The sequence below is a fragment of the Pelomonas nitida genome, assembly GCF_043555975.1.
Taxonomy (GTDB): domain Bacteria; phylum Pseudomonadota; class Gammaproteobacteria; order Burkholderiales; family Burkholderiaceae_C; genus Pelomonas; species Pelomonas nitida.
The window spans coordinates 1-57,671 of sequence record NZ_JBIGIA010000023.1 but is presented as its reverse complement, the minus strand read 5'-3'; the positions used below and the strand labels follow the sequence as shown (position 1 = coordinate 57,671).

Genomic DNA, 57,671 nt, shown 5'->3' with positions numbered 1-57,671 from the left:
CCCGGCACGGCGAAGCGGGCCAGGCCGCTGGAGATGTTGAGGATGCGAGCCTCGTCGGCCAGCAGCGGCAGCAGCGCCTGCGTCAGGAAGAACGGGCCCTTGAAGTGCACGTTGAGCAGCAGGTCGAACTGCGCCGGCGTGGTGTCGGCCACGCTGGCGTGCACGCCGCTGCCGGCGTTGTTGACGAGGCCGTCCAGCCGGCGTGTACCCCAGGCGGCCAGGCCCTGGCTCAGCCGCTCGACGAAGGCGGGAAAACGGCCGGCGTCGGCCACGTCCAGCGGCAGGGCCAGCGCGCGCCGGCCCAGAGCCTGGATCTGCGCGACGACGGCCTCGGCGGCTGCAGCGGCTTCACGGTAGGTCAGCACGATGTCGTGGCCGTCGCGGGCCAGCGCCAGGGCCATGGCGGCGCCCAGGCCGCGGCTGCCGCCGGTGATGAGGGTGATGGGAGTGGAAGTCATTGAGGGCTCCAGGCCGGGTTGGGGACGGAGCGAAATTTATTGTTCTGAAAGAAGCGGATAAAGTTGCCGGCACGGAAATGACTGTGCTCGGAATGGAAGCCAATCTGGAGATCGCCACGCTGCGCGTGTTCCTGCAGGTCGCCGAGCTGGCCCACTTCAGCCGTGCGGCGGACGAACTCGGCCTGCCCAAGGGGCGCGTCAGCAACATCGTGCGCGAGCTGGAGGCCCAGCTCGGCACACGGCTGTTCCAGCGCACGACGCGGCGTGTGAGCCTGACGTCCGACGGCGAGCTGCTGGCCGAGCGTGCCCGAGCGCTGCTGGCCGATGTCGGCGAGATCGAGGCGCTGTTCCATCAGGACCGCCAGCTCACCGGCCGGCTGCGCGTGGACATGCCGGCGCGCCTGGCCATGGCGCGCGTGGTGCCGGTGCTGCCGGCCTTCCTGGCCGAACATCCGGGCCTGCAGGTGGAGCTGAGCTGCTCTGACCGGCGCGTGGACCTGGTGGAGGAGGGCTTCGACTGCGTGCTGCGCGTGGGCGCCGTGCACGACCCCATGCTGGTGGCCCGCCCGCTGGGCCGGGTCAGCCTCATGAATGCGGCCAGCCCCGCCTATCTCGCCGCGCGCGGCACGCCGCTGTCCCCGGAAGACCTCGTGACCCAGGGCCACGAACTCGTGCACTACAGCCAGACCTGGGCCGACCGCCGCGCCCGCTTCGAGTGGGTGGATGCGGCGGGCCGCGAGCATGGCCTGGCGCTGCCGGCGCGCGTCGGCGTCAACCACACCGATGCCTACGAGGGCGCGGCGCTGGCCGGCCTGGGCATCGTCCAGGCGCCCTGCGTGGGCTTGCGCGCGGCGCTGGCCGATGGGCGGCTGGTGCGCGTGCTGCCGGGCTACGAGCCGGCGCCCATGCCGGTGCACCTCGTCATCAGCCAGCGCCGCCACACGCCGCGCCGCGTGCGGGTGTTCATGGACTGGCTGGCCGCGCAACTGGCGGGCTATCTGGACGACGACAATCCCACCCCATCATGACCGACACGCTCATCCTCACCCGCCCGGACGACTGGCACCTGCACCTGCGCGACGAAGCCGCGCTCGCCAGCGTCGTGCCCTACACGGCGCGCCAGTTCGCCCGCGCCATCGTCATGCCCAACCTGCGCCCGCCGGTCACCACCGCCGCGCAGGCCGCGGCCTACCGTGAGCGCATCCTGGCCGCCTTGCCGAAGGACGGGCCGGGCAGCGACTTCCAGCCGCTGATGACGATGTACCTGACGGACAACACGCCGCCGGACGAGATCAAGCGGGCCAAGGACGCCGGCGTCGTCGCGCTGAAGCTCTACCCGGCGGGTGCGACGACCAACAGCGATGCCGGCGTGACCGACCTGCGCAAGACCTACAAGACGCTGGAAGCCATGCAGCGCGAGGGCCTGCTGTTCCTCGTGCACGGCGAAGTGACCGACGCCGACATCGACGTCTTCGACCGCGAGGCCGTGTTCGTCGACCGCGTCATGACGCCGTTGCGCGCGGCCATGCCCGAGCTGAAGGTCGTGTTCGAGCACATCACGACCAAGGAGGCCGCGCAGTACGTGACCGACAGCGACCGCTTCACGGCCGCCACCATCACGCCGCAGCACCTGCTCTACAACCGCAACGCCATCTTCACCGGCGGCCTGCGCCCGCACTACTACTGCCTGCCCGTGCTCAAGCGCGAGGAGCACCGCCAGGCGCTGCTGAAGGCCGCCGCGTCGGGCCTGCCGAAGTTCTTCCTCGGCACCGACAGCGCGCCGCACGCTGCGCAGCTCAAGGAGAACTCTGTCTGCGGCGCCGGCTGCTTCACCGCGCTGTCGGCGCTGGAGCTGTATGCCGAGGCGTTCGAAGGCATCGGCGCACTCGACAAGCTCGACGCGTTTGCCGGCCACCACGGCCCCGATTTCTACGGCCTGCCGCGCAACACCGGCACCGTCACGCTGAAGCGCGAGCCGTGGACGCTGCCCGCCGCCGTGCCCTTCGGCGAGGCGCAGCTCAAGCCGCTGCGCGGCGGCGAGACGCTGAACTGGAAACTGATCGCATGAACCCCGTGAGCTCCAAGAAAGTCGCCTTCCTCGTCGACTTCGACAACGTCGCCACCGACGTCATCGAGCAGGCGCTGAACGCCGTGTTCAAGGACTACGGCGCCGCGCACATCCGCCGCGCCTACTGCAATGCCGAGCAGGCGCTGCGCGAGCAGAACTTCCTGAAGCGGCTGGGGCTGCGGGCCGTCGTCAACCTCGCCATCGGCAAGAACTCCACCGACATCGCGCTGGCCGCCGACGCGATGGACCTCGCCATCACCGAGAAGCCCGATGTCATCGTGCTGGTGTCGTCGGACAGCGACTTCGCGCCGCTGGTGCTGCGCCTGCGCGAGAAGGGCGCCTGGCTGCGCGGCTTTGGCCAGTACGGCAAGACGGGCGACGGCGTCATCCAGATCTACGACCAGTTCAACGAGCTGGCACATGGCACAGGCCGCAGCGCGCGCGATGCCGCGCCGCCGAAGGGCGCCGGTGGTGGCCGCAACGGCCGCCGGGGCAACGGGCGTGCCGCTGGCGGACGCCCGCAACCCGAGGCACCGCGCGCCAACGCCGCGATCAATGCACCCACGCAGCCGCGCCCGCCGCGGGCCGACATGGTGGCTGCCGCCGCTGCGCCACTGCCGGTGGCGGTGGAGCCGCTGGCGCCGGCCGTCCAGGACACTGCACCGTCGGTTGCGGCCGTGGTGCCGGTGGCTGCTCCGGCCCCCAGCCCCGCGCAGGTGGACCCGGCCGACAAGCCCGCGAAGCCTGCCGGCAAGGTGGCTGGCAAGGCGACCAGCAAGGCCTCGGCCAAGGCAACGGGCAAGACCGCAGCGAAAGCAGCCCGCAAGCCCGGCGCGGAGGTGGACGCGCCGCGTGACGCGAGCGCTGAGACGAAGGGCGGCGCGAAAGCCGACCCGAAAGCCGACCCGAAGGTCGAGGCCAAGGCCGCGCCCCTTCAGCCCGTCACGCCCGAGGTGGCCGAGCCGGCGGCCGTGCCTCGCGCTGCCAAGCCGGCGCGTCCGCCCGGCAAGGCCGCCGCCCCGGCCGAGAACCCGCAGGTCGCCGCGGCCAAGGAGATCAACGCCGTGCTGGCCTTGCTGCCCAAGCTCGCGGACGGCCAGTGGCATGACCTCGGCGCTGCGGCCAAGGTGTTGAAGGATGCCGGCCTGCTGCCCAAGTCGGCGCCGGCCACCAAGCTGTTCCGCAAGCATGCCCACGCCTTCGAGCTGCAGCCGGAGAAGCAACCCAACCAAGTCCGATTCGCCACTTGAGGCTAGACCCCGACTGGCGGGCGCCGTGGTTCGCGCCGTATCGCGACGTGGCCGCGCCCGTGCTGGCGCGGCTGGCGGCCGGGCAGCCGGTGGCCGACGCGCTGGGCGACCCGCGGTTCGAGCCCGCTGGCCCGCGGATGACGGGTTATGAGCAGCATGTCGCGGCCACCGGCCGTGTGCCCACGCGCGACAACGCGCATGACCTCTTCAACGGCCTGGTCTGGCTGCGCTGCCCGGCCTTCAAGGCCACACTGAACCGGGCCCACATCAGCGCGCCGCCGGCAGCGCCGGGCCGGCGCGGCGCCGTGCGCGACGCACTGACGCTGCTGGACGAGAGCGGCCTGCTGCTGGCCGCGCCACCCGTGCTGCGGCAGGCGTTGCGCGAGCAGGACTGGCCCGCGCTTTTCATCACGCAGCGCGAGCTGTGGCACGACGCGCGGGTGCTCGTCGTCGGGCATGCGCTGCTGGAGAAGTTGCTGACGCCGCGCGCCGGCTTGTGCGCGCGCGTGCTGCTGGTTGACGACCTCGAGGCGCCGTCGCTGCCGGCCGGCCTCACGCCGGCCGCGCTGCCGCCGCTGCCCGTGCTGGGCATTCCCGGCTGGTGGCCGGCGAATGCGTCGCCGGCGTTTTACGCCAACGAACAGGTGTTCCGCCCAAAGCGGCTAGCATCGTCGCCCGCCCTGGGAGGTCGCGCTTGTTGATGAAGTCCTGCTTGAAACCCTTGTTCGCCCTGGCGCTGGCCGGGCTGGCCTGCCTGGCGGCCGCCCAGCCGTCGCAGCCGGCCTCCGCCGCCGCGACACCCACCCAGGCGCAGCCCCAGCCCGACCCCAATGTCTCCGCCAGCGCGCGGCGGCTCTATGAGCGCAGCAAGGGCCAGTTGCTGCAGATCCGCACGCTGCTGAAGAACCAGGACAGCCAGGCCTCGGTCGGTTCCGGCTTCCTCGTCAGCGACAACGGCCATGTGCTGACCAACTATCACGTCGTCAGCCAGTTCGCGCTGGAGCCCGACAGTTACCGCCTGCGTTACGCCACGACCGATGGGCAGGCCGGCGCGCTGGAGCTGCTGGACTTCGACGCCCGCCGCGACCTCGCGCTGCTGCGCGCCGTGGCCGATGACAAGGGCGTCAACGCGCTGCAGGGGCGCGGCGCGCTGGGCTTTCGCCCGCAGAGCCAGCCGCTGGCCAAGGGCGAGCGCATCTACTCCATGGGCAACCCGCACGACGTGGCCTTTGCCGTCGTCGAGGGCAACTACAACGGTCTGGTCGAGCGCAGCTTTGACCCGCTGATCTACTACGCCGGCGGCATCAACCCCGGCATGAGCGGTGGCCCGGTGCTCGATGAAGACGGCCGCGTCGTCGGCGTCAATGTGTCGACCATGCTGTTCGCGCAGCAGGTCAGCTTCCTCGTGCCCGGCGAGTTCGCCGAGAGCCTCGTCAAGCGCAGCCTCGGGGCCAAGCCCATCCGCACGGCGGCGTGGAGCCGCCTGCGCGACCAGCTCACGCGCTACCAGGACGAACTGGTGACGCGCTTCCTCGCCACGCCGTGGGAGAGCGCCAACAACGACCGCTACCGCCTGCCCGTGCCGCGGCAGGACTTCATGCGCTGCTGGGGCCGCAGCACCGCCGCCGATGCCAAGGGCCTGGACTTCGAGCGCTCGCAGTGCCGCATGGACCATGCGCTCTTCGTCAGCGGCAGCCTGCAGACGGGCTGGCTGGACATGTCGCACGAGGCCTACGACGGCAGCAAGCTCGGCGCGCTGCGCTTCTCCCGCCAGTACACGGCGAGCTTTCGCAACGAGCGGTTGGGCGGCGCGGACAAGTCGCGTACGGCGCCCTACTGCAAGGAACAGTTCGTCGGGATGTCGCCCCCAGATGCGGGCGAGCCCACCTCACCCCCCGGGGGGGCTCCGGTGGCCCGGCAAAGCCGGAGCGGCCCGGGCGACGGCCTGCCACTGCGCGCCGTGGTGTGCCTGCGGGCCTACCGCAAGCTCGACGGACTGCATGATCTCAGCGTGCTCGTGACCACGGTGGACGATGCCCGGCAAGGCGCTCTGGGCCGCTTCGACGCCCGCGGCGTCAGCTTCGACAACGCGCTCAAGCTGGCGGCGCATTACCTGGAAGGCTTCGCGTGGACGAGCAGCAGCAAGGCGAAGTGATGTCGTCCCCCGAATCCATCGAGCCCATCGCACCCGTGGCGTCCACCGTGCCGGCGCCCGCGCCCGCCGCCGTCGTCGAACTGCTGGGCCTGGACGGCCGCGTCGCGTTGCTGCAGCGCGTGTCGCAATGGCCGGCCCGCATCGGCCGTTCGCCCGCGTGCGACATCGTGCTGGACGATGCCCATGTGGCCGCCGAGCACGCCGAGCTGCGGCTCGACGCCGAGGGCCGCGTGCAGCTGGCGCTGCTCGAGAGCCGCAACGGTGGCGTGGTGGGCGGCCGCCGGCTGGCTGGCGGTGAGGCCGTGACGCTGCCTGCGAGCGGCGCCTTCCAGCTCGGCGGCTGCTCGCTGCGGCTGCGCACCAGTGCCGACGCGCTGGCGCCCGAGCAGCCGCTGGTCGTCCACCCGGTGCGGCATGCGGCGCTGCTGCCCGGGCTGATCCTGGCGCTGCTGTTCTTCCAGTGGCTCGACCATTGGAGCGGCAGCGACCCTGACGTGCGCTGGATCACCTACGCCACGCCGCTGCTGGGCCCGCTGGCCATCGTGCTGGGCTGGGCCGGCCTGTGGTCGCTGGCCAGCAAGCTGTTCCAGCACCGCTTCCCGTTCACGGCGCATCTGCGCCTGGTGCTGGCGGTGGTGGTGGCGCTGCAGGCGCTGGAGTGGCTGCTGCCCGGTGTGGCCTATGCGTTGTCGCTGCCCCGGCTGATGGTGCTGGACAGCCTGGCGGCGCCGGTGGCCGGTGCCGCGCTGATCGCCTGGCATGCCCGCCTCGTGTGGCCCAGCGCGCGGCGCTGGCTGGACGGCGGCGTGGCCGCGCTGCTGCTGCTGGGCCTGGGCCTGCAGGTGGGCGGCCGGCAGGAGCAGCAATACCTGTTCGGCCCGCCCTATCTGGCGGCGCTGCCGCCGCCGGCCTTGCGCCTCGTGTCGCCCAAGGCGCCGGAGGACCTCATCGAGTCGCTGAAGCCGCTGAAGGCGGAGTTGGCCCGCCAGGCCCGCAAGGACAACGAAGGCGCGGACGCCGAGGACGTTGGCGGCGACGAGTGAGTGAAGCACCTCGCCGCGCCTGGCCCTGCCGAACGCGGGCCGGCGCACGGCGCGCGGGGGCGACTCAGGCCTGGGGCAGGAAGCCGTCGACGGACAGGTAGCGCTCGCCCGTGTCGTAGTTGAAGCCCAGCACGCGCGCGTTCGCGGGCAGCTCGGGCAGCTTCTGCGCGATGGCGGCCAGCGTGGCGCCGCTGGAGATGCCCACCAGCAGGCCTTCTTCGCGGGCGCTGCGGCGGGCGTACTCGCGAGCCGCCTCGGCTTCGACCTGGATGATGCCGTCCAGCAGCGCGGTGTCGAGCACCGCCGGCACGAAGCCGGCGCCGATGCCCTGGATGGGGTGCGGGCTGGGCTGGCCGCCGCTGAGCACGGGCGAGGCCGTTGGTTCCACGGCGAACACCTTGAGCTGCGGCCAGGCCGCCTTCAGCACCTGCGCGCAACCGGTGATGTGGCCGCCGGTGCCCACGCCGGTGATGAGGGCATCCAGGCCTTCGGGGTAGTCGCGCAGGATCTCCTGCGCCGTCGTCTTCACATGCACGGCGGGGTTGGCGCCGTTCTCGAACTGTTGCGGCATCCATGAGCCCGGGTGCTGTTCCAGCAACTCCTTGGCGCGCGCGATGGCGCCCTTCATGCCTTTCTCGCGCGGCGTCAGGTCGAAGCTGGCGCCGTAGGCCAGCATCAGCCGGCGGCGCTCGATGCTCATGCTGTCGGGCATGACGAGGATGAGCTTGTAGCCCTTGACGGCCGCGACCATCGCCAGACCCACGCCGGTGTTGCCGGAGGTGGGCTCGATGATGGTGGCGCCGGGCTTGAGCAGGCCGCGGGCCTCGGCGTCCTCGATCATCGACAGCGCGATGCGATCCTTGATGGAGCCGCCGGGGTTGGCGCGCTCGGACTTCACCCAGACTTCGGCGCCGGGGAACAGGCGGGCCAGGCGGATGTGCGGCGTGTTGCCGATGGTGTCGAGGATGCTGGTGGCTTTCATGGGGGGGGCTCCTTGGGATCCGGGGATAATCGCATGTGTGAAGCAAGCCAGACCGCCGCTGGGGCAATCTCGGAAACGAGGCCCTGGAGGAAGGTCCGGACTGCACAGAGCGGCGTAGCAGCTAACGGCTGCCCGGCGAAAGCCGAGGATCAGAGCAACAGAGACGAGTCGATGGTGGGCTCACCGAGAGGTGGTCTATCCGGCGGACGCGCAAGCGGACGTGACGTGTGGCGCAAGCCACGCGGCATCGGGCGAAAGCCCGACCCGGGTAGCACCCTTTGGTGGGCAAAGCCCACCAAAGGGTGAAACGGGCAATCTCTACGCGCAGCAACACCAAGTAGGCCAGCGTTGATGCGGCTCGCAGAGCTGGCGGGTAGGTGGCACCGAGCCGGGCAGTGATGCCCGGCCCAGAGGAATGGCGGTCAACGCCCGGCGACGGGCGTCACAGAATCCGGCCTATCGGCTTGCTTCACTTTTCCCTACGATGGGATCTGCAAACCCAGCCGTGGGTTTGTTCATGCGGGCTTTGCCGGGCGACTTGTCATCTCGCCCTCCGTCGCTGAAATTCGTTCGCTGTCCGGGTCTCTTCGGCCTGACGGGGCTGGGGGCCTTCGCACCAGGGGGAACCAATGAAGCTGAGCCAACTGCGTTTGCGGTCCAAGCTGATGCTGGGTTATGCCGTGCTGGCGATCGTCGTCGTCATCGTGGCCGTGCTGGCGCTGGCGTCGCTGAACCGTTCGAACGAGCGCTTCATCGAGTATCTCGACGGGCTCAACGAACGGGAACATCTGGTGGCCGATGTCCGCAGCGCGGCGAACCGCCGCGCCATCGCGGCCCGCAACCTCGTGCTGGTGTCGACCCCCGCCGACCGGGATGCGGAAAAAGCCGCCGTCACGCAGGCGCACGATGACATGCAGCGCGCGCTCGCCCGGCTGAAGGAAAGCCTGAGCCAGGCCCATGACCTCGGGGCGCGCGACCGCGAGATGGTGGCGGAGATGGAGCGCGTCGAAGCCCAGTACGGGCCGGTGGCGCTGGCCATCGTGGGGCTGGCACTGGAAGGCCGGCGTGATGAGGCCGTCGCCAAGATGAACCGCGAGTGCCGGCCGCTGCTGGCGGCGCTGCTGGAGGCCACGCGGGCCTATGCGCGCTACGAGGTGGAACAAGCCAAGCTGCGCGTGCAGCAGGACGAGGAGGCCTTCGCGCGTGACCGCGCACGGATGCTCACGGCCGCCCTGTGCGCCGTTGCCGCTGCGGTGCTGCTGGGTTGGGTGCTGAGCAATGCGATCACGCGGCCGTTGCGGCGGGCGGTGCGGCTGGCCGAGGCGGTGGCGTCGGGCGATCTCAGCTCGGACATCGTCGTGGACCGCGAGGACGAGACCGGCCAGTTGCTGGCGGCGCTCAAGTGCATGAACGACGGGCTCGTCGACATGGTCACGCGCGTGCGGCTGTCGGCGGACAGCATCGCCACGGCGACCCAGGAGATCGCGACGGGCAACCATGACTTGTCCAGCCGCACCGAGCAGCAGGCCGCCGCGCTGGAGCAGACGGCCGCGTCGATGCAGCAGATGACGTCCACCGTGCAGCAGGCGGCGGAGAACTCGCGCCAGGCCAGCCAGCTCGCCAGCGCCGCCACCGAGGTCGCCGGCCGAGGCGGTGACGTCGTGCAGCGCGTGGTTTCGACGATGGGCGAGATCAGCGATTCCAGCCGCAAGATCGCGGAGATCACCGGCGTCATCGACGGCATCGCGTTCCAGACCAACATCCTCGCGCTCAACGCCGCCGTCGAGGCGGCGCGGGCGGGCGAGCAGGGGCGGGGGTTCGCGGTCGTGGCGGGTGAGGTGCGGGCGCTCGCCCAGCGCAGCGCGCAGGCCGCGCGCGAGATCAAGAGCCTGATCGGCACCAGCGTCGAGAAGGTCGAGGCCGGCAGCCGGCTGGTGGGCGAGGCGGGCACGACGATGAACGACATCGTCAGCCAGGTGGCGCGCATGACCGACCTGATGGCCGAGATCAACGCCTCGGCGAACGAGCAGAGCAGCGGCATCGGGCAGGTCAACCAGGCGGTGGCGTCCATCGACCAGGGCACGCAGAAGAACGCCGCGCTGGTGGAGGAGGCCGCGGCGGCCGCCGAAAGCCTGCGGCAGCAGGCGGCCGGGCTGCTGCAGGTCATCGCGCAGTTCAAGACCTCACGCCACCGCGGGTAGAGCCCGCCCTGCGGCCGGGCGCGTGCGACCGGGTCGATACACTGCGCGGCGGCCGCCACCCGTGGTCGTTCCCGCCCGTCTCACCCCGACTGTTCCCTGATGAATCCCGAAGCCAGCCGCCTGTGGCGCGCGCCCCGTTGGGCCCTCTCCGTGCTGCTGGCCGGCCTGGGCATGCTGGGGCCGTTCTCCATCGACACCTACCTGCCGGCGTTCTCCGGCATCGCGGCCGCGCTGGGCGCCACGCCCGTGCAGATGCAGCAGACGCTGTCGGCCTATCTGTTCGGGTTCGCGGTCATGAACCTGTTCCACGGTTCGCTGTCCGACTGCTTCGGCCGTCGGCCCGTCGTGCTGACCGGGTTGGCGGTGTTCACGGCCGCGAGCGTGGGCTGCGCGCTGGCGGGCTCGGTGGGGCAGCTGGTGTTCTGGCGCACGGTGCAGGGCATGTCGGCGGGGGCCGGCATCGTCGTGTCGCGCGCCATCATCCGCGACATGTTCCCGCCGGCCGACGCGCAGCGGGTGATGTCGCAGGTGACGCTGTTCTTCGGCGTCGCGCCGGCCATCGCGCCCATGGTGGGCGGCTTCTTGTTCGTGCATGCCGACTGGCATTCGATCTTCTGGTTCCTGACCTTCGTCGGCACCGCGTTGTTCGTGCTGAACTGGCGGCTGCTGCCCGAGACGCTGCACCGTGACCTCGTGCAGCCGTTTCACGTCGGCGCGCTGATGCGCGAGTACGGTCGGCTGTGTAGCAGCCCCAGGTTCATGATGCTGGTGCTGGCCAGCGGTGTGCCGTTCAACGGCATGTTCCTGTATGTGCTGGCCACGCCGGTGTTCCTCGGCGAGCACCTGCACTTCGCGCCGCAGCAGTTCTTCTGGTTCTTCCTGTGCACCATCGGCGGCATCATGGTGGGCGCCGCGTTCAGCGGCCGGCTGGCCGGCAAGATCTCGCCCAAGCGGCAGATCATGCGGGGCTTTCGCATCATGGTGGCGGTGTCGGTCGTCAACATCGCGCTGAATCTGTTCGCGCCGCTCAGCGCCTGGTGGGCGCTGCCGCTCATCGGCATCTTCTCGTTCGGCTGGGCGCTGATGGTGCCGGTCGTCACGCTGCTGGTGCTGGACCAGGCGCCCGAGCGGCGCGGCATGGCATCGTCGCTGCAGGCCTGCATCGGCTCGGCGGCCAACGGCCTGGTGGCAGGCTTGCTGGTGCCGCTGGTCATGCACTCGACCATCGCGCTGGCCCTCACGTCGGCCGGGCTGATGGGCGTGGGCCTGGTGGCCTGGTATGCCGTCAGGCGTTCGATTGCCAATTAGGCCCTGCGGCGGGCGCGCAGCGCCAGCAGGCCGGCCAACAGCAGCGCCCAGCTGCCGGGCTCGGGCACGGCGGTGACGGTGGCCAGGGCCGCGATGCTGGCGTCGACCCTGATCGTGTCGCGATCCGGGTCGAAGCCCGCAGTGGTCGGGTCCACCGAGAACAGCGCGTAGTGCAGCCACACCTGGCCGCTCAGCGGGCCGGCGGCCGACGGCGCCAGGCTGAACTCGCCGAGGCCGGTGCGCAGCCCCGCGTCGTAGGCCTCGGCCCATGTCGCCATCGGCGCGAGGACGAGCCAGTCGGCCCGCGGGCCGAGCAGGTCGGCGTAGCTGCCGAAGGCCGATGGCGCGCCCGGCGCGAAGTCCGTGCCGGTGACGAGCAGGTAGCCGCTGGTGCTGTCGTTGAACAACGAGAAGCCCCAGCCAGTCGTCTGGCCGGCGTAGGCGCCGACGTTGGCGGGCGACAGCGTCAGCACGGCTGCCTGGGCGGCGGTGGCCAGCAGCGTGGCTGCGGTGGCGCAGAGGAGCTTGAGCGTGTGGGTCATGGCGGGTTGAGGGCGGGGTGAGGGCGGGTCAGCGGAACTGGTGGGTACGGCTGAGGCTCAGCGCGGGCGAGCCCTTGGCGGGGTCGCCGTGCCAGCCGTTGGCTGCGTTGAAGGGCGCGTCGACGGCGAAGGTGGCCAGCGCCGTGCAGCCGCTGAAGTCGATGGTGATGTTGGTGCTGGCCGAGGTGCCGGCCGCGATGTCGCCCAGCACGACGGGGAAGCCGGTCTTCACGATGGGCGTGCAGGCGGCGCCGCCGGTCTGGCGCAGCGTGAGGCCGGCCAGGCGCGCGCCGTAGGCGGTGCCGGGGCCGGCGTTCGTGAAGGCGAGCGTCCAGACGCGCGCCTGCGGCGCGCCGGCCTTGCTGGCGATGCTGCCGGTCAGGTTGATGCCCGGCAGCTGTGACGGGTCGACGACGCCCCAGTAGGCCGGCTTGGCCTTGAGGGACGGGTCGAACAGCAGCGGCGCCTCGGTGCGCGTGGCGGAGGTCAGCCAGGTGTGGTTGTCGGCCTGGCCCCAGAGGGTCACCGAGTCGATCAGGCCATTGAGTGAGCGCAAGGCGTTGAAATAGTTGCGCCAGGCGTAGCCGAGCTGGGCGTGCACGGCGGGCGGGATGTCCTCGTACAGCGCATAGCCGGGGTCGCTGATCTTGATGTCCATCTCCGTGACCTGCTGCGACAGGCCGGGGAAGGCCGTGGCCAGCGTGCGCACGGCGTGGGTCACGGCGGCGGGCGTGGGGTAGCTCAGCGAGATGTGCATCTGGTGGCCGATGCCGTCGATGGGCACGCCGCGTGACTTCAGGCCGGCCACCAGCTGCTGGATGCAGGCGAGCTTGGCGGGGTCGGTGGTGCTGTAGTCGTTGTAGTAGAGCTTGACGCTGGCCGGCAGCAGCGCACGCGCCGTGCGGAAGGCGGTGTCGATGAAGTCTGTGCCGGTCAGCAGGTACCAGTTGCTCTTGCGCATGCAGTCGGCCTGCGACGCGTCGATGGCCTCGTTGACGACGTCCCAGGCGTAGAAGCTGGCGACCTCCGGGGCGAAGTGGTTGAGCACTTGGGTGATGTGCTCCACCTCGCGTTGCAGCACCAGCGCCTTGCTGGCCGGCGTGGCGGGCAGCGCGTTGCCGGTGGCGTCCTGGAACACCCAGGCCGGCACCTGCTCATGCCAGGCGAAGGTGTGGCCGCGCAGCTTCATGCCCCGGGCCTTGGCGAAGGCGACCTGCGCGTCGGCGTTGGCGTAGGTGAACACGCCCGGCGTGGCCTGCAGGGCGCTCCACTTCATGTCGTTCTCGGACACGAGGCTGTTGAAGTGCTTGGCGACGAGATCGCCCGGCACGCCCGAGAGGCCGCCGCTGTAGGCGATGGTGCCGATGGGGAAGTAGGGCGACTGTGTCTGCGCGACCGAGAGCAGGTTGGTCTCGATGCTGGGCGGCGGCACGTAGGTGACCGTCACGTCGTCGACGAGCAGCGGCGCGGTGTCGCCGGACTCGACGTAGAGCGTCAGCTTGCTGTTGGCGAGCGCGACCGCGTAGGTCGTCGTCAGCCGCACCCAGGCCGACGCGCCCACCGTCGTGCTGCCGACGACGGTGTGGTACGTCGTGATCGTGCCGGCGTCACGCTGCAGGCTGAGCTTGGCCTGCGTCGTCGCGCTGCCGGCGCTGGCGGGCAGCTTGACCCAGGCGCTGACCTTGTACGTCGAGCCGTTGAACATCACGTGGGTCACATCGACGGCCGGGCCGGCCCAGCTGCCCGCGCGCGCCGTGGCCAGCAGCGCCTGGCTGCCGCCGTGGGCGCCTTCGCCGCTCGTCGTGGCGATGGTGGCGCCGCGCCCGAACCAGCCCTGCGTGCCGGTCTCGAACGTGGACGACAGGCCGGTCGTGTTGGCCGGCAAGCCCGGCGCGGCGGCGATCTGCGTGACGGACACGTCGTCGACGTAGTACGAGGCCGTCGCGCTGGCGGACTCGATGTAGAGCACCAACTGGGTCGGCGCCGGCTCGGCGAAGCTGTAGAGGCCGGTGATCTGCGTCCAGCCGCCGTCGGTGACGCCGGTGGCGCTGCTGGCGGCGATGTTGTCGTAGCTGGTCGTGCCACCGGCCGTGCGCTGCATGGTGAGCTTCAGCTGCGTGGCCGCCGTGCCGGCGGGCAGCCGCACCCAGGCCGTGACCTGGTAGGTCGCGTTGGGCACCAGGCTGCCGGTCAGGTTGAGGCTGGGACCCATGTAGGTCGCCGTGCGCCCGGTGGTCAGCAGGCTGCGGGCGCCAGCGTGGGCGGCGGCGCTGCTGTTCGTCAGCGTGACGCTGCCGAACGCGCTCCAGCCCTGGGTCGTGCCGTCTTCCCAGGTGGACTGCACCACCTGGGCCTGTGCCGCTGCGGTACACAGCGCGAGGAGCAGCGCGCAGGCGGCGCGCCAGGACTTGATCCAGCCGAGCATGTCTCCATCCTTCCTGTGTTCGGCCGCCAGCCGGCGGGCCGGTCCGCAAGGGTTGCGCTTGCATTTGATGGCGCAACCATTTCAATGTATTGAAAGCCGGTGCCCGCCGTGAAGCATGGTTTGCGCGCATAGGGTCGGCGATGCGGTGGCGGCTTTGGTAGCGTTGACTGTTGCCGGACGCCGAGCTGCCCCTCAAGCCGACACCAGGTCGGCCGAAATCTGAAGGATGAAGATGAACAAGCCCCTGACCCTGGCCGCCTGCCTGCTTGCGCTGAGCTGCGCCCAGGCCGCCGACGACAGCAAGGCCGCCGTGGAGTTGCTGCGCCAGCGGTTGTCCGAGCGGCTGGCCACCAAGGGCGAGGGCGCCGCTGCCGCCAAGACGGCGCCCAAGGCCGCCAAGCCCAAGGCCGAGCCGAAGGCCGACCACAAGGCGGCGAAGGATGCGCACTGGGGCTACACGGGCGACATCGGGCCCGAGCACTGGGCCGAGCTGGCGCCCGAGAACCGCGTCTGCGGCGTGGGCACGCGGCAAAGCCCCATCGACATCCGCGAGGGCATTGCCGTCGACCTGGAGCCCATCGCCTTCGACTACCGCGCCAGCGGCTTCTCGGTGCTGGACAACGGCCACACGGTGCAGGTCAACGTCGCGCCGGGCAACGGCATCACGGTGATGGGCCGGCGCTACGAGCTGGTGCAGTTCCACTTCCACCGGCCGAGCGAGGAGCGCGTCAGCGGGCGCCAGTTCGACATGGTGGCCCACCTTGTGCACAAGGATTCAGCCGGCCGCCTGGCCGTCGTGGCCGTGCTGCTGGAGCGCGGCGCCGACAACAAGCCCCAGCCGGTGCTGCAGACGGTGTGGGCCAACCTGCCGCTGGAGAAGGGCGAGCCCGTGCAGGCGCAGGCGCAGATCGACCTGAACCAGCTGCTGCCCGAGGGCCGCGGCTACTACACCTACATGGGCTCGCTGACGACGCCGCCCTGCAGCGAAGGCGTGCTGTGGATGGTCATGCGCCAGCCGGTGGCGCTGACGTCGCAGCAGGTCAGCGTGTTTGCGCGTCTGTACCCGATGAACGCGCGGCCGCTGCAGGCCGGCTCGGGCCGGCTCATCAAGGAATCGCAGTAGGCCGCCGCTCAGGCAGGCTGTTGCGCCGCCGGCGCGGCCGGCGGGCGTGGCATCACGTTCCGGGCGCCCGACAGCCAGTCGTACAGCGTCGCGAACAGCTGCTCGGCGACCACCGGCTTGGCGACGTGGTCGTCCATGCCGGCCTCCAGGCAGCGGCGGCGCTCCTCGTCGAAGGCATTGGCCGTCATGGCCAGGATGGGCAGCGTCGCGCCCTCGGGCAACTGGCGGATGGTGCGGGTGGCTTCCAGCCCGTCCATGACGGGCATCTGCACGTCCATCAGCACCAGCGCGTAGTCGCCGGCCTTGACCATGTCGACCGCCTGGCGGCCATCGACGGCCACATCCACCGTGAGCCCCGCGCTGCCGATGAGGGCCACGGCAACTTCCTGGTTCACCGCGTTGTCCTCGGCCAGCAGGATGCGCAGCGGCCGGCTGTCGGCCAGGGCGGCCAGGCGTTCGCGGACTGAATAGGGCCGCGGGGCCACGGCGGGAATGGCCAGCGCTTCGTCGGTCGTGTCGACGTCGAGCGTGAACCAGAACCGGCTGCCTCTGCCGGGCGTGCTGTCGACGCCCACGTGGCCGCCCATCAACCCGGCCAGGCGGCGGCAGATGGCCAGCCCCAGGCCGGTGCCACCGTAGCGGCGCGTCGTCGAGCTGTCGGCCTGCTCGAAGTCGCGGAACAGCCGCGTCTGCGCCTCCGGCGGGATGCCGATGCCGCTGTCCTCGACCTCGAAGCGCAGCTGCAGCCGGGTGCCGCCGGGCACCGCGACCGGCTCGCCCGCCAGATGCGCCGCGAGGCGGACGAAACCGTGCTCGGTGAACTTGACGGCATTGCCCGCGAAGTTGAGCAGCACCTCGGCGATGCGCTGCGGGTCGCCCAGCAGCGTGCGGCCGGAGAGGGCGGCGTCGACGTCCGTCTCCACGCGCAGCCGCTTGGCCGCGGCCGCCTGCGTCGTCATGTTGGCGATGTTGTCGAGGACGGCGTCGACCGTGAACGGCCGGTGTTCCAGCCGCACCTTGCCGGCCTCGATCTTGGAGAAGTCCAGCACGTTGTTGATGACGCCCAGCAGGTGTTCGGCCGCATTGGCCACCTTCTGCAGGCGTTGCTGTTGGGCGGGCTCGACGGCGTCGCTCTGCGCCAGGTAGGTCAGCCCGATGATGGCGTTCATCGGCGTGCGGATCTCGTGGCTCATGTTGGCCAGGAAGGCGCTCTTGGCCAGGCTGGCGGCCTGCGCGGCCTGCGAGGCGTCGGCCAGCGCGGCCGTGCGGGCCTCCACGAGCTCCTCGAGGTGGTGGCGGTAGCGTTCCAGCTCCAGTGCATCGCGACGCTCACGCGAGATGTCGGTCAGGAAGCCGTGCCAGAGCACGCCGCCGTCGGCCTCGCGCTGCGCGATGGCGTTGCCGTAGAGCCAGCGCTCGGCGCCGTCGGCCTGCGGCGTGCGGAACTCCTGCTGCCATGGGCTCAGTGTGCGCGCCGAGGCCAGCAGGCTTTCGCGCGCGGCGTTGCGGTCGCCCGGGTGGATGCGCTCGAACCACGGCGCGGCGCTGCGGCTCAGCTCGGCGGCGCCGATCGGGAAATACTCGCGCACGGCCTCGCTGACGTAGGCGAACGAGAACTCGCCGTTCGTGGCCAGCCGCAGCTGGAACACGACGCCGGGCACTGTCTCGGCCATGCCGCGCAGCCGCTCGATGAGGGCGCGCTGCGCGTCGAACTGCTGCTGCAGCGCATCGCGCATGTGCTCCAGGTGGCCGCCCAGCTGGCCGATCTCGTCGTCGCGCCGGTGCTCCAGCTTGGCGCTGAAGCGGCCCTGGGCGAGATCGTTGGCGAAGCCGCCCAGCTCGCGCAGCGGCCGGAACAGCCGCGAGTTCAGCAGCCACAGCACCAGCGCGAGCGACACCAGCAGCTGGCCGCCCACCGTGGCGCCATACAGCCAGCGCTGGCGCGTCAGTGCCGTCGAGCTGAGGTGGTCGTCGATCTCGACCTCGATGTGGCCGATGCGCGTGGGGCCGCGCAGGATGTCGCGCCTGCCCGTCAGCGTGTGGCCCAGGCGCCGCTCGGGCAGGTGGTTCTCGATGAAGGGCAGGCCTTGCGAGGCGTCGCTGACGCTGACGCGCACCACCTCGGGCGACTTGACGATGGCCGACACGACCTCGCGCGCGGCGACGGCGTCGAGGTTCCACAGCAGCTCGGGCAGGCTGCTGGCCAGCACGTCGAGCTTGGCGTCGAGGTCGCGCTGCAGCGCCTCCTCGGCGACCTGCGATTCGCGCAGCCCCGTGACCAGGCCGCCCACGATGAGGGCCGGCCCCAGCAGGCCGATGCAGGCGCCCAGCGCCAGCGCGGCGAAGAGGGAGGACGAGGTCTTGCGGCTCAAGATGGTGTTTTCAGCCGAGGTGGCGACGCGGGTGGTGCGTGTCGAGGGCCGGTGTGGCGCGTGCGTTCACGGTGCTGCGATGGCGCGCATCGTATGCGCCTGCCGCTCGATGGCGACGTTTGGTCTCGAGATCGCCACACCGCTGCCCACGCCCGAGGCGCCCAGGCTCGGCATGGGTGACACCGCCTTGCCGGCAAGCGGGCGCAGGCCGGGGAGCGAGGCGGGCGGGAGATTCATGCAAGCGGTCCTGGGCGGAGGAGTGGGGCGGCGCGCGCGGCTTGCCGGCGCCCGATGGCGACGGCGTGATGAGGTGCCGACTCGAAATTGCATCAGAAATGATGATGACACCGTATTCTGATTAGCGTAACGAGCCAGCCCTTGCGTGACTTGTGAGGCAAAACACGGATAGACGTGCCCCAGGCCTTCACGAGGCTTGCTGCGCGCCGCGCGCGCCGACCTCAGCCGCGGGGCAGCAAGACCTCGAAGCGGGCGCCCTGGCCCGGTTCGCTGTGCACGGTGATGCGCCCGCCGTGGGCCTGGACGAACTGCTGGCTGATGTAGAGGCCCAGCCCCATGCCCGGCGCCTTGCCGGCGCTGGGCAGGCGTTCGAACTGCTGGAAGATGCGCGCCTGGTCGGCCGGCGGGATGCCGGGGCCCTGGTCGGTGACAGCCAGGCGGGCCAGGCCGTCGTCCGTCAGGTCGGCTTCGACATGCACGGGCTTGCCGGCGCCGTAGCGCAGCGCGTTGCTGAGCAGGTTCACCAGCACCTGCGCGATGCGGCTGTCGTCCCAGTCGCCGACGATGCCGGGTTGGGCGGTCAGGTGCAGCGGCACCTGCTGGTACTGGGCCTCGAAGTCGCCGACGACCCGTCGCGCGAGTTCACCCAGGTCGGTGGCCACGCGGCGGATGGACAGCATGCCGTGCTGCAGGCGCGAGATGTCGAGCATGTCCTCGATGAGTCGCGTCATGCTGCGCACCTGGCGGGCGTCCTTGTCGAGCATGGCCTGTAATCGTTCGGGGCTGAACCAGGCCAGGTCGCCCTTGTCCAGCCGCTGCTGGCGCATGATGACTTCCAGGGCCATGACGCCCAGCGGCGTGCGCAGCTCGTGCGTGACCATGGACATGAACTCGTCGCGCATCTTCAGCGCCCGCTGCAGATCGGCCTGCGCGTGCTGCAGCTCGGCGAGCAGCCGCTCCTGGCTGGCGCGTGCGGCCTCCAGCTCCACCAGCTGGTGATGCATCTCGCGGCGCTTGGCATGCAGCTCCGTGAACACGCGCACCTTGCTTTTCACGGCGTGCGGGTCCAGCGGCTTGTAGAGAAAGTCCACCGCGCCATGCTCGTAGCCGCGGAAGGTGTAGGCCGGCTCGCGCTCGGCCGCGCTGACGAAGACGATGGGCAGGTGGCGTGTGCGCGAGCTGCCGCGGATCAGCTCCGCCAGCTCGAAGCCCGACATGCCGGGCATCTGCACATCCAGCAGCGCCAGCGCGAACTCCTGCTCCAGCAGCAGCGACAGCGCCTCCTCGCCGGAGCCGGCGGCCACGACTCGCAGCGGCTCGTCGCGCAGCAGCGCCTGCAGCGCGAGGAGGTTCTCGGGCAGGTCGTCGACGATGAGGATGTGCGGGGTCTCGCTCATGCCGTGCCCTCCGGCGCGGCCAGGCGGCGCAACAGCGCCGGCATCTCGCGCAACGGCAGCACCAGGTCGGGCTGGCAGCGGGCGATGGCGGCCGCCGGCATCGTCGGCACCTCGGCATCCTCGGGCTGCTGCACGATGGTGAGGCCGCCGCCGGCATGGATGGCGGCCATGCCTTCGGCGCCGTCCATGTTGGCGCCGGTCAGCAGCACGCCGGCCAGTGCGGGCCCGTAGGCGTCGGCGGCAGAGGCCATCAGCACATCGATCGAAGGGCGCGCAAAACTCACGGGGGGCTCGTTGCTGTAGGCGAAATGGCGGTCGGGTTCGACGAGCAGGTGGTAGTCGGTGCTCGCCACATAGACGATGCCCGGGCGGATGGGTTCCTTGTCCAGCGGCTCACGCACGGGCAGCGCGATGTGGTGGGCCAGCACGCTGCCCAGCTGGCTCGGCGCGCGCGGCAACAGGTGCAGCACGGTGACGAGCGGCAGGGCGTAACCCGCAGGCAGTGGCGACAGCAGCGACAGCAGCGCGGCGACGCCGCCGGCCGAGGCGCCGATGACGACCATCTCGATGGGCGGCCGTCTCGTCATCGCTTGCGAAAGAGCCGTTCGCGCGCCGCCACGGGCTCGAAGGCGGCGCCGTGCTCGCTGAAGTCCAGGCTCTCCTTGCTGCCCAGACCCAGGAATCCGCGGTGGCACAGCGACTGTGCGAACAGGCCGATGGCGCGGTCCTGCAACTGGCGGTTGAAGTAGATCAGCACGTTGCGGCAGCAGATCAGGTGGGTTTCGGAGAACACGTGGTCGGTGGCCAGGCTGTGGTCGGCGAAGGTCACGCGGCGGCGCAGCTCGGGGTCGAAGCGGGCCGCGCCGTAGGCAGCGGTGTAGTAGTCCGAGAACCCGCTGGTGCCGCCGGCGGCCTGGTAGTTGCTGGTGTACTGCTGCAGGTCGCTCAGCGGAAAGATGCCCTGGCGCGCGCGATCGAGCACGGCGGGGTTGATGTCGGTCGCATAGATGATGCTGCGCTCCAGCAGCCCCTCCTCGTGCAGCAGGATGGCCAGCGAATAGACCTCCTCGCCGCTGGCACAGCCCGCCACCCAGATCTTCAGCGATGGGTAGGTGTGCAGCACCGGCACGACCTGGCGCCGCAATTCCAGGAAGAAGGCCGGCTCGCGGAACATCTCCGTGAACGGCACGGTCAGGATCTCCAGCAGCTGCGCGAAGGCGCGCGCGTCGCGCAGCACCAGCCCCTGCAGCGCCGAGACCGAGTCGCAGCGCAACTGCTCCACCGCATGCTGCACGCGCCGCTTCTGCGACGCGAGCGAGTACTCGCGGAAGTCGTGGTTGTAGCGCGCGTAGATGGCCTCCATCAGCAGGCGCACTTCGAGTTCCAGCAGTCCCTGCGGCATGTCAGCGGCTCTCCAGGCCGGGCAGCCACACGCGCAGCAGCGAGATGAGCCGGTCCAGTTCGATGGGCTTGGCCAGGTAGTCGTTGCAGCCGGCGCGGCGGCATTGTTCCTGGTCGTCGCGCATGGCCTTGGCCGTGATGGCGATGACGGGCAGCTTGTGCCAGCGCGCGTCGGCACGGATGCGGCGGGTGGCTTCCAGGCCGTCCATGATGGGCATCATGACGTCCATCAGCACCAGGTCGATGTCGGCGTGGGCCTCCAGCTTCTCCAGCGCCTCGACGCCGTTGCGCGCGGGCTCTACCGCCAGTCCGCGTTGCTCCAGCAGGCTGGTCAGCGCGAACACGTTGCGCACGTCGTCGTCGACGATGAGCACCTTGCGGCCCTCGAACACCTGCTCGCGATTGCGCGCCGTGCGCAGCATGTCGCGCCGCTCGCCGCTCATGCGCGACTCCACGCGGTGCAGGAACAGCGTCACCTCGTCGAGCAGCCGCTCCGGCGAGCGCGCGCCCTTGATGATGATGGTGCGCGAGTAGCGGTTGAGCACGGCTTCCTCGTCGCGGCTGAGGTGGCGGCCGGTGTAGACGATGACCGGCGGCGTCGCGGCCTCCGGGCCACGCTCGGCCATGCGCGCCAGCAGCTCGGAGCCGTCCATGTCGGGCAGCTTCAGGTCGATGACCATGCAGTCGAAGTGCTGGCTTTCGAGCTGCTCCAGCGCGGCCCGGCCGCTGCCGACGGCCACCACCTCGATGCCGTCGTCGGCCACCAGCTGCACGATGCTCTCGCGCTGGCGCGCATCGTCCTCCACCAGCAGCAGGCGGCGGACGGTGTCGGTGCCGTGCTGCTCGAGCTTGCGGAAGATGGCGATGAGCTCCTCGCGCGTGGCGGGCTTGATGGCCGTGCCGACGGCGCCCAGCGGCAGCGCCACATCGCGGAAGTCTTCGCCCGCAATGACGTGCACGGGGATGTGGCGGGTGCGCGGATCTTCCTTGAGCCGCTGCAGCACGGACAGGCCGGAGCCGTCAGGCAGGCGCACGTCGAGCAGGATGGCTTGCGGCAGATGCGCCGTGGCCAGCGCCAGCGCCTCGTGCGCATGGGTGGCGACGAGGCAGCGGTACTGCATCTCGTGGGCCAGGTCGTACAGCACGCCGGCGAAGTTCAGGTCGTCTTCCACGACCAGCGCCAGGCGGGCGGGCGGGGCATCGCCGCCGAGTTCCGCGCGGTCGTCGTCGAAGGCCGGTGCGCTGTGGGCGGGCTGCCCGGGTTGGGCTGGCGATGAGGCACCCGCCGCAGCCGGCAGCGCCAGCGGCGGCACGGCGACTGGCGCTGGCACGGTTGGCGTGACGTCCAGTCTGTGCGGCAGCATCAGCGTGAACTGGCTGCCCTCGCCCTCGACGCTGCTCAGTTGCACGTCGCCGCCCAGCAGCTTGGCCAGCTGGCGCGAGATCGACAGGCCCAGCCCGGTGCCGCCGTAGCGGCGGTTCAGGGCGCCGTCGCCTTGGTGGAAAGCCTCGAACACGCGTTGCTGCTGGCTGGCCGGAATGCCGATGCCCGTGTCGTTCACGACGAAGGCGACGCCGTCGCTGCGGGGCTCGATCTGCATCGTGACGTGACCGCGCTCGGTGAACTTGATGGCGTTGGACAGCAGGTTGCGCAGGATCTGCTCGACGCGCTGCGCGTCGGTCTCGATGCTCTCCGGCACGCCCGGCGCGAGCGACACCGTGAACGCCAGGCGCTTGTCCTGCGCGAGCGGCTCGAAGGTGCGGCGCATGCCGTCGGCCAGTGCCTGCAGCGGCACCGGGCGCTGCACGATCTCGAGCTTGCCGGCCTCCACCTTGGACAAGTCCAGGATGTCGTTGATCAGCGTCAGCAGATCGCGGCCGGCGGCGTGAATGGTGTTGGCGAAGCGAAGCTGTTCGTCCGTCAGGTTGCCGGGTTTGTTGTCGGCCAGCAGGCGCGACAGGATCAGCGAGCTGTTCAGCGGCGTGCGCAGCTCGTGGCTCATGTTGGCCAGGAACTCGGACTTGTAGCGGCTGGCGCGCTGCAGCTCGAATGCGCGTTCCTTGAGCTCGTTCTGCGCCTGGCTGAGGGCCGCGTTGCGGCGCGACAGCGCTTCGGACTGCTCGCCCAGCTGCACATTGGTCTGCTCCAGCTCGGCACGCTGCTCTTCCAGCTGCAGCTGCGACTCCGACAGCACGCGCGACTGCTCGCTGAGTTCCTCGTTGGCCGTGCGCAGCTCTTCCTGCTGCACCTGCAGCTCTTCATTGAGCTGGCGGGTTTCTTCCAGCGCTCGCTGCAGGCGCTGCTGGGACAGCGCCGCCTCGACATGCGCGCCCAGCGCGTCCTGCAGCTGGTCCAGCAGCAACATCGCGCGCCTGTCGGGCGGCTCGACGAAGCCCAGCTCCAGCACCGCATTGACGCGCCCTTCGTGGCGTGCCGGCAGCAGCACCACTTCGCGCGGCGGCATCTCGCCCAGGCCGGTCGCCACCTTCAGGAAGTCGGCCTGCAGGCCGGGCAGGCGCACAAGGGTTGCGTCCCGCCAGACTTGCGCGACGAGGTTGTTCTCCTGCACGGCCAGCTCGGAGCCCGGCAGCACGCCGTGCGCACCGATCCGCTGCAGCCGGCCGTCCTCACCCGCCGCAAACACGGCAGACACCGTGGCACCGATGCGTTCGGCCAGGAAGTCCAGCATGCGCCGCGCGATGACCGGCAGCGCGCGCTCGCCCGTCAGCTGCTGCATGAGTTCGGTCTCGGCACCGCGCAGCCACGCGCGCTCGGCGGACTCCTCGGCATCGATGCGGATCGCTTCTAGCGCGCCGTCGTAGCTGGATGACAGCGCGTGGATGTCGCGACGGCCCGCCCAGGCGATGAGGCCGCTCAGGCCGGCCACCAGCGCGACGTAGCCGATGACGGCCGTCCAGGTGCCTTCGCGCGCGGCCTCGCTGCGCTCGCCCAGCAGGCGCAGCTCGGCGTCGATGACGGTGCGCAGGTCTCGCCGGATGTCGTCGGACAGCCGCTTGCCGCGCTCGGTGCGCACGAACGCCTCCAGCGGTTCACCGCGCCGGCGCATCGCGATGCCCTCGTGCGCAAAGTCGTCCCAGGCCTGGGCGGCGATCTTGACGCGGCTCAGCCGCTCGACCTGCGCCGGGTTGTCGGCCACGGACTTCATCAGCGCGTCGATGTCGTTCAGGAAGCGGCCGCGCGCCAGCGTGTAGGGGGTGAGGAAGTTGTCCTGGCCCGCCAGCATGAAGCCGCGCACGCCGGCCTCCTGGTCGGACATGTGCGTGGTCAGCTCGTGCGCGCTGATTATGACGCGGTTGGTGTGGTCCACCCACTCCAGCAGGTTCAGCAGGCGGGCCAGCAGGGCGATGAAGACGACGATGCTGAGCAGCCCCATGATGAGGGCCACCGCGAGGTTGCGGGTCAGGATGCGGCGGAAGAGGGTGGTGTCATCGGCGGCCGGGGGCGTCACGGGCATCGCGGATCCTTGTTGTCGTTCTTGCGCTGACGCGTCGGCGTCCGGACGGGCAGGCCGCGGCAGACGGCCGGGAGCGCGCTATCGGTCAAGTTCGCCGGGGTGTCGGCAAAAGTTACCGGTTCTTACCGGTAAATCAGGTCCGAGGGGGGAAGAAGCGCCGGAGGTTTTCGGCCGTCAACGGCTTGCACAGCACATGGTCGATGCCACAGGCCATGGCCAAGTTGTGCTCGTCATCGCCGCTGCGGCCGGTCACGGCAATCAGCACGAGATCGGGCCCGTAGCGGCTGCGCAGGCGCTTGCTGAGCTCGCAGCCGTCGAGGTCGGGCAGCCCGAGGTCGACCAGCGCACACACGGGTTGATATTCGTCCACGGCGGTGATGGCGTCCTGCGCCGTGCGTGCAACGCGCACACTGTAGCCATCGAACTGCAACAAGCTGCTCAAGGTCTCACAGGTGTCGATGTCGTCATCGACCAGCACCACACGAATATCCTCGCTCGACATGAAATTTGCTCCTCGCCAGGCCATCGGCCCGGTCATCCCCGGGATCGCGACTGGAAATGCCGCTTGAATTCCTGGTTAAGAGCAAACCCCATGCCAGCGAAAAATGTCCCGCCTCGAGAGTGGGCGGGACGCGGCTTCATCACTGGAAGTAGCGGGCCTTGGCGCTGGCCTGGCAGCTGTCCTTGGCGTCGCCGGACAGGACGTCGCAGCGCTCGTTGGCAGCCTTGTAGTCAGCCTTGAGCTTGGCTTCCATCTGGTCGTTCTGCGCTTCGACGATCTTCTTGTGCGCCTTCCAGTCGGCCTTGGCCTTGTCGTGTGCGGCCTTGGCGTCGGCCACGCAGACGTCCTTGGCGTTGCCCGACTTGTCGTCACAGGCTTCCTTGGCGACCTTGTACTTGGCGTCGAAGCGGGCCTCGAGGTAGTCGTTGCGGTCCTTTTCCTTGCCGGTGTACTGGTACTCCAGGTGGGCGAGGGCCACCTTCTCCTGGCCCTTGGCGCGTTCGACGCAGACGTCCTTGGCGTTGCCGGACAGGGTGTCGCAGCTGTCGCGCTCGGCCTTGAACATGGCCTTCACTTCGTCCTTGGCGGTGTTGTAGACGGGCTTGCTGATGTTGGCCGAGGCGGCGCCGGCCAGGCCGGCAAACAGCAGGGCGCACAGCAGACGGGGGGCTTGGAATCGGGTCGTCATGGGTCTCTCCTTGGGATTGATGGCGGGGGATCGGCGGGCTTTCAACGCCCGTGCCGTCAGCTTAGAAACGAGCGGGGCGGCGCCCTGTCGGTGCCGCGGCGGCGCTGCCGTCGGACAACGCCGCTTGGGGGTGATGGCGGCGCCCGCGCGAGCGCGGGCTCACCGGCCGCTACGCCGCGAGTGGCGGCGGTGGCGGCGCCGCGCGGCCTCAAACGATCGCGGGCGGGAGCGGTATGGCGCCGTGGCGCCAACCGCTACCCGCCCGCTTGGCCGGTGTGCGCCCGGCGCGCGTCAGATCCAGGGGAAGCCGTAGTAGTCGTAGACCTTGCGGCCGTACTCATCGGTGTAGGTCGGCGCTTCGTCTTCGGTGTAGCGCGGTGCGCGCTCCAGCTGGGTCTTGTCGATGTTGACGACGTAGCCATCCTTGTTGGTGTCGTACTTCAGCATGTTCCACGGCAGCGGATAACGGTCGGTGCCCATGCCCAGGAAGCCGCCGAACTCCAGCGCGGCGTAGCGAACCTGGCCGCTGCGCTTGTCGATGACGAGGTCATCGATCGAGCCGAGCTTGTCGCCGTGCAGGTTGTAGACGGTCGTGCCTTCGACCTTGGACGAGGAGATGGTGGGATAGGACATGGGGGGCTCCTTTGGGGATTGCAAATCGCTTTGAATGGCGCGGCATCGCCGTCGCCACACCGCCAATTTGCGCCACCAGCTCGTGCTTGAGGGTCGGGATGCGGGCCATTGCGCTGTAGGCATTGGCCGATGCAGTGCTGGTCCAGCGAATCAGTGTTTCGCTGATGGCTGCGCGTCATTCCCATGACTGGCAGCCGTCAGCCGCCCATGCGCGCCCATCTTCTGTGGTCGAATTCTCCGGACACAACAACAAGTCGCTGGAGTTCAGACATGGCAAAGAATCTGCAAACGCTGATGAAGCAGATTGCGCAATTGCAAAAGCAGGCAGACACCTTGCGTTCGCGTGAGAAGGCCGGTGTCATCGGTCGTATCAAGGAGGCCATCGCCCACTACGACCTCACGCCCGAAGAGCTGTTCGGCGGCGCGCCGGCGCGCGCCACGCGCAAGCGCGCGGTGGCCGCCCCGGCCCGCAAACCCGCGGCGCGCAAGCCCGCGGGCGTGGCCAAGTACACCGACGGCGCAGGCCGCACCTGGTCGGGCGTTGGCAAGCGCCCGAACTGGTTCAAGGACGCGTTGGCCGCGGGCAAGCAGCCCGAGGATCTTCTGGTGTCGCGCTGAAGCAGCACAACAGGCCGGGGCTTTGCCCCGGCCCTGGCGTCATTGCGCTGACTTGACGATGGCGCTGATCAGATTCGGATGGATCTGCGCGCCGCTGTTGCGATCCAGCAGCCCGGTGCTGTGGTTGGCGCTCGGCGAGCCGGCATCCCACCACACGGGCACGGCGCCGTGCGTCCAGGCCGAGCGGGCCACGTAGCGAGCCCAGTTCGTGCGATACGTTTCCGCCCCCGAGAACTCCGTGCGCCGGATGGCGCCGAACTCGCCGAGGATGACCGGAATGCCGGCGTCGACGTAGCGGGTCTTCATCTTCTGGAACTGCGCGTCCACCCAGGCCTCGTTGGCCCAGGTCTCGGTGTTGGCCGCATTGGTGGCCGACGCACCCCACTGCCAGATGCTGCTGTTTTCGTTCAGCGTGAAGTTGTAGGGGTCGTAGAAGTGCACTTCCATCATCAGCCGCTTGGTCGCGGAGTCGTTGGGCAGTGTCGCGAAGTTCACCGTGTGGTCGATGTTGGTGTTGAAGCCCTGCACGATGAGGTGGCGTGCCAGGTTGTTGCCACCGGTCGCGCGCACCGCGTTCACGAAGGTCTGGTTGAAGCCGTTCTGCACCGTGTAGTACTCGACCGTGGGCGTGCCGTAGTCGCCGGTCACCATCACCTCGTTCGTGCCCGCGAACAGCAGCGTGTCGTCGTAGCCCTTGAAGTTGTTCGCGATCTGCGTCCAGAACTTCGTGATGCGTGCATTCACGGTGGCCTGCTGGGCGTAGGTGGGCTGCATCCAGCCGCCGTCCCAATGCAGGTTGATCATCGCGTAGAGGCCGGCGTTCTTGGCGTAGTTGACGACTTGCGTCACGCGGCTCATCCAGGCGGCGCTGATGTTGTCGTTGGCGTCGGCGTACTGCTTCCACGCGACGGGGATGCGCACGGTCTTGAAGCCGGCGGCCTTCACGGCGTTGAACAGCGCCTGCGTGGCCTGCGGGTTGCCCCAGGCGGTCTCACCGCCGATGGCTTCGAGCGAGTTCCCGAGGTTCCAGCCCGCGCCCATTTGCTTGGACAGTTGCAGGCTCGTCAGGTCACGCATGCCGGGCACGGTGAGCTTGAAGGCCTGGGTCGACTTGGTGCCGCAGCTGTTCGTGTAGGTCACGGTCGCCGTGCAGCTCGACTTGGCCGTGAGGCTTTGCTCGCGAGACGTGCCCGCGCTGCCGCAGCCGCTCCAGGCCCAGCTGCCGCCCGACGTGGGCTGGGGGCCCAGCACAAACGTCGTGCCGGCGGCGACGTTGGAGGCAGCGGTGTTCGTCCAGCTGCCGCCGACCTTGATGTAGGGCTTGATGGCCGTGGCCGTGCAGGCCTTGGTAGCAGCTTGGGCCGAGCTCGACAGCGCAAGCGCCAGCAGGCACAGGGACGTCAGGAGTTTGGATCTCATGGTGGTTTCCTATGTTGAAAACGCTGCAGCACAGTCCGCCTCATGCTGTGCGCAGCACAAGGGCGCCGCCGGCTTGGGGGCGGCGCCTCGGTGTCGGGTCAGGCTTTGTCAGGGTCGCCGTCAGCTGATGGCTGGGCGGTGGCCTCGATCAGGGCGGCGCGATTGGCGCATGGCCCTTGCGGCCGAACGCAACGGTGCGGTGATTGTGTCGCCGCCCGTGGCCGCGTGCAGCACCGGGACGTAACCGTGCGTTCAGCGTCCAGCGGGCGATGGCTGCGGCGACGGCCTGCCCGCCCATCGGCGCGGCAGGCGTGCGCGGCGCTTCAGCCGGTGACCCGGGTCAGGCTGAGCAGCACGATGTCGTGGCTGCGCAGGGCGAGCTTCAGCCGGGCGGTGCCGGCGCTGCCGACGCGCAGTTCACGCTGGCGCTGGGGCAGGCGTTCGGGCTGGTCGGTGGTGGCGGCCTGCAGCTCGGCGAGCTGGCGTGCGTCGAGGTCCTTGGGCGCGCCCATCTTCAGGTAGAGCGTGTGCGCGTCGTTGGCGAGGTAGCCGGTGCGGTGCTGCGTGAGGCGATAGCGGCCCGGCGGCAGGTGGCGCAGCTCGATGCTGACGCTGCCCACGTCGCGTGCCGGCTGCGGGCGCCCGAAGAAGCTGCGGTTGCTGAGCTGCTGCTCGGTGTTGCGCCAGTCCCAGACGAGCACGCGCAGTTGCTCGCCATCGGTGGCGGCCCAGCTGAACCCGTCGTTACAAGGAATCTCGCGGCCCTGCAGTGCAGCCAGCTGCTGCAGGTAGCGGTAGGCGAACCAGGCCGGCTTGCGCACACCGTCCCGCGTCATGAGCCCGAAGCCGCCGTGGAAGGCGGCATCCGGCGGGCCGGGCTCCTCGAAGAGGTCGGTGTAGGTCCAGTAGCTCATGTGCTGGGCCAGGCCCTGGGTCTGGCGCAGCTTGGTCAGCACGTAGGCGGCGCTCATGTAGCTGTCGTGCACCAGGTCGCGCGGGTTGTAGCTGGTGCTCCATTCGGTGAAGAACAGCGGCAGGCCCGGCAGGTGCGAAGCCTCGATCTCGCGGCGCACGCGGCGCACGTCGCCGACGATGGCGTCGGGCGAGGGCGACAGCTTCAGGTCTTCCTTGCCGAATTCGTCGAGGAAGCCGTTGTCCACGCCGTAGGTGTGCGTGGTGATGAAGTCCACCGGCGTATCGGTCGCCTTCGCGTGGGCGAGGAACTCCGGCACCCAGGCTGCGCCGGCCGTGGACGGGCCGCCGACGCGCAGCTGCGGGTCGATGGCCTTGATGGCGCGTGCCGTGCGCGTGTAGAGGTCGAAATAGGCCTGCCGGTCGGCCTTTTCCCAGAAGCCGTCGAGGTTGGGCTCGTTCCACACTTCGAAGTACCAGCTGCGCACCTCGGCCGCGCCATAACGCTGCAGCAGGTGGCGCGTGAACGCGTCGATGAGCGCGACCCAGCCGGTGGGCTCGGGGTGGGAGGTGTTGCCGGCCCAGTAGAAGATTTTGTTGTCGGAGCTCTTCAGCGCGGCCGGCGTGAAGCCCAGTTCGACGAAGGGCTTGATGCGCCGGGCCAGCAGCGCGTCGTAGAGCTGGTCGATACGGGTGAAGTCGAATACGAGCTGGCCGGCGGTGTCGCGCGTGACCGTCTTGAACACGTCATGGAAGATCGCGTGGAAGCGCAGGTAGCGAAAGCCCAGCTCGTCCACCGCCGTCTTCAGCTGCGCGAGGGAGTCTTCGCGGAACAGCGTGCCCGGGTAGTCGGAGCCGACGCAGTGGTCGAAGAAGCGGTCCAGCGGTTGCGTGGCCTGCGCGAGGTCCAGCACGAGCTGGCGCTGGCGCTGGGCGGCGAGCGCGGCGTGGGGGGCGAGCGGCAGCGCGGCGGCGGCGGCCAGCAGTTGGCGGCGGGATGTCACGTGGGGAGTCCTCGGTAGACGAAGTTGCGGGCGCGCACCTCGCCGGCACCCGCGCTGAACAGCGCGATGCGCAGGCTGACGAAGCCGCCGAACACGTTGTGATGCAGGCCCGAAACTTCCATCTGCCAGGGGTGCTGCACCCAGGTGCGGCCGTCATCGCGCGAAAAGCGGAAGGTGACGACGTTCTCGCGGTTGGTCAGGCGGATGTGGACCTTGCGCGTGGCCAGGTTCTCGCGCATCCAGGTGTGCTCCTGGCCGTAGCCGTAGGTCAGCAGCTGCGTCGTGCTGAAGGCGATGCCGACATGGCCGCGCTCGTCGTAGAACAAGCCGAGGCCGCCGTGGCCGGTGTTGTCGTGGCTGGTGATCTCCAGCTCGACGCTGCACTCGTAGCTGCGGTCACCCGTGATGCAGACCAGCGGCGAGCAGTCGGCCAGGGACTTGCCCTTGCCGCGCATCAGCAGGCTGCGGTCCTGCCATTGCAGGCGCGAGAGTTCATCGGGGCCGGGGGCGTGGAAGGTCCATTGCACGCCCATGCGGTTGCGCGAGAAGTCGTCCGAGAGGGCGACGCCGGCCGGGCCGGCTTTGCCGCCGCGGGGCGCTGGCAGCGGCCGGTCCAGCGTGCCGCCCTTGGCGCGCAGCCAGCCGTCCTGGGTCCACTCGACGGGCTCCAGCAGCGCCTGGCGGCCCAGCGTGCGAAAACCGTTCTCGTAGCCGTGATAGACCATCCACCAGTCGCCAGGATCTCCGCTCGGGCCTTCGACGACGCTGGCGTGGCCGCGCGACCACCAGGGTTCGCCGGCACTCGTCGTGCGCACGATGGGGTTGTTGGGCGCGTGCTCCCAGGGCCCGTGGACGGAGCGTGAGCGCGCGACGGTGACCATGTGGCTGGTGGGCGGCCCGGCCGTGCCGCCAACGGCCGAGATCAGGTAGAACCACTCGCCGCGACGCAGCAGCTTCGGCCCCTCGGGCGCGAACATCTCGACGACCCAGTCCTTGGGGTATTGCCAGGGCGTCCAGGCCTTGTCTTCCAGCGGGCCGTCGGTGGCCAGGCCATCGGCCGTGAGCCGCACGCGCCGGCCGCCGTTGACGAACAGGTAACGCCGGCCGTCTTCACCGACCACGTGGCCGGGGTCGATGCAGCCGGGGATCTTCAGGTCGATGGGCGCGCTCCACGGGCCGCGGATGTCGTCGGCGTGGATGACGTAGATGCCCGTGCCGGCGTCGTTGAGGACCGGGATGTAGAGGTAGTAGCGGCCCGCGTGCTTGATGAGGTCCATCGCCCAGACGGTGCCGATGGGTTGGGTCAGCGCGGCGGTGACGGGCGTCCAGTTGACCAGGTCCGTCGAGTGCCAGATGACGGCGCCGGGGTAGGACTGGAAGGACGAGAACGTCATCCAGTAATCGGCGCCGTCTTTCAGGATGGTCGGGTCGGCATGGTCGCCGGGCACGATGGGGTTGACGTAGCGGCCATCCCCCCGGTCGGCCTTGCGTTGGCCCTCGATGCCTGTGCCGGGGCGTGGCGCGGCGGCGGCCGGGGTGGCGAGGGCTGCGCCGGCCAGCGCGGCCTGCAGCGCGTGGCGGCGCGATACGGTCATACCGTGCCCCGCGTGGCTTCGAGCTTGTTGCGGATCTCGAGCATGCGGGCCTCGGTCAGCGGGAAGCGCAGGATGGCGATCAGCGCGAGCACCAGGCCGATGACGGGGATGCCCGACAGCAGGATGCGGATCCAGAAGATGGCCTCCGGCGCTTGCGCGCCTTCCTTGGCGGCGTCGAAGCCGGTGAACTGCAGGATCCAGCCCGACGCGCCCACGCCCAGCGCGATGCCGACCTTGGAGATCCACGACTGGCAGGCCGAGAACGAGCCCTCGCGGCGCTGGCCGGTCTGCGATTCGTCGTAGTCGACGACGTCACCGATGGTGGCGGCATACAGCGTCCAGAAGCCGGCACCGGTGAACGCCACGAAGCCGCAGGCCAGCAGCTGCAGGTAGGGCCGCTCGGGGTCGTACAGCCACCAGTCGCCGATGAAGGCGCAGATGGCCAGCGTCAGCACGCAGGCCAGGCCCGTGCGCTTGCCCCAGCGGCGCGCGATCCACGAGAAGAACGGGATGCCCGCGAAGCCGAAGCCCATGCCGGCCAGGCCCATCGCGGTGTTCCACTGCGTCGCCGTGACGATGTCGCCCTTGCAGACGTAGTAGACGGTGGCGTAGTAGCCCAGGGCGCCGACCATGGCCGTGCCGATGCTGTAGGCCAGCGACATCGTCAGCACCGTGCGGAAGGGCTTGCAGCGCAGCGTGCGCCACAGCGTGTCGGCCAGCGGGATGTGCGTCTGCGTACGCGCCACGAGCTTCTCGTAATAGCGCTCGCGTACCAGCATGAACATGGCGATGGACACGCCGACCATGATGGTGCCGAGGATGGCGCAATAGACCTGCGCACCCCGCAGGATGTCTGGCTTGCCGTTGGCGTCGTGGAACCAGGCCAGCGTCGTGAACTGCGCGGCGAAGAACATCGCCAGCTCGGGCGCCTTCTGGATGGCGTTGCGCACGGCCATCACGGTGGTGCGCTCGTGATAGTCGGGCGTCATCTCCGCGCCGAGGCTGACCCAGGGCATGTTGAAGCAGCTCATCACCGGCACGTAGATGACCATGCTGATCAGCATGAACATGAAGTACTGCGTGTCGGTCCAGCCGCGGCCCACGGCGAACATCAGCGGCAAGCCGATACCCGCCAGCACGCCGCCGACGAGGATGAAGGGGCGGCGGCGGCCGTACTTCGTGCGCGTGTTGTCCGACAGCCAGCCGAACAGCGCGTCGGAGCCGGCGTCGATGACGATCTTGATGGCCTGGACGGTGGAGATCAGCCCGGGCGCCACGCCCAGGAAGATGTTGAACACCTGGAAGGCCAGCGACGCGTACAGCCAGTGCCCCCACATGTCGAGGATGGAGCCCAGGCCGAAGCCGATCTTCTGCGACATCGGCAGGCGGTCGGCCACGGGTGGCAAGGCTTTCTTCAGGGGCAGGGCTTGCGTGTTCATCAGAGGATCCGGTGGGCCTTGACGACCTCGGCGTAGTAGCGGGCCGACAGCTTGGGCGTGCGCACCAGCGTCTCGTAGTCGCAGTGCACGATGCCGAAGCGGCGCTGGTAGCCGTCTTCCCATTCGTAGTTGTCGATGAAGCTCCACAGGAAATAGCCGTGCAGCGGCACGCCGTCGCTGATGGCGCGGTGGGCTTCGCGCAGGTGGTTGCGCACGAAGTCGCGGCGGTGCAGGTCCAGCACCTCGCCGTTCACCACCGGCTCCTCGTTGTAGCCGCAGCCGTTCTCGGTGATGTAGAGCGACTGGTGGCCGTACAGCTCGGCGCAGAAGCGCGTGGCCCAGTAGATGGACTGCGGCGCGATGTGCAGCCAGGGGCTGTCGGCGCGCGGGTAGTTGATCGGCAGCGGCACGGCCTCCCAGGCTTGGTCCGAGGCGCCGTTCTTGGGGGCGCGCACATAGGTGCCGGTGTAGATGTTCAGGCCCAGGTGGTCGGTGGGCAGGCTGATGAGGTCGAAGTCGCCGGGCTCCACCTTCGGGGCGTCGGCGCCCGCGCGGGCCAGGTAGTCGGCCGGATAGTGGCCGGCGTGCATGGCACCCAGCACGTGGGCGTTCTTCTCCAGGAACCAGGCCTTGGCGGCGGCGATGTCTGCCGGCGTCTCGGTCACGGGGATGCAGACGTCGCAGTTGTCGGTCAAGCCCACCTTGGCGCCCGCGCCGCCGAACTCGCGCACCGCGCGCACGCCGTGGCCGTGGCACAGCAGGGCGTGGTGGAAGGTCTGGTTGACGACGGCGTTGCTCTCCTTGCGGCCCGGCGCCTTGGTGCCGTAACCGTAGGCCAGCAGCGTGAAGCAGCGGATCTCGTTCATCGTGATCCAGTGCGTCACCTCGCCGGCAAACGCCTTGACGATGGTGTCGGCGTAGCGGGCGAAGGCGTCAACCGTCACGCGCGAGGTCCAGCCACCGCGGTCCTCCAGGCTCTGCGGCAGGTCCCAGTGGAACATCGTGACCCACGGCGTGATGCCGTGCTTCTTCATGCTGGCGAACAGGCGGTGATAGAAGTCCAGCCCGGCCTGGTTGAGTTCACCGTCACCGTTGGGGTAGATGCGCGGCCAGGCGATGGACAGGCGGTAGTTCTTGACGCCCAGCGAGGCCATCAGCGCGAAGTCTTCGTCGAAGCGGTGGTAGTGGTCGCAGGCGACGTCCAGCGTGTCGCCGCCGTGCACCTTGCCGGGTTCGCGGCAGAAGCGGTCCCAGATGGATTCGCCCTTGCCGTCGGTGAAGGCGGCGCCCTCGATCTGGGCGGAGGCGGCGGCGACGCCGAACACGAAGTCGGCGGGGAAGGGGCTGGAGTAGGTCAGAGCAGTCATGGGGTCAGGAGCGAGGTGCCGTCAGGGCGCCAGGAGAGGGGAGAGGGGAGCTTCCAGGCTGCGGGCCCAGATCTCGTAGCCCGCCGGGCTGAGGTGCAGCCAGTCGGGCAGGATGTCTTTGGACAGCGTGCCGTCCGCGTTCATCAGGGCATGGCCGATATCGAGGAAGACGACTTGCTTGCCATCGGCCAGTGCCGGCAGCAGGGCGTTGATCTTGGCGTTGTGGCGTCGGGTCAGGTCGTCGGGCTTCTCGCCGCGCGGGAACAGGGCCAGCAACAGCACGGTGGCCTGGGGTTGGCGCTGGCGGATCTCGTCGAGGTTCTTCTTGATGCCGGCCACCGTCAGTGCCGGGTCTTCGAGCCGGTCGCCGGTGTTGTTGGTGCCGATCATGACGACGATGGCCTTCGGTGCCATCTGGTCCAGCTCGCCATGCTGCAGGCGCCACAGCAGGTTCTCGGTGCGGTCGCCGCCGAAGCCCAGGGCCACGGCGTTGTACTTCGCGAAGTGCTGGCCCCAAGCGTCCTTGCCTTCGTTCTCCCAGCCCTGCGTGATGGAGTCGCCCAGGAAGACGAGGTCCACACGCCGGCCGGCCGCGCGGTGGGCCTGGATCTCGGCGAGCTTTTGCTCGTGCCGCGGCAGCCACCACTCGACGGCCCACGACTCCTGCAGCCGCTCCGGCGTGACGGATTGCGTGCGGTAGTCGGGGCAGGCGGTCGTCGCCTTGCCGGCCTTGTTGAAGCGCAGGTTGGCGATGCTGATCTCGCCGCTGCCGGTGCCTTCCAGCGTGAACGGCACGTTGACGGCGGAGAAGTCGTCGCCCTCACGCCAGAAGCAGGTCAGCGCGAGGCTGATGTGCTGCTTGCCTTTGCCGGCCAGCTCGCGGCCGGCGAACAGGAAGGGCACCTTGCGTTCGCAGTCCTGGCCGCAGCCGAGCTTGAACTTCATGCCGCCGTGGGCGAGGTCGACGACGTTCAGGTCGAACTCGACGGTGCCGTGGGCGAGGTAGGGGCTCAGGTCCAGCGGCTTGCCGCCCTGCCAGCGCAGTTGCGCGATCCAGCTGTTGCTGAACTGCAGCGTTAGTGCGCCATCGTCACTGCGGCGGGCTGCGACGTGGCTGTTGGGCACGCGCGGGTTGGCCGGCTTGGGCACGGTGACGCGGTCGCCGCTGAGCTGGGCTTCGCCCTCGAAATCGGTCACGGCGATGTGCCAGCCCGGCGCCGGTTTGCCGGTGTCGAGTGCCATTGACTGCGCTGTCAGTGCGGGCGCGGCAAAAGCCGACGCGCACAGCCACAGCGAGGCCGCGGCGCCGAGCGAGGCCCAGGGCCTCCGGGTCTGACGGCTGCCGAGGCGGTGTTGATGCTGAGGTGTTGTCATGTCAGAGGAGATCCTTGGCTAGCAGCGTGCGCGACTGGCCGGGCTTGAGCTTGAGCTCGACGACGCGTTGTTGGCCCACGCGGACGCGCCCGCCGCCGTCACCGGCCACGCTGCGCACCGTGGCGCTCGTCACGCGGCCTTGCGCCCAGGTGAGGTCGACCTCGAAGCCGCCGCGCGCGCGCAGGCCCTTGACCGAGCCCTTAGGCCAGGCGGCGGGCAGCGCGGGCAGCAGGTCGATGACGCCGTCGTGCGACTGCAGCAGCATCTCGGCGATGGCGGCCGTGGCGCCGAAGTTGCCGTCGATCTGGAACGGCGGGTGGGTGTCGAACAGGTTGGGGTAGGTGCCGCCCTCGTGCACCTCGGCGCCGACACGCGCCTTGCGTGCGCCGGGTTGGGCCAGCAGGCCGCGCAGCAGCTGGTGGGCGTGGTCGCCATCGCGCAGGCGGGCCCAGTAGGCCATCTTCCAGGCCATGGACCAACCCGTGCTGACGTCGCCACGCGCGGCCAGCGTCGTGCGCGCGGCGGCGGCCAGCGCAGGCGTGCGGGCCGGAGAGATCTGCCGGCCGGGGTACAGCGCGTACAGATGGGACACGTGGCGGTGCGTGTCCTTGGGCGTGTCGAGCACCGGGTCGGTCAGCTCGTCCTGCCATTCCAGCAACTGGCCCCAACGACCCACGCGCGGGCCGGCAAGGCGGTCGCGGATGGCGGCAGCGCGGGCCTGCGCGGCGCGGTCGCCCAGCACGGCGGCAGCGTGCGCGAGGTTGTCGAAGTGATCCCACAGGATCTGCTGGTCATAGGCCACGCCGTCCTGGATGGGGCCGTGTTCGGGCGACCAGCCGTTGGGCGCGACGAGCCGGCCGTCCGGCGTCTCCTTGAGCCGGTCCTCCCAGAACTCGCCCACTTCCTTCAGCACCGGCCAAGCCTCGTCGCGCAGGAAGCGCTGGTCCTGCGTGAACGCGTAGTGCTCCCAGAAGTGGCGGGCATACCAGGCGTTGCCGGTCATGTTCCACAGATAGCTCTGCGCGCCGAAGGGGTTGGTCTCGGTGCGCAGTGCCCAGCCGCGCACGGGCTTGTCAGCAGGGGTGAGGAAGGTCTCGATGGGCGGCTGCACCGAGTTGTCCCACGGCGGCGTCTCGGGCGGCAGCGAGGCTGGGTCTTTCAGCGCTTGCGCGGCACGCTCGGCGACCGGCTTGCGCCACTCGGGGATCAGTCGTTCGATGAACCGGTGCAGCGGCCGTGCCGCCTCAGCGAGGTTGGTCACCTCGGCCGGCCAGTAGTTCATCTGCAGGTTGATGTTGGAGTGGTAGTCGCTGTTCCACGGCGGCTGCAGCTGGTCGTTCCACAGGCCTTGCAGGTTGGCGGGCAAGGCGTCGCGTGAGCTGCTGACCAGCAGGTAACGGCCGAACTGGAAGTACAGCGCCTCCAGCTCGGGGTCGCCCCCGCCCTGGGTGTAGGCGGCCAGCCGCGCGTCGGTGGTCAATGCGCGGCGCGCGGCGGGGCTGGCGCCGAGGTCCAGCCGCACACGGCCCAGCAGGGCCTGGACGTCACGCGCGTGCTCGGCCTGCAGCTGCGGCCAGGGCTTGGCGGCAGCGACCTGCGCCTGCACGCGCGGCAGCGGCGGCTGGCCGTCGGCGAAGCTGGTGCCTGCGCCGAGGATCAGCGTCAGCGCGTTGCAGCCTTCGAAGCGCAGCGTGTCGCCGTCGAGGGCCACCGTGCCGCCGTCGTTGACGACGCGTAGCAGGCTGGCGTAGGCCAGGCCGTTGGGCAAGGTGCCCACGGCGGCCAGCGATTGGGCGGCTGCGCCGATGGTGGCGCCGTGGCGGTCGGTCAGCGCGACGCTGCCCGTGTAGCGCCCGGGCTGATCGGCCGTCAGCCGCCACGCGATGACCTGGGCCGGGTGGCTGGCGATGACTTCGCGCGTGAAGCGCGCGCCGGCCTGCGTGTAGTGCAGGCGGTTGACCGCGCGGCCGATGTCCAGCTCGCGGCGGTAGCCGCTGACGGGCGCATCGGCGCCGTCCAGCGTCAGCACCACGTCGCCGAAGGGCTGGTAGGCGCCCATCTGCTTCGTGTTGCCGGTCCACAGCGTGATGTCGTTGAACTGCAGCCGGTCTCGTGCCACCTGGCCGAACAGCATCGCACCCAGCCGGCCGTTGCCGACCGGCAGCGCCTGCTGCTCCCAGCCCTGGGGCGTGTCGGGCGCGGGCGCGTCATAACGCAGCAGCAGCTCGGCGGCGTGCAGGGGCCTCATGGCGACCATGAGGAGCAGCGCCAAGACGAAATACGGCCACCGCAGCTTTACCGCGGGCCGAGCGCCGGGCCGCTCCCAAGCCGGCCCGCGGGCGATGTGCTTGCGGCTCAATGCCGCAAGCATCGCCGTCCCCTCGGGGGCTAAGGCCGGACACGGCAAGTCCAGTGGACTTGCCGTGCCTGCCGAAGAGCAGCGGCTCTGCCCGCTGCGCGGTCTGCAAGACCGACTGGGCATGCCGGCGTTCAGCCGGGGCAGGACCGGGCGAGGGGCTCTCATGCGCGTGGTTTACCCATGATGACGCCGCGGCCCTCGGGCGCGAGGTAGACGACGCCGAACTCCAGCGGGTCGGCGGCCAGCGCGTTCAGGCGGCCATAACGGTGGCGGTCGTCGTTGATGCGTTGCCAGCTGGCGCCGGCATCGATGGAGCGGAACAGCCCTTCGGTGCCGTCGTTGCCGTCCACGCGCACGCGGCCCCAGACGTAGATGGCGTGATAGGCCGCGCCCTCGGCGGCCTTGCCCAGCGCCACGCGCCAGGGCTCGACGACGCCGCGCACGCCCTGGGGCCGGCTGTCCACGCCGGGCAGGTGCAGCAGGCCGTCGGGCAGGGCCAGCCAGAGGTCGCGCGGCTGGCCGGGGGCGCAGACGAGCTGGGCCGTGCGCCAGTTCTCCAGCTTGGGCAGGCCGGTCACGCCGGGCTGGAAGCTGGCGCCGCCATCCGTGCTGACGAGGATGCGGCCGTTGGCGCGGTCATGGACGTAGAACACGCCTTCCACGGCGCGGTCGGCCACCGGCGTCAGCGCCACGTCGCGATCGGCCGGCCAGCCCTCGCAGGCCGCCCAGGTCTTGCCATGGTCGCGCGAGAACAGCGCCGCCTGCCGCTCGGGGGCCCAGACGAAGAAGCCGCCCTTGGCCGACACGGCCACCTGGCCCATCGGCGCCGCCCAGCCCTCGGGCGTCTTGGCGTTGCGCGTGCTGGGGCCGAACGGCCGCCAGCTGGCGCCGCCGTCGTTGGACCAGTAGCCGCCGTGGGCCGCCGCGTCGGAGGTGCGCGCGACGATGGCAGGGTTGAGTTCGGCAAAGGCCACCGAGCGGTTGGTCTCGCCGGCCGGCAGGAACAGGCCGTTCTTCGGGCCCTGGGCGAGGTCGTCCCAGGCGGCGCCGGAGACGTCACCCATCGCCGCCAGCAGCGAGGCGCCACCGGACGGGCTGGCCAGCCCGAGCACGGCCGTCTCTTCGAGGTTGTCGACGGCGAAGGCCCAGCGCACCTGCTCGGCGCCGAGGTTGCCGGTCATCCACAGGCCGTAGCCGGTGCCATAGACGGCGTGGTCGCCGTCGTGCGGGTCGATCTTGAAGTCAGCCAGCCAGTGGCCTTGCGGGTGGCGGGTCTTGCCCTGGAAAGCCTGCAGCCACGGGTGGGTGCTGGCGTTGAACGACGAGCGCGGGCTCAGCGGCGTCCAGTGGGCGCCGAAGTCGTCGGAGAGGTAGATCTCGTCGCCACCGTTCCAGCGTTCGATGGTGGTGACGACCACGCGGCCGGGGCGCTTGGCGTCGACATCCAGGCCCGAGTAGCCGAAGGCCTGGCCGTTGCCGGGCTTGACCGGCGTGATGTTGCGCCACTGCCCTTCGGGTGTGCGGCGCCAGACGCTGCCGGTCCTGGCGTTGCCGGGGTTGGTGGCGCTGCCGCCGTCGCCCGCCGCGAGGCTGACGTAGAGCGAGCCGTCGGGCCCCAGTGCCGCGCGCTGCGGCACCTGGCTCGGCAACTCGGCCACGCGCGTGAAGCTGGCGCCGTCGTCGGTGGAGACGAACAGGCCGGGCTGGTCGTGGCTGCCGGCGTAGATCGTGCGCGGGCCGGCGAACAGCACGAGGGATACATGCTTGGCCGGGAAACCGCCCAGGCCGCTGAAGCTCTCGCCCCGGTTGGTGCTCTGCAGCAGGCCGTCCTGCGTGGTGCCCAGCAGCAGCCGCTCGGGGCGGGCCGGGTCCACCTGCAGGCGCTCGCCGGTGCCGCGGCCGGGGCCGTTGCCGGCGAGCTTGAGGCCCAGTTCGTGGATCTGCCAGCTGGCGCCACGGTCGGTGGACGACAGCAGCGCGGCCTTGCGCGCCCACTCGCCGGTGTAGAGGCCGCAGGCGGCGTAGACGCGGTTGGCGTCGCTGGGGTCGACGGCGAGGCTGAGCACGCCCATCAGGTCGGCGTCGGCCTTGGCGAGGTGGTCCAGCAGCGGCAGCCAGCGCTGGCCCGCTGGGTCGAAGCGGTAGGCGCCGCCGATGTCGGTGCGCGCGTACAGCAGGCCCTTCTCGCGTGGGTGGAACAGGAAGCCGGGGATGAAGCCACCCGCGCCGTAGCTGAGGCTGCGCCAGTCGTATACGGGGGCGTTCTCGGTCGCCGCCCAGGCGGGCAGCGCGCCGAGGCCGGTGGCCAGCAGCAGGTCACGACGTCGCATCACGGGCTCCTGCGGGCCGAGCACTGGCCGCCGAGCGGTCCGGGCCAAGGTACTCCTTGGACGAGGGGTTTCATTGCGCGGGGCGCCCCATCTTGACCTTGAGCATCATGGGCTCGGCCGGCAGGTTCAGGCCGTAGTCGACCTGGTCGCCGTTCCAGACGCGTTCCATGACCCAGCGGCCCTGTGCGTCGAAGCGGCCCTGTTCGGCGCGCAGCATCATGCCCTTCGTGCCCTCGGCCGGTTCCATGCGCACGCGCACGCGGTTGCCGATGATGATGAACTCGTCGGGGGCGATTTGCGCGATGGCGGCGCCGCCGTTGGGCTCCTCGGTGCCCGGCGTGGGCTTGGCGAACTCACCGCCCCAGGCGGCCTCGCCGAAGCGGCCGAGGCGGTAGGTCAGCTTGGCGGTCCAGCCAGGGAAGTCCAGCTGCTGCGGCTTGCGGTCGTCGCCTTCGCCCACGCCTTGCGTCTTGCCGTCGAAGGCCCATTGCGCCCACTGGCGCTGGATGGGCGCGAACATGCGGTAGACGCGCTCGAAGGGCTCCACCAGCGTCTTGTCGGTGGCCGTCGCGCCCAGCGGGTGGTTGGTGTAGTTGAAGTAGTCGATGCCGAACGGAGACACGCCGATGGCGCCGCGGCCCAGCATCGCGTAGAGCATGCGGCCATAGGCGGGCTTGGTGCCGATCTCGGGAATCCACAGCGCGTTGTCGGGGCGGCCGAACAGGCGCAGGTTGGCGTTCACCTGGTCGGACTCTGGCGCATAGATGTCGGGGCTGACGATGTCGATGGCGGGCGCGGCGGCCTTGTAGATGTCGATGACGTCCCAGGTCGGGCCGCCGCTGGCGAAGTCCTTGTTCCAGGGCTTGGGCGGTTGCTCCAGCGGGTTGCGCAGTGCGTTGTTCACGTACATGGGCAGGTCGTAGACGGCGCGGCCAGCCTGGGCGATGTCGCCGATGTAGCGGGCGATGGCCCAGGCATGGAAGTACTCGTCGGCGTAGTCGCCGTAGACCTCGCGCCAGGTGCCGGACGCGGCGGCCTTGGGCTTCTGGCGCGCCAGCACGGCGGCGGGCACGGGTTGCTCGAAGGCGGCCTGCGCTTGCGCGCCGTAGTCGCGCACCAGGCCGTAGGTGCCGACCTCGTTCTCCACCTGCACCATCAGCACGGTGCGCTCGGTGGCGTCGATCTTCTTCAGGTGGGTCATGAAGGCGACGAAGGCCTTCTTGTCCGCTTTCAGCGTCTCGGTGCCGAAGGGGCTGAGGCAGTAGCTGGGCTTGCCGTCCTTGTCGAGCATGGCCGGGAAGCGCTTGGGGTTGAGCTTGACCCACTCGGGGGTGTACTGCGCGCTGGTGTTCTTCCAGGTGCCGAACCACAGGATGACCAGCTTCTTCTTCTGCTGGCGGGCTTGCTTGACGAGGGTATCAACGAAGCTGAAATCGAAGCGCCCCTCCACCGCTTCCACCTGCTCCCAGGCGACCGGCATCAGCACCGTGTTGGCCTTGAGGTCGTTGGCAGCGTCCCACACGGGCTTGAGGCCGGCTGGGTAGTTGCTGGAGTTGTGCGCCTGGGCGCCCAGGATCAGGAAGGGCTTGCCGTCGACCAGCAGCGCGTGCCGGCCGTCGCGTTCGACGAGGCGGGGGAGGTCGGTGGCTGACGCGCCGGCGGCGAACAGCGTCGCCGTGGACGTCAGCAGAGTGAGCAGCAGCTTGCGCATCTGAACTCGCTTTGGCAGTGAAGACCGGCGGTAGCGTCAGGCCACCGCCGGCAGAACCGGTCAGGCGACCGGGCGATCAGAAGGTGTAGCTGGCGCGCAAGACGTAGCGCGGGCCGGTGTAGAACACCGCGCGCGTCATCATGCCGATGTGCTGCTGCATCAGCTGGCGGTTGATGGCGCTGTTCAGGTTCTGGCCTTCCAGGCTCATCGTGAACTTGTCCGTGAACTTGTAGGACACGCCGCCGTCCAGCTGGCCATAGTCATCGTTCCAGGTCGGCAGCGCCCACGCGACGGCATTGCCGCTGGCATCGCGGCCGTTGGTGCCGTTGGTGCCGTTGACCTTCACGCCTTGCAGGTAACGGGAGCGCCAGCTGTAGGCCAGGCGCGCCGAGATCTTGTCGTAGTCGTAGATCAGCGCCAGGTTGTACGCATTGCGCGAGATGCCCACCAGCGGCAGGTCGCCGAACGAGCGGCCATCCGTGTCGCAGCCGTTCATGTTGAGCTGCAGGTTGGCGGCGCCATCGCTGGTGCCCGTGCACATCGCGCCCGTGACCGGGTTGTAGGGCTTGGTCTTGCTATCGATGTAGGTGTAGTTGGCCTGCACGCCGAAGCCGCTCATCCAGCCCGGCAGCATGTCGAGGTAGCGCTGGAACGCCAGCTCGATGCCGCGCACATGGCCCTTGGCGCCGTTGATCGGGGTCGTGACGGTGAAGTCGTAGATCTTGCCGTCGGCCGCGGTGAGCTGGGTGATCGCCGTCTGGTTGACGATGACGTCCTTGAGCTGCTTGTTGAACACGGCAGCGGTGATGGAGCCGGACTTCGAGAAGTACCACTCGCCCGTCAGGTCGATCTGGTTGGACTTGATGGGCTTGAGGGCCGGGTTGCCGGTGGACTCGCCGGTCGTGTCCCAGCGGCCAACCGTAACGACGCCTGTCGTGTCGTTGGTGGTCTTGTCGGCGGAGGACAGCTTCAGGTTGGTGTAGGCCATCAGCTGCGAGAAGTCCGGGCGCGAAATGGCTTGCGCCCACGCGAAACGGAACTGCAGATCGTCACGTGCCTTCAAGCGCAGGTTCAGGCTGGGCAGCACATTGTTGTACGCACCAGAGTAGTCGATCGGAGTCGCGAAGCCCGTCAACTGGGGCATCGGCACGCCTGCCAGCGTCTGACCGTCCTTGAGGCCTGTGTCGACGGTGAAGAGGCTGTAGCCCTGGGCCGTCATGTCGGTGCGCACCAGGCGCACGCCGAGATTGCCGTCCACCGGCAGGTTCCACTCGTCCAGATGGAAGCGTGCCTGCGCGTAGGCGGCCTGGCTCTTCTCTTCCTGGTTGTTGCGGCTGATCGGGTCGGAGCCGTAGGTGGAAGGCGTCCAGCCCATGTAGCCGCAGTTGCCGGCACCGTTCTTGTCTTCGCAGGCCGTCACGGCGTAGCCGTGCAGCTTCTGCCACTCGGCGGTGTAGCCGCTCTGTGCGAGCGCGGGCACGGGCATCAGCAGGTTGGGCACGTTGACCTTGCCACCGAAGAAGCCGCCGAAGTTGTGCTGGTAGACGCCCTTCGAAAAGCGCGGGTCATCCAGCGTGGCCAGCCGATCGAGGGCCCAGCCGGTCTGCCAGGTCTGCGTGATGGCCGACCAGTGGTAGCCGCGCGTCCACGACTGGCCGCCGGGCACGGAGTTGACGACGTTGTCCGCGCTGCGGTCGGTCAGGCGCAGGCCGAAGCTGAGGTCGTCCCAGATGGGGTGTTCGAGGTTGAGCGTCGCGTCGCCGCGCCAGGCGGTGGACTTCGCCTTGCTGCCCTCCTGGTACTCCATCGTGTAACCCCAGTAGTTGTTGGCGGGGTTGAGCAGCGCGGACTGGAAGGCGGAGTCATAGACGAGGCGGGGCGTGGAGCCCGTCAGGTCCATGGACTGGCTGGCCATCAGGATGCCGGTGCCGACGGTGTAGTCGTTGTTGCGCGTCTTGGAGCGGACGATCTGCAGGTCGCTGCTGAGCGTCCAGTTGTCGTTGGGCTTCCAGGTCAGGTTCCAGCCCAGATCGCGGGTGTCGGACTTGCGGGCCGCGTAGCGCGTGTCCGCACCGAAGTTCACCGCGCCCAGGTCGGAGCCGCCGGCGTTGTAGAGCGTGCCGGTCTGCAGCACGTTGTTCTTGTCGACGGTGTAGCCCGGTCGCAGCGCGAGGTCATAAGGCGTGCCGGCCTGACCGAAGTTGGCCGTCTCGTTCCAGTTCATCGAGTACTTGGACTTGAAGAACGTCAGGGACGACTGCACCGAGTCTTTCTTCCACTGCAGCGCGCCGTACAGGCCGTCGCGCTTGCGCTGGAACTCCAGCGTGCGCCAGGCCATGCCGCGCGGCGCCCACACGGTGCCGGCGGTCGACGTATCGGAGCGATCGGCGTCGATCAGGAAGTAGGGCTCGACCTGGACCGTGTCGTTGCGTGTGTTGCTCTCGGAGTGAGCCAGGCTCAGCATGGCGCCGACATCGCCCAGGTCCGTCTTCCAGCGGTTGGACAGCAGGGCGGAGCCCGAAGGCGACGTCTTCTTCTGCAGCTTGGAGTACGTGCTGTCCACGGACATCGCGGCCTTGAAGCCTGGGTAGTCGAACGGCAGCGCGGTGCGCAGGTTCACGAGGCCGCCGATGGCGCCTTCGATCTGCTTGGCGGAGGGGCTCTTGTAGACGTCCACGCCGGCCATCAGCTCGGGCGGCACGTCTTCGAAGTTCAGCGCGCGGCCGCCGTTGGCCGAGAAGGTGTCGCGGCCATTCAGCTCGGAGCGCACCATGCTCAGGCCGCGGATGTTCACGCCCGAGCCTTCCACCGAGTAGTGCTCGGGGTCGCCCTTGGCCATCGTGCGGTCGATGGTCACGCCGACGACGCGTTGCAGTACTTCGGTGACGGAGCGGTCGGGCAGCTTGCCGATGTCGTCGGCCACGATGGAGTCGACGATCTCGTCGGCGTTGCGCTTGATGGTCTGCGCCGACTGCAGCGCCGCGCGGCGGCCGCTGACGACGACGGTTTCGACCTTCTGGATGGGCGCGGAGGCGGCGGCGGCCGGCGCGTCGGCCGCCTGTGCCATGGCCATGCCGCTGCTCAGCAGCGCAGCTTGGGCGGCCGCGAGCGAAACGATGGTTCTCTGATGCTTGATCACGGTTTGTCTCCTATTGGTTTACTTGTCGGCAATCGGATGGCTTTGCCGGCTACTGCTGCTGCTGCGGGCGGGCCGCGTCTTCAGGGGGATCAACGTCGCCCCTCGCCCGGTGGTGCCGGGCGAGGGGCGGGGTTGCGTCAGGCGCAGAAGCGGTTGAAGAGGTTCTCCAGCGCTTCCTGGCGGCCGGAGACCGGCGCCACGTCGGCGTTGCGCGCCAGCACGTCGTCGGCGAGCTGGCCCAGCGTGCGCTGGCCTTGCAGGATGGCCTGGCCTTCTGCGGCGTCCCAGCCGGCGTAGCGGCGGTCGACGGCGCCCTTGAGGCGGCCGTCGTTGATCATCTTCTCGGCCACCAGCAGGGCTTGCGCGCAGACGTCCATGCCGCCGATGTGGCCGATGAACAGGTCGGCCGCGTCGATGGACTGGCGGCGCACCTTGGCGTCGAAGTTCAGGCCGCCGGAGCCCAGGCCACCGGCCTGCAGCACGTGGTAGAGCGCCATGGCGGTCTCGGGCACGTTGTTGGGGAACTGGTCGGTGTCCCAGCCCAGCTGCGGGTCGCCGCGGTTCATGTCCAGGCTGCCGAGGATGCCCAGGGCGCCGGCGGTGGCGATCTCGTGCTCGAAGCTGTGGCCCGACAGCGTGGCGTGGTTGGCCTCGATGTTGACCTTGACCTCGTTCTCCAGGCCGTAGCGCTTGAGGAAGCCGTAGACGGTGGCGGTGTCGAAGTCGTACTGGTGCTTGGACGGTTCGCGCGGCTTGGGCTCGATGAGGATGGTGCCCTTGAAGCCGATCTTGTGCTTGTACTCGACCACCATGGTCAGGAAGCGGCCCAGCTGGTCCAGCTCCTGGCCCAGGCGGGTGTTCAGCAGCGTTTCGTAGCCTTCGCGGCCGCCCCACAGCACGTAGTTCTCGCCGCCGAGCTTGAGCGTGGCGTCCATCGCGTCGCGCACCTGCAGTGCGGCGAGCTTGAAGATTTCGGGGTCGGGGTTGGTGGACGCGCCCGACATGAAGCGGCGGTGGCTGAACAGGTTGGCCGTGCCCCACAGCAGCTTCACGCCGGTGGCCTGTTGCTTCTCGCCCAGCACGTCGACGAGGCGCTGGAAGTTCTCGTGGCTCTCGCGCGGCGTGGCGCCTTCGGGGGCGACGTCGCGGTCATGGAAGCAGTAATAGGGCACGCCGAGCTTGCTGAAGAACTCGAACGCGGCGTCGGCCTTCAGCTTGGCCAGCTCCATCGGGCTGCCGCCCTGGAACCAGGGGCGCTCGAAGGTGGCGCCGCCGAACGGGTCCAGGCCGTTCCAGACGAAGTTGTGCCAATAGCAGGCGGCGAAGCGCAGGTGGTCTTCCATGCGCTTGCCCAGGACGATGCGGTCCTTGTCGTAATGCTTGAAGGCCAGCTCGTTGTTGCTGTCGGCACCCTCGAATCGGATCGGGGCGATGTGGTTGAAGTAGCTCGTCATGAAGGCACTCGGGGGTCAGGCACCGCGCAGGCGGCGATACAGGTCACGGAAGCGCGCCAGGCGGGGAGCCAGGCGGGCATGGCGTTGGGAATCAGGCGTGAAGCGGGCCGCGATGGGCGGGCGGGCGCAGACGGTCTCGACGGCGGCGTCCGGGCCCAGGCAGGCCAGCCAGCCCAGGCGGGCGGCGCCCAGTGCGCCACCGGCCTCGCTGCCGGTGTGCAGCACGATCTCGACGTTCAGCGTGTCGGCGATCAGCTGCGCCCAGTACGGGCTGCGCGAGCCGCCGCCGACGAGCGACAGCTGGCGCACCTCGGTGCCTGCGGCGCGCAGCGCGCTCAGGCCGTCGGCCAGGCCGAAGGCGACGCCTTCGAGCACGGCATAGGTGCAGTCGGCGCGGCCGGTCTGGCTTTTCAGGCCATGGAAGACGCCGGGCGCGAAGGGGTCGTTGTGCGGTGTGCGCTCGCCGGCCAGGTAGGGCAGGAAGATCGGCGCGCGGTCGCTGATGGCCTCGTCGGCGGGCGCCAGCTCGGCCAGCAGCGTGCTTTCGGTCTGGCCCACCAGCTGGCAGAACCAGCGCAGGCAGCTGGCCGCCGACAGCATGACGCTCATCTGGTGCCAGCGGGCGGGCAGGGCGTGGCAGAAGGCGTGCACGGCCGACGCGGGGTTGGGGCGGTAACGGTCGTTGACGACGAACAGCACGCCGGAGGTGCCCAGCGAGATGAAGCCGTCGCCGGGCTGCGTGGCGCCGATGCCGATGGCGCTGGCGGCGTTGTCACCGGCACCGCCGGCGACGACCACGTTTGCACCCAGGCCCCAGGCCTCGGCGAGTTCGGGCTTGAGCGTGCCGCTGGGCTCGCTGGCTTCCACCAGGCGCGGCATGTGGGCGCGCGTGAGGCCGGTGGCGGCCAGCAGCTCGTCGGACCAGTCGCGGCGCGCCACATCCAGCCACAGCGTGCCGGCGGCATCGGAGGGGTCGGACACCTTCTCGCCGGTCAGCTGCAGGCGCAGCCAGTCCTTGGGCAGCAGCACGCTCTTCACCTGCGCGAAGACGGCGGGCTCGTGCTTCTTCACCCACAGCAGCTTCGGGGCGGTGAAGCCGGGCATCGCCAGGTTGCCGGCGATGGCGTGCAGGGCGGGCGCAGCGGCCTCCAGCTCGGCGCATTCGGCGTGGCAGCGGCCGTCGTTCCACAGGATGGCGGGGCGCAGCACGGTGTCGGCGCCATCGAGCAGCACGGCGCCGTGCATCTGGCCCGACAGGCCGATGCCGCGCACGGCAGCGAACTCGGCCGGGTGGGCGGCACGCAGCTGCGCAACGGCGGCCTGCGTGGCGGCCCACCAGTCGGCGGGCTGCTGCTCGGACCACAGCGGCTCGGGCGTTGAGAGTGTCAGGGGGCTGCCGGCGGTGCCGACGATGCGGCCCGTGCCGTCGAGCAGCAGCAGTTTGACTTCGGACGTGCCGAGATCGATGCCCAGGTACATCAGACGAGTTCCTCGGTCGGGGTGATGCCCGTGTCGGCCAGTGGCAACGCGGGGCGGGTGAGTCGGTAACGGGCCAGCGCGGCGGCACCCACGGCGACGGCATTGGCGCCGAAGCGCGAGGTGCGCACGGTGGGCGGGGGCAGGCTGGCGGCGGCGGCGTAGTCGTTGAGCGTGTCCAGCGCCGGCTGCAGGAAGGGCTGGCCCAGCTCGACGACGCTGCCGCCCAGCACGATGCAGCCGGGGTCGTAGGCGGTCGCCAGGTTCTGCAGCAGCACGCCCAGGTTGCGGCCGGCGGAGTTGACGGCCTTCAGCGTCTCGGGGTCTTTGTCGACCAGGTGGGCGCGCACGGCGGCCAGCGAGCGCAGCGCGGTCGCGTCGTCGCCGCTGCCCAGCATGGCGCGCGTCGCGATCAAGGCCTCGGCGCAGCCGCGGCGGCCGCAGGAGCAGCGCGGGCCGTCGAGCTGCAGCACCATGTGGCCCACTTCACCGGCGAAACCGCGGCTGCCGGTCAGCAGCCGGTCGCCGACGATGACGCCGGCGCCCAGGCCCTGGTTGATGGAGACATACAGCAGCGGGTCGGAGGCGGGGGAGGGGTTGAACTCCAGCTCGCCCAGCGCGGCCACGTCGGCTTCGTTCTGCAGGAACAGCGGCACGCCGTCCAGCGGCGTGTCGTGCAGCTTCTCGCCCAGCAGGGCGCCGAAGGGGATGTCGCGCCAGCCCAGGTTGGGCGCGAAGTGCAGCACGCCGCGGGCCTCGTTGACGCCGCCGGGCAGGCCCACACCCAGGCCCAGGATCTGCTGGGCGGGGGCGAGCTGCCGGCGCACCTTCAGCAGCGCGGCGGCCAGGCAGGCGATGCAGGTATCGACGGTGCGGCTGTCACCGTAGCTGGCGACCGTGCTGGCGAGCACCTCGCCCGTCAGTGACGTGGCGACGACGCGCACGGACTCGATGCCCACCTCCGCGCCCAGCAGCAGCAGGCGGTCGGGGTCGATGAACAGCGGCGTCGGGCGGCGGCCCAGGTCACCGGTGGCGACCACCTCGCGCTCGATCAGCCAGCCCTCGCCGATCAGCTCCCGCACCAGCAGGCTGACGGTCGATTTGGTCAGGCCCACGGCGCCCGCCAGGTCGGCACGCGACAGGCCCGGGTTGGCACAAAGGTGCCTCACCAGGGCCATGCGGTTGATGATCTTGAGCAGCTGCTGGCTACCAGCGCCTTCGGCCTGCAAACTTTGTCTCCTGGTTCTTGCCCTTGGGTGGGTTTTGGTGCATATTAGTTCGATCGTCGCACAAAGTAAATTGGGTGAAAGCCCCTAGCGTGTTTGGCGTCCGCGCAACGAAGATCGCGCCGCTCACCGCCCAGGACCTTGCCGGTTCGGCGGTGTCGTGCACGCCAAATCCCGATGTCAGACCAGTCCCTTCGCAAGATCGTCATCGTCGGCGGCGGTACCGCTGGCTGGATGACGGCTGCTCCGCTCGCGCAGCTGTTCGCGGGGGCGGGGGCTGCGCGGCCGGAGGTGGTGCTGGTCGAGTCGCCGGACATCGGCACCATCGGCGTCGGTGAGGCCACGCTGCCGCCGATCCGGGCCTACAACCGGTCGCTGGGCATCGATGCGGCGGAGTTCGTTCGCCGCACGCAGGGCAGCTTCAAGCTGGGCATCGAGTTCTGCGACTGGGGTCGGGTGGGGCATCGCTTCTTCCACGGCTTCGGCGATTTCGGCCCGGCGATCGAGAATCGCTCGGCCTGGCAGCACTGGCTGCGCCTGCAACGCACGGTGGATGACCTGCCGCCGTATGAGGACTGGTCGGTCGCGACCGTCATGGCACGGGCCAACCGCTTCGCCAAGCCCGAGGGCGACACGCCGTCGGCGGCCAATGCGTTCGCGTTCGCCTACCACTTCGATGCCGGCCTGTATGCGGCCTACCTGCGCGACTACGCGGTGGCGCGCGGCGCCCAGCGGGTCGAGGGCCTGATCGTCGATGTCGAGCTGCGGCCGCAGGACGGTTTCGTCGCCGCCGTGAAGCTCCAGGACGGCCGCCGCATCGAGGGCGACCTGTTCATCGATTGCTCGGGCTTTCGCGCGCTGCTGATCGGCGAGGCGATGGCGTCGCCCTTCGAGGACTGGAGCGCGCTGCTGCCCTGCAACAGCGCGCTGGCCGTGCCGAGCGAACGTGTGGCGCCGCTGACGCCCTTCACGCGGTCCACCGCCAAGGCGGCGGGCTGGCAGTGGCGCATCCCGCTGCAGCACCGCACCGGCAACGGCCACGTCTACTGCAGCAGCTTCATCAGCGACGACGCGGCAGCCGACACGCTGCTTGGGGGCCTGGACAGCCGCGCGCTGGACACGCCGCGCCAGCTGCGTTTCACGACCGGGCGGCGCAAGGCGGGCTGGGTGAAGAACGTCGTGGCCATCGGCCTGTCCAGCGGCTTCCTCGAGCCGCTGGAGTCCACCAGCATCCAGCTCATCATGGACGCCGTCGGGCGGCTGATCCAGTTCCTGCCGGACCGCCATTGCAAGCCGCAGCTGGCTGCCGAGTTCAACCGCCTGATGGCGCAGCAGTACGAGTCCACGCGCGACTTCATCGCGCTGCATTACAAGCTCACCGAGCGGCGCGACAGCGAGCTGTGGCGTTACTGCGCGGCCATGCCCATCCCCGACACGCTGGCCCACCAGATCGAGCTGTTTCGCGCGACGGGCCGCGTGGCCATCCTCGACCGCGACGGTTTTTCCGAGCCGTCGTGGGTGTCGCTCTATTTCGGCCTGGGGCTGCGGCCCGAGGCCTACGACCCGCTCGTCGATGCCATCGACGGCGGCGCCCTGGTGCAGCACTTCGCCCGCGTGCGCCAGGCCATCCACCAGACCGTGGCCGGCATGCCCAGCCACGACGACTACATCGCTCGCCATGTGAAGGCGTGACCAGCTTGAGGAGTTTGGCGACTTACCCACAGAAGAGATGAAGCGGCCGGCACCCCGCCGGCCTTTTGGAGACAACCAGGAACCACAACCCATGAAGTTCACTGACGGACAGTGGATGCTGCAGCCAGGCGTCGCTGCGCATTACGCGGCCGAGGCCTATGCCATCGAAGTCCACGAAGACCGCCTCGTCGTGCTCGCCACGACCCGCCCCATCAAGCACCGCGGCGACACGCTGCAAGGCCCCACGCTGACAGTCACGCTGAGCTCGCCGCTCGAAGGCGTGATCCGCGTCAGCGTCGAGCACTACACCGCATCGCAGGCGCCCCGCCTGCACATCCCGATGGTCGGCGCCGGCAAGCCGGCCGTGCGGATCGTCGACGGCGAGACCCATGCCACGCTCACCTCCGGCGCGCTGTCGGTGGATGTGAAAAAGGGCGAGGGCTGGAGCCTCACCTTCCGCGAGGGTGAGCGCGTGCTCACCAAGAGCGACTGGCGCGGCCTCGGCTACATCCAGTGGGGCACCAAGGGCAACCACGTCCACGAGCAGCTCACGCTGGGCGTGGGCGAGAACGTCTACGGCCTGGGCGAGCGCTTCACGCCTTTCGTGAAGAACGGCCAGGTCGTCGAGAACACCAACAAGGACGGCGGCACGGCCTGCGAGCAGGTCTACAAGAGCGTGCCGTTCTACCTGACCAACCGCGGCTACGGCGTGCTGGTCAACGAGGCCGGCCCGGTGTCGTTCGAGGTCGGCTCGGAGAAGGTGGCGCGCGTGCAGTTCAGCCGCGAAGGCGAGAGCCTGGACTACTGCGTCATCGCCGGCCCCACCCCCAAGGAAGTCGTGTCCCGGCTGACCGCGCTGACGGGCCGCGCCCCGCTGCCGCCGGCCTGGAGCTTCGGCCTGTGGCTGACGACCTCGTTCACGACGCAGTACGACGAGGCCACCGCCACGCACTTCATCGACGAGATGAAGCGCCGCGAGCTGCCGCTGTCGGTCTTCCACTTCGACTGCTTCTGGATGCGCGAGTTCCAGTGGTGCGACTTCGAATGGGACCGCCGCGGCTTCCCCGAGCCCGAGGCGATGCTCAAGCGCCTGCACGCCAAGGGCCTGAAGATCAGCCTCTGGATCAACCCCTACGTGGCGCAGAAGTCGCCGCTGTTCGCGGAGGGCGTGAAGCACGGCTACTTCATCAAGCGCACGAACGGCCTGACCTTCCAGACCGACCAGTGGCAGCCCGGCATGGCCATCGTGGACTTCACGAACCCCGCCGCCAAGGCCTGGTACCAGGGCCATCTGCGCCGTCTGCTGGCCACCGGCGCCGACTGCTTCAAGACGGACTTCGGCGAGCGCATCCCGAGCGAGGGCGTGACCTACTTCGACGGCTCCGACCCCGTCGAGATGCACAACCTCTACGCGCTGCAATACAACGAGGCGGTCTTCGAGCTGCTGCAGGAAGTGCAGGGCGATGACGCCATCGTCTTCGCACGCTCCACCTACGCGTCGGGCCAGCGCTTCCCGGTGCACTGGGGTGGCGACTGCTGGAGCACGTTCGAGTCCATGGCCGAAAGCCTGCGCGGCGGCCTGTCGCTCACGAGCTGCGGCTTCGCGTTCTGGAGCCACGACATCGGCGGCTTCGAGGGCAACCCCCCGCCGGCCGTCTACAAGCGCTGGATCCAGTTTGGCCTGATGTCCTCGCACAGCCGCCTGCACGGCAGCAGCTTCTACCGCGTGCCCTGGCTCGTGGACGAAGAGAGCTGCGACGTGCTGCGCGTCTTCACGCGGCTCAAGCACCAGCTCATGCCCTACCTCTATGCCAAGGCGCATGAGGCGACGCAGACCGGCGTGCCGCTGATGCGCGCGATGCTGCTGGAGCACCCCCACGACCCGGCCTGCACGACGCTGGACCGGCAATACCACCTGGGCGAGAGCCTGCTCGTCGCGCCCGTGTTCACGGACAGCGGCGAGGTGGACTTCTATCTGCCGGCGCTGGCGGGGGCGGGCCTGTGGACGCACCTGCTGTCTGGCGAGAAGAAGGCGGGCGGCAGCTGGCACCGCGAGACGCATGGCTACTTGAGCATGCCGCTGTACGCAGCGCCGGGCAGCGTCATCGCCTGGGGTGCCGAGACCGAACGCCCGGACTACGACTACAGCCGCGGCACGGTGCTGCGCGTGTTCGAGCTGGCCGACGGTGCGAGCGCGGCCTTCACGGTCGTGGGCATGGACGGCAGCGTGGCCGCGCGCGGCACGGTCAGCCGTCGCGGTGCGCAGTACACGGCTCAGGTGAGCGAAGGTGCGCTGCGCGACTGGGGCCTGGACGTCGACGGCCGGCGCAGCCCGGTGGTCACCGAAGGTGCCACGCTGAACTGGGCGGTCGCATGATGAGGCGCCTGCTGCTTTCGATGGCGTTGGCGGCGGGCGCCGCCCATGCCGACGGCATCGCCGTCAACCAGATCGGCTACCTGCCCGGCGCCACCAAGGTGGCGGCCGTGCCCGCCGCCGAGGCAGCGGGCGCGACGGCGTTCGCCGTCGTCGATGCGGCCACCGGCCGCACGGTGCTGCGCGGCAGCCTCGGCGCCGCCGCGCGCTGGGAGCCGGCCGCGCAGGACGTGCGCTTGGCCGACTTCTCGGCGCTGAAGGCGCCGGGCCACTACCGCCTGCAGGTGGAGGGCCTGCCCGACTCGCCGGCCTTTGCCGTGGCGGCCGACGCCTATGCGGCCGTCAACGCCGCGGCCATCAAGGCCTACTACTTCAACCGCGCCAGCACGCCGCTGCTGGCCGCGCACGCCGGCCGCTGGGCGCGGCCCGCCGGCCATGCCGACGACCATGTGCTGGTGCATGCCTCCGCCGCCAGCGCCAGCCGGCCGGAAGGCACGGTCATCAGCGCGCCCAAGGGCTGGTACGACGCGGGCGACTACAACAAGTACATCGTCAACTCCGGCATCACCGTCTACACGCTGCTGGCCGCGTGGGAGCATTTCCCGGCGGTGTTCAAGGCGCAGAAGCTCGGCATCCCCGAGAGCGGCAATGGTCTGCCCGACCTGCTGAACGAGGCGCTGTGGAACCTGGAGTGGATGCTGGCGATGCAGGACCCGGCCGATGGCGGGGTCTATCACAAGCTCACGAACAAGGGCTTCGATGGCATCGTCATGCCGGCCGATGCCCGGGCCGAGCGCTACGTCGTGCAGAAGAGCACGGCCGCCACGCTGGACTTCGCTGCCGTCATGGCCCAGGCCAGCCGCGTGTTCGCGGCGTTTGAAAAGCAGCGCCCGGGCCTGTCGGCCCGCATGCTGGCCGCGTCGCGCCGCGCCTGGGACTGGGCGCAGGCCCACCCCAAGGACATCTACAAGCAGCCCGCCGACGTCCACACCGGTGGCTACGACGACAGCCAGCTCGATGACGAATTCGCCTGGGCCGGCGCCGAGCTGTGGGTCGCCACGCGCGACGCACGCTACCGGCCCGATCTGGCGAAGCTGGCGATCAGCGTGCCGAACTGGGGCGACGTGAAGGGCCTGGCCTGGGTCACGCTGGCGCAGCGCCGCGCGCAGCTGCCGGCGGCGGATGCGGCCATCGTCAAGTCGCGCCTGCAGTCGCTGGCGGGCGAGCTGACCACGGCGTGGCGGGGCTCGGCCTATCGCGTCGGCATGCGCGCGCAGGACTACGACTGGGGCAGCAGCTCCGGCGTGCTGAACCGCGCGCTGGTGCTGATCCAGGCCTACCGCCTGCAGCCCCAGCCCGACACGCTGGCCGCCGCGCAGGCGCTGTTCGACCACGTGCTGGGCCGCAACCCGCTGGGCCAGTCCATGGTGACGGGCTTCGGCGCCAAGCCGCCGCTGCACCCGCATCACCGGCCGTCCGAGGCCGATGGGGTCGACGCGCCCGTGCCGGGCTTCCTCGTCGGCGGGCCGAACGCCGGCCAGCAAGACCAGAAGGACTGCCCGGTGCCCTACGCGTCGAGCCTGCCGGCGCTGTCCTATCTGGACCACGTCTGCAGCTACGCGAGCAACGAGGTGGCCATCAACTGGAATGCGCCGCTCGTCTACGTGTCGGCAGCGCTGCAAGCCTTGACGCCGCGCTGACCGCAAAAAACAAAAACAACGGAGACCGCATGTCCTCGACCTCCCGCCACCCGCTGAGCTGGGTGCCCACGCTCTACCTGGCCATGGGCCTGCCCAACGTGATGGTGGGCGTCGTCGCGGCCATCATCTACAAGAACCTCGGCGTCGCCAACGAGGACATCGCTCTCTACACCTCGCAGATGTACCTGCCCTGGGTGCTCAAGCCGCTGTGGGCGCCGCTGCTGGAGGCCTGGCGCAGCAAGCGCTTCTGGGTCATCAGCATGGAGTTCACGATGGCCGCCGCGCTGGGGCTCGTGGCGCTGTGCCTGCCGATGGCGGACTTCTTCAAGCTGTCGCTGGCCTTCTTCTGGATCGTCGGCTTCGCGTCCGCCACGCAGGACACCTGCGCCGACGGCGTGTTCATGACCACCGTCTCCAAGACCGACCAGGCGCGTTACGCCGGCCTGCAGGGCATGTGCTGGAACATGGGCGCCGTCGTCGCGTCGGGCCTGTTCGTGTCGCTGACGGGCTACCTGCACAACCACATGGGGCTGGCGTGGGTGCAGTGCTGGGTCGTCGTCGTGCTGCTGGCGGCCGGCACCATGGCCGCCTTCGGGCTGTGGCATGTGCGGGTGCTGCCGCCGGGCTCGCCATCGACGCTGCAGGGCCAGGGCTTGAGTGGCGGCCTCACGGCCACGCGCGAGGCCTGGGGCACCTTCTTCCGCAAGCCGCAGATCTGGATGATGCTGGCCGTCATCTTCTTCTACCGTTTCGGCGAGGGCTTCATTGAGAAGTTCGGCCCGCTGTTCCTGCTGGACGGCGCCGCAGCGGGCGGCCTGGGCATGGACAACGAGGCGCTGGGCCACATCAACGGCACGGTCGGCACGCTGACCTTCATTGCCGGCGCCTTCCTGGGCGGCTTCCTGGTCGCGAAGCGCACGCTGCCACGCAGCTTCTTCACGCTGGCGCTGGTGCTCAACATCCCGCACCTGACCTACTTCTATCTCGCGCAGACGATGCCGACGGACACCGTCACCATCGCCGTCATCGTCTCCATCGAGAAGTTCGGCTTCGGCATGGGCTCGGTGGGCCACATGCTCTACATGATGCAGCAGATCGCGCCCGGGCCCTTCCGCATGGCCCACTACGCGATGGCCACCGGCGTCATGGCGCTCACCAAATGGGCCACCGGCAGCGTGAGTGGCCTGCTGTGGAACGCGGTGGACCATCACTACGTCAGCTTCTTCGGCTGGGTGCTGATCTTCTCGATCCCGCCGGTCATCCTCGCGTGGCTGGCGCCGTTCCCGCACGATCACGACGAGGTGCGTGAACTGGACGGCCAGGCCGTGCCGGCCGGAGGGCATTGACGATGAAACCGCTGCTCGCACTGCTGATGGCCGGCGCCACCTCCACGTTCGCGGCAGGGGCCGTTGCCGATGTGGCCGCCAGCCCCGCCTGCGGCGCCGACGCGCTGGGCACGTCCCGCACGCTGACGCTCAAGCGCGAGGCAGCCGCCTGGGGCACGGCCCAGCATGCACCGCTGCCAGGCCTGGCGCCCGGCGAGGTGGTGCTGACCTTCGACGACGGCCCGCGGCCCGAGTCCACGCCGCTGGTGCTGAAGGCGCTGGCCGAGCAGTGCGTGAAGGCCACCTTCTTCATGAACGGCGAGCCCATGAGCCGCCATGCCGAGTTGGCGCGGGCGGTGCGCGATGCCGGCCACAGCGTGGGCATGCATGGCTATCGGCACGACAACTTCAGCGAGATGCCCGCCGCCGCGCAACTGGCCGATCTCGACGCGATGCGGGCTGCCTACACGGCCGCGCTGGGCCGCGAGCCCGCTGCCTACCGCTTCCCCTTTCTGGCCGAGTCGCCCGCCCTGCTGGCAGCGCTGAAGGCGCGTGGCCTGACGGTGATGTCCGTGGACGCCGGCGCCGAGGACTGGCTGCCCGACCAGACGCCGCAGATGCTGGCCGACAAGCTGTTAGGCCAACTGGCCAAGACGGGCGGCGGAATCATCCTGCTGCACGACGCACAGGATCAGACGGCGAGGGCGCTGCCGTTTTTGCTGCAGACGTTGAAGGCGAAGGGCTACAAGGCGGTGCATCTGCGGTGGGACTAAGAGCCGCTAACGAAACTTATCATCTGCCTCAGTTCAAGAACCGCTGAGGAAGATGGCAGTCAAGAAGGAAGTCAGCGCAGCACTGTGGTCGCGGATACAGCCGCTGTTGCCCGAGGTGCGGAA

The 57,671-nt window shown here is 69.6% G+C and carries 41 protein-coding genes and 1 other RNA gene (1 of these 42 running past the window's edge); 16 read left to right on the top strand and 26 right to left on the bottom strand.

Translation table 11 applies throughout. The features are described 5' to 3' along the window. On the bottom strand, positions 1 to 458 hold the 5' portion of the coding sequence (locus ACG00X_RS21960) for an SDR family NAD(P)-dependent oxidoreductase (protein ID WP_394491575.1). The gene continues 301 nt to the left of window position 1, outside the view; 458 of the gene's 759 nt are visible here — the first part of the coding sequence; it begins with the start codon at positions 456 to 458; its stop codon lies beyond the left edge, outside the window. A gap of 92 nt (positions 459 to 550) precedes the next feature. On the opposite strand from ACG00X_RS21960, the gene ACG00X_RS21955 reads away from it, so the two are divergent. From ACG00X_RS21955 to ACG00X_RS21930, 6 genes are read left to right on the top strand one after another with little or no spacing between them, the layout of a single operon-like run. After that, positions 551 to 1,486 (top strand): LysR family transcriptional regulator, encoded by a 936-nt coding sequence (locus ACG00X_RS21955; protein WP_394491573.1) that lies wholly within the window; start codon positions 551 to 553, stop codon positions 1,484 to 1,486. Next, on the top strand, positions 1,483 to 2,526 hold the full coding sequence (pyrC, locus tag ACG00X_RS21950) for a dihydroorotase (RefSeq protein WP_394491571.1): 1,044 nt from the start codon (positions 1,483 to 1,485) through the stop codon (positions 2,524 to 2,526). The genes ACG00X_RS21955 and pyrC overlap by 4 nt, the downstream gene beginning before the upstream one ends. Before the next feature lie 5 nt (positions 2,527 to 2,531). After that, the gene (locus tag ACG00X_RS21945; RefSeq protein WP_394491569.1) at positions 2,532 to 3,776 is read left to right on the top strand and encodes an NYN domain-containing protein; all 1,245 of its coding nucleotides are present in this window, start codon (positions 2,532 to 2,534) and stop codon (positions 3,774 to 3,776) included. Then, entirely contained in the window at positions 3,773 to 4,477 is a 705-nt protein-coding gene (locus ACG00X_RS21940) for a DUF3025 domain-containing protein (RefSeq protein ID WP_394491567.1), read from the top strand. Before ACG00X_RS21945 ends, ACG00X_RS21940 begins: the two co-directional genes overlap by 4 nt. An 11-nt stretch (positions 4,478 to 4,488) precedes the next feature. Further along, positions 4,489 to 5,931, top strand: a complete 1,443-nt coding sequence (locus tag ACG00X_RS21935) for a S1 family peptidase (RefSeq protein WP_394491565.1) — start codon at positions 4,489 to 4,491, stop codon at positions 5,929 to 5,931. Then, on the top strand, positions 5,931 to 6,974 hold the full coding sequence (locus tag ACG00X_RS21930; RefSeq protein ID WP_394491562.1) for an FHA domain-containing protein: 1,044 nt from the start codon (positions 5,931 to 5,933) through the stop codon (positions 6,972 to 6,974). Before ACG00X_RS21935 ends, ACG00X_RS21930 begins: the two co-directional genes overlap by 1 nt. A 64-nt stretch (positions 6,975 to 7,038) precedes the next feature. Here the strand turns inward: ACG00X_RS21930 and cysK are convergent, their stop codons facing one another. Next, positions 7,039 to 7,956: a cysteine synthase A gene (gene cysK / locus ACG00X_RS21925; RefSeq protein WP_394491560.1), complete on the bottom strand. Its 918-nt coding sequence runs from the start codon at positions 7,954 to 7,956 to the stop codon at positions 7,039 to 7,041. Between the two features lie 39 nt (positions 7,957 to 7,995). On the opposite strand from cysK, the gene rnpB reads away from it, so the two are divergent. The 3 genes from rnpB to ACG00X_RS21910 all read left to right on the top strand — a co-directional run bounded on the left by rnpB (position 7,996) and on the right by ACG00X_RS21910 (position 11,465). Next, positions 7,996 to 8,431: RNase P RNA component class A (gene rnpB / locus ACG00X_RS21920), an RNA gene on the top strand. A gap of 154 nt (positions 8,432 to 8,585) precedes the next feature. Continuing rightward, a complete protein-coding gene (locus tag ACG00X_RS21915) occupies positions 8,586 to 10,157 on the top strand; it encodes a methyl-accepting chemotaxis protein (RefSeq protein ID WP_394491558.1) in 1,572 nt (523 codons plus the stop codon). 99 nt (positions 10,158 to 10,256) lie between these two features. Beyond that, positions 10,257 to 11,465 (top strand): multidrug effflux MFS transporter, encoded by a 1,209-nt coding sequence (locus tag ACG00X_RS21910; RefSeq protein WP_394491556.1) that lies wholly within the window; start codon positions 10,257 to 10,259, stop codon positions 11,463 to 11,465. On the opposite strand, the gene ACG00X_RS21905 is transcribed toward ACG00X_RS21910, so the two are convergent. Further along, a complete protein-coding gene (locus ACG00X_RS21905; RefSeq protein ID WP_394491554.1) occupies positions 11,462 to 12,007 on the bottom strand; it encodes a PEP-CTERM sorting domain-containing protein in 546 nt (181 codons plus the stop codon). The genes ACG00X_RS21910 and ACG00X_RS21905 overlap by 4 nt on opposite strands. Positions 12,008 to 12,035: 28 nt before the next feature. Next, positions 12,036 to 14,432, bottom strand: coding sequence for an endo-1,4-beta-xylanase (locus tag ACG00X_RS21900; protein WP_394491552.1), 2,397 nt, complete (start codon positions 14,430 to 14,432; stop codon positions 12,036 to 12,038). Positions 14,433 to 14,664: 232 nt separating this feature from the next. Between ACG00X_RS21900 and ACG00X_RS21895 the strand changes: the two genes are divergently transcribed. Next, positions 14,665 to 15,555 (top strand): carbonic anhydrase, encoded by an 891-nt coding sequence (locus tag ACG00X_RS21895; RefSeq protein WP_394491550.1) that lies wholly within the window; start codon positions 14,665 to 14,667, stop codon positions 15,553 to 15,555. Between the two features lie 8 nt (positions 15,556 to 15,563). Here the strand turns inward: ACG00X_RS21895 and ACG00X_RS21890 are convergent, their stop codons facing one another. The 9 genes from ACG00X_RS21890 to ACG00X_RS21850 form a co-directional block, all read right to left on the bottom strand. Beyond that, positions 15,564 to 17,927: an ATP-binding protein gene (locus tag ACG00X_RS21890; protein ID WP_394491548.1), complete on the bottom strand. Its 2,364-nt coding sequence runs from the start codon at positions 17,925 to 17,927 to the stop codon at positions 15,564 to 15,566. A gap of 66 nt (positions 17,928 to 17,993) precedes the next feature. Then, entirely contained in the window at positions 17,994 to 18,164 is a 171-nt protein-coding gene (locus tag ACG00X_RS21885; protein WP_394491546.1) for a hypothetical protein, read from the bottom strand. A gap of 221 nt (positions 18,165 to 18,385) precedes the next feature. Continuing rightward, entirely contained in the window at positions 18,386 to 19,561 is a 1,176-nt protein-coding gene (locus ACG00X_RS21880; RefSeq protein ID WP_394491544.1) for a hybrid sensor histidine kinase/response regulator, read from the bottom strand. Continuing rightward, entirely contained in the window at positions 19,558 to 20,148 is a 591-nt protein-coding gene (locus tag ACG00X_RS21875) for a chemotaxis protein CheB (RefSeq protein ID WP_394491542.1), read from the bottom strand. The genes ACG00X_RS21880 and ACG00X_RS21875 overlap by 4 nt, the downstream gene beginning before the upstream one ends. Continuing rightward, the gene (locus ACG00X_RS21870) at positions 20,145 to 20,963 is read right to left on the bottom strand and encodes a CheR family methyltransferase (protein WP_394491540.1); all 819 of its coding nucleotides are present in this window, start codon (positions 20,961 to 20,963) and stop codon (positions 20,145 to 20,147) included. The genes ACG00X_RS21875 and ACG00X_RS21870 overlap by 4 nt, the downstream gene beginning before the upstream one ends. 1 nt (position 20,964) lies before the next feature. Continuing rightward, positions 20,965 to 24,438 carry a response regulator gene (locus tag ACG00X_RS21865; RefSeq protein WP_394491538.1) on the bottom strand — a complete coding sequence of 1,158 codons (3,474 nt, stop codon included), beginning with the start codon at positions 24,436 to 24,438 and terminating at the stop codon, positions 20,965 to 20,967. Positions 24,439 to 24,571: 133 nt separating this feature from the next. Continuing rightward, positions 24,572 to 24,940, bottom strand: coding sequence for a response regulator (locus ACG00X_RS21860; protein ID WP_394491536.1), 369 nt, complete (start codon positions 24,938 to 24,940; stop codon positions 24,572 to 24,574). A 139-nt stretch (positions 24,941 to 25,079) separates the two neighbouring features. After that, positions 25,080 to 25,628: a hypothetical protein gene (locus ACG00X_RS21855; protein WP_394491534.1), complete on the bottom strand. Its 549-nt coding sequence runs from the start codon at positions 25,626 to 25,628 to the stop codon at positions 25,080 to 25,082. Between the two features lie 291 nt (positions 25,629 to 25,919). Next, a complete protein-coding gene (locus ACG00X_RS21850; protein ID WP_394491532.1) occupies positions 25,920 to 26,261 on the bottom strand; it encodes a PRC-barrel domain-containing protein in 342 nt (113 codons plus the stop codon). Between the two features lie 270 nt (positions 26,262 to 26,531). Here ACG00X_RS21850 and ACG00X_RS21845 point away from each other — a divergent pair, with 270 nt between their 5' ends. After that, positions 26,532 to 26,879, top strand: a complete 348-nt coding sequence (locus tag ACG00X_RS21845) for an H-NS histone family protein (protein ID WP_394491530.1) — start codon at positions 26,532 to 26,534, stop codon at positions 26,877 to 26,879. 39 nt (positions 26,880 to 26,918) lie between these two features. On the opposite strand, the gene ACG00X_RS21840 is transcribed toward ACG00X_RS21845, so the two are convergent. The 13 genes from ACG00X_RS21840 to ACG00X_RS21780 form a co-directional block, all read right to left on the bottom strand. Next, a complete protein-coding gene (locus ACG00X_RS21840) occupies positions 26,919 to 28,298 on the bottom strand; it encodes a glycoside hydrolase family 5 protein (RefSeq protein WP_394491528.1) in 1,380 nt (459 codons plus the stop codon). A gap of 323 nt (positions 28,299 to 28,621) precedes the next feature. Beyond that, positions 28,622 to 30,214 (bottom strand): GH39 family glycosyl hydrolase, encoded by a 1,593-nt coding sequence (locus ACG00X_RS21835; RefSeq protein ID WP_394491526.1) that lies wholly within the window; start codon positions 30,212 to 30,214, stop codon positions 28,622 to 28,624. Next, positions 30,211 to 31,809: a family 43 glycosylhydrolase gene (locus tag ACG00X_RS21830; protein ID WP_394491524.1), complete on the bottom strand. Its 1,599-nt coding sequence runs from the start codon at positions 31,807 to 31,809 to the stop codon at positions 30,211 to 30,213. The genes ACG00X_RS21835 and ACG00X_RS21830 overlap by 4 nt, the downstream gene beginning before the upstream one ends. Continuing rightward, the gene (locus ACG00X_RS21825) at positions 31,806 to 33,248 is read right to left on the bottom strand and encodes an MFS transporter (RefSeq protein ID WP_394491522.1); all 1,443 of its coding nucleotides are present in this window, start codon (positions 33,246 to 33,248) and stop codon (positions 31,806 to 31,808) included. Before ACG00X_RS21825 ends, ACG00X_RS21830 begins: the two co-directional genes overlap by 4 nt. Then, positions 33,248 to 34,615 carry a GH1 family beta-glucosidase gene (locus ACG00X_RS21820; RefSeq protein WP_394491520.1) on the bottom strand — a complete coding sequence of 456 codons (1,368 nt, stop codon included), beginning with the start codon at positions 34,613 to 34,615 and terminating at the stop codon, positions 33,248 to 33,250. Before ACG00X_RS21820 ends, ACG00X_RS21825 begins: the two co-directional genes overlap by 1 nt. 21 nt (positions 34,616 to 34,636) lie before the next feature. After that, positions 34,637 to 35,857 (bottom strand): GDSL-type esterase/lipase family protein, encoded by a 1,221-nt coding sequence (locus tag ACG00X_RS21815; protein WP_394491518.1) that lies wholly within the window; start codon positions 35,855 to 35,857, stop codon positions 34,637 to 34,639. A 133-nt stretch (positions 35,858 to 35,990) separates the two neighbouring features. Next, a complete protein-coding gene (locus ACG00X_RS21810) occupies positions 35,991 to 38,237 on the bottom strand; it encodes a glycoside hydrolase family 95 protein (protein WP_394491516.1) in 2,247 nt (748 codons plus the stop codon). A 272-nt stretch (positions 38,238 to 38,509) separates the two neighbouring features. Continuing rightward, positions 38,510 to 40,678: a beta propeller repeat protein gene (locus tag ACG00X_RS21805; protein ID WP_394491513.1), complete on the bottom strand. Its 2,169-nt coding sequence runs from the start codon at positions 40,676 to 40,678 to the stop codon at positions 38,510 to 38,512. A 70-nt stretch (positions 40,679 to 40,748) separates the two neighbouring features. After that, complete coding sequence (locus tag ACG00X_RS21800) at positions 40,749 to 42,389, bottom strand: DUF5597 domain-containing protein (protein ID WP_394491511.1); 1,641 nt, start codon at positions 42,387 to 42,389, stop codon at positions 40,749 to 40,751. Between the two features lie 76 nt (positions 42,390 to 42,465). Beyond that, positions 42,466 to 45,528, bottom strand: a complete 3,063-nt coding sequence (locus tag ACG00X_RS21795) for a TonB-dependent receptor (RefSeq protein WP_394491509.1) — start codon at positions 45,526 to 45,528, stop codon at positions 42,466 to 42,468. 137 nt (positions 45,529 to 45,665) lie between these two features. Beyond that, positions 45,666 to 46,982, bottom strand: a complete 1,317-nt coding sequence (gene xylA / locus ACG00X_RS21790) for a xylose isomerase (RefSeq protein ID WP_394491507.1) — start codon at positions 46,980 to 46,982, stop codon at positions 45,666 to 45,668. A gap of 15 nt (positions 46,983 to 46,997) precedes the next feature. After that, the gene (gene xylB, locus ACG00X_RS21785; RefSeq protein WP_394491505.1) at positions 46,998 to 48,461 is read right to left on the bottom strand and encodes a xylulokinase; all 1,464 of its coding nucleotides are present in this window, start codon (positions 48,459 to 48,461) and stop codon (positions 46,998 to 47,000) included. Beyond that, a complete protein-coding gene (locus ACG00X_RS21780; RefSeq protein ID WP_394491503.1) occupies positions 48,461 to 49,687 on the bottom strand; it encodes an ROK family protein in 1,227 nt (408 codons plus the stop codon). Before ACG00X_RS21780 ends, xylB begins: the two co-directional genes overlap by 1 nt. Before the next feature lie 174 nt (positions 49,688 to 49,861). Between ACG00X_RS21780 and ACG00X_RS21775 the strand changes: the two genes are divergently transcribed. The 5 genes from ACG00X_RS21775 (at position 49,862) to ACG00X_RS21755 (ending at position 57,548) form a co-directional block, all read left to right on the top strand. Beyond that, positions 49,862 to 51,376, top strand: a complete 1,515-nt coding sequence (locus ACG00X_RS21775) for a tryptophan halogenase family protein (RefSeq protein WP_394491501.1) — start codon at positions 49,862 to 49,864, stop codon at positions 51,374 to 51,376. Between the two features lie 91 nt (positions 51,377 to 51,467). Continuing rightward, a complete protein-coding gene (gene yicI / locus ACG00X_RS21770; RefSeq protein ID WP_394491499.1) occupies positions 51,468 to 53,753 on the top strand; it encodes an alpha-xylosidase in 2,286 nt (761 codons plus the stop codon). Continuing rightward, a complete protein-coding gene (locus tag ACG00X_RS21765) occupies positions 53,753 to 55,450 on the top strand; it encodes a glycoside hydrolase family 9 protein (RefSeq protein ID WP_394491497.1) in 1,698 nt (565 codons plus the stop codon). Before yicI ends, ACG00X_RS21765 begins: the two co-directional genes overlap by 1 nt. Before the next feature lie 29 nt (positions 55,451 to 55,479). Further along, positions 55,480 to 56,796: an MFS transporter gene (locus tag ACG00X_RS21760; protein ID WP_394491495.1), complete on the top strand. Its 1,317-nt coding sequence runs from the start codon at positions 55,480 to 55,482 to the stop codon at positions 56,794 to 56,796. Positions 56,797 to 56,798: 2 nt separating this feature from the next. Continuing rightward, entirely contained in the window at positions 56,799 to 57,548 is a 750-nt protein-coding gene (locus tag ACG00X_RS21755; RefSeq protein ID WP_394491493.1) for a polysaccharide deacetylase family protein, read from the top strand. Positions 57,549 to 57,671: the final 123 nt, after the last annotated feature.

Coding starts and splice junctions, on each gene's coding strand:
- ACG00X_RS21845 (WP_394491530.1), top strand. CDS start 26,532: ATGGCAAAGAATCTGCAAACGCTGATGAAGCAGATTGCGCAATTGCAA.
- ACG00X_RS21880 (WP_394491544.1), bottom strand. CDS start 19,561: ATGAGCGAGACCCCGCACATCCTCATCGTCGACGACCTGCCCGAGAAC.
- ACG00X_RS21825 (WP_394491522.1), bottom strand. CDS start 33,248: ATGAACACGCAAGCCCTGCCCCTGAAGAAAGCCTTGCCACCCGTGGCC.
- ACG00X_RS21915 (WP_394491558.1), top strand. CDS start 8,586: ATGAAGCTGAGCCAACTGCGTTTGCGGTCCAAGCTGATGCTGGGTTAT.
- ACG00X_RS21755 (WP_394491493.1), top strand. CDS start 56,799: ATGAAACCGCTGCTCGCACTGCTGATGGCCGGCGCCACCTCCACGTTC.
- cysK (WP_394491560.1), bottom strand. CDS start 7,956: ATGAAAGCCACCAGCATCCTCGACACCATCGGCAACACGCCGCACATC.
- ACG00X_RS21840 (WP_394491528.1), bottom strand. CDS start 28,298: ATGAGATCCAAACTCCTGACGTCCCTGTGCCTGCTGGCGCTTGCGCTG.
- xylB (WP_394491505.1), bottom strand. CDS start 48,461: ATGTACCTGGGCATCGATCTCGGCACGTCCGAAGTCAAACTGCTGCTG.
- ACG00X_RS21805 (WP_394491513.1), bottom strand. CDS start 40,678: ATGCGACGTCGTGACCTGCTGCTGGCCACCGGCCTCGGCGCGCTGCCC.
- ACG00X_RS21900 (WP_394491552.1), bottom strand. CDS start 14,432: ATGCTCGGCTGGATCAAGTCCTGGCGCGCCGCCTGCGCGCTGCTCCTC.
- ACG00X_RS21830 (WP_394491524.1), bottom strand. CDS start 31,809: ATGACCGTATCGCGCCGCCACGCGCTGCAGGCCGCGCTGGCCGGCGCA.
- ACG00X_RS21810 (WP_394491516.1), bottom strand. CDS start 38,237: ATGAGGCCCCTGCACGCCGCCGAGCTGCTGCTGCGTTATGACGCGCCC.
- ACG00X_RS21875 (WP_394491542.1), bottom strand. CDS start 20,148: ATGACGAGACGGCCGCCCATCGAGATGGTCGTCATCGGCGCCTCGGCC.
- ACG00X_RS21760 (WP_394491495.1), top strand. CDS start 55,480: ATGTCCTCGACCTCCCGCCACCCGCTGAGCTGGGTGCCCACGCTCTAC.
- xylA (WP_394491507.1), bottom strand. CDS start 46,982: ATGACGAGCTACTTCAACCACATCGCCCCGATCCGATTCGAGGGTGCC.
- ACG00X_RS21865 (WP_394491538.1), bottom strand. CDS start 24,438: ATGCCCGTGACGCCCCCGGCCGCCGATGACACCACCCTCTTCCGCCGC.
- ACG00X_RS21860 (WP_394491536.1), bottom strand. CDS start 24,940: ATGTCGAGCGAGGATATTCGTGTGGTGCTGGTCGATGACGACATCGAC.
- ACG00X_RS21855 (WP_394491534.1), bottom strand. CDS start 25,628: ATGACGACCCGATTCCAAGCCCCCCGTCTGCTGTGCGCCCTGCTGTTT.
- ACG00X_RS21885 (WP_394491546.1), bottom strand. CDS start 18,164: ATGAATCTCCCGCCCGCCTCGCTCCCCGGCCTGCGCCCGCTTGCCGGC.
- ACG00X_RS21815 (WP_394491518.1), bottom strand. CDS start 35,857: ATGGCACTCGACACCGGCAAACCGGCGCCGGGCTGGCACATCGCCGTG.
- ACG00X_RS21765 (WP_394491497.1), top strand. CDS start 53,753: ATGAGGCGCCTGCTGCTTTCGATGGCGTTGGCGGCGGGCGCCGCCCAT.
- ACG00X_RS21820 (WP_394491520.1), bottom strand. CDS start 34,615: ATGACTGCTCTGACCTACTCCAGCCCCTTCCCCGCCGACTTCGTGTTC.
- ACG00X_RS21775 (WP_394491501.1), top strand. CDS start 49,862: ATGTCAGACCAGTCCCTTCGCAAGATCGTCATCGTCGGCGGCGGTACC.
- pyrC (WP_394491571.1), top strand. CDS start 1,483: ATGACCGACACGCTCATCCTCACCCGCCCGGACGACTGGCACCTGCAC.
- ACG00X_RS21800 (WP_394491511.1), bottom strand. CDS start 42,389: ATGCGCAAGCTGCTGCTCACTCTGCTGACGTCCACGGCGACGCTGTTC.
- ACG00X_RS21930 (WP_394491562.1), top strand. CDS start 5,931: ATGTCGTCCCCCGAATCCATCGAGCCCATCGCACCCGTGGCGTCCACC.
- ACG00X_RS21895 (WP_394491550.1), top strand. CDS start 14,665: ATGAACAAGCCCCTGACCCTGGCCGCCTGCCTGCTTGCGCTGAGCTGC.
- ACG00X_RS21850 (WP_394491532.1), bottom strand. CDS start 26,261: ATGTCCTATCCCACCATCTCCTCGTCCAAGGTCGAAGGCACGACCGTC.
- ACG00X_RS21870 (WP_394491540.1), bottom strand. CDS start 20,963: ATGCCGCAGGGACTGCTGGAACTCGAAGTGCGCCTGCTGATGGAGGCC.
- ACG00X_RS21955 (WP_394491573.1), top strand. CDS start 551: ATGGAAGCCAATCTGGAGATCGCCACGCTGCGCGTGTTCCTGCAGGTC.
- ACG00X_RS21905 (WP_394491554.1), bottom strand. CDS start 12,007: ATGACCCACACGCTCAAGCTCCTCTGCGCCACCGCAGCCACGCTGCTG.
- yicI (WP_394491499.1), top strand. CDS start 51,468: ATGAAGTTCACTGACGGACAGTGGATGCTGCAGCCAGGCGTCGCTGCG.
- ACG00X_RS21910 (WP_394491556.1), top strand. CDS start 10,257: ATGAATCCCGAAGCCAGCCGCCTGTGGCGCGCGCCCCGTTGGGCCCTC.